The organism is Dictyobacter kobayashii (assembly GCF_003967555.1).
GTDB classification, from domain to species: domain Bacteria; phylum Chloroflexota; class Ktedonobacteria; order Ktedonobacterales; family Ktedonobacteraceae; genus Dictyobacter; species Dictyobacter kobayashii.
This window is the reverse complement of sequence record NZ_BIFS01000001.1, coordinates 1902382-1960052: the sequence shown is the minus strand read 5'-3', so window position 1 is coordinate 1960052 and position 57671 is coordinate 1902382. Positions and strand designations below refer to the sequence as shown.

General features: G+C 49.7%; 55 protein-coding genes and 2 pseudogenes (1 of these 57 running past the window's edge). 18 read left to right on the top strand and 39 right to left on the bottom strand.

Annotated elements, in window-relative coordinates:
* Positions 1-587, top strand: partial view of a proline dehydrogenase family protein gene (locus EL645_RS08600; RefSeq protein WP_126549640.1) — the 3' portion only. The gene continues 322 nt to the left of window position 1, outside the view; 587 of the gene's 909 nt are visible here — the last part of the coding sequence; the start codon falls outside the window, past its left edge; its stop codon occupies positions 585-587.
* Positions 588-622: 35 nt separating this feature from the next.
* Positions 623-1162, top strand: a complete 540-nt coding sequence (locus EL645_RS08595) for a gamma carbonic anhydrase family protein (protein ID WP_126549639.1) — start codon at positions 623-625, stop codon at positions 1160-1162.
* A 43-nt stretch (positions 1163-1205) separates the two neighbouring features.
* Here the strand turns inward: EL645_RS08595 and EL645_RS08590 are convergent, their stop codons facing one another.
* Both EL645_RS08590 and EL645_RS08585 read right to left on the bottom strand, forming a co-directional pair.
* Positions 1206-2447, bottom strand: coding sequence for a FixH family protein (locus EL645_RS08590; RefSeq protein ID WP_126549638.1), 1242 nt, complete (start codon positions 2445-2447; stop codon positions 1206-1208).
* 8 nt (positions 2448-2455) lie between these two features.
* Positions 2456-3187: a copper resistance CopC family protein gene (locus EL645_RS08585; protein ID WP_126549637.1), complete on the bottom strand. Its 732-nt coding sequence runs from the start codon at positions 3185-3187 to the stop codon at positions 2456-2458.
* Between the two features lie 510 nt (positions 3188-3697).
* On the opposite strand from EL645_RS08585, the gene EL645_RS08580 reads away from it, so the two are divergent.
* Positions 3698-4996 (top strand): glycosyltransferase, encoded by a 1299-nt coding sequence (locus EL645_RS08580; protein WP_126549636.1) that lies wholly within the window; start codon positions 3698-3700, stop codon positions 4994-4996.
* Positions 4997-5174: 178 nt separating this feature from the next.
* Here EL645_RS08580 and EL645_RS08575 read toward each other — a convergent pair whose 3' ends face one another.
* The 6 genes and pseudogenes from EL645_RS08575 to EL645_RS42485 form a co-directional block, all read right to left on the bottom strand.
* A complete protein-coding gene (locus EL645_RS08575) occupies positions 5175-5636 on the bottom strand; it encodes a nuclear transport factor 2 family protein (protein ID WP_126549635.1) in 462 nt (153 codons plus the stop codon).
* 115 nt (positions 5637-5751) lie between these two features.
* A pseudogene (locus EL645_RS08570) lies at positions 5752-6242 on the bottom strand (DUF427 domain-containing protein).
* A gap of 145 nt (positions 6243-6387) precedes the next feature.
* On the bottom strand, positions 6388-7497 hold the full coding sequence (locus EL645_RS08565) for a class I SAM-dependent methyltransferase (RefSeq protein ID WP_126549634.1): 1110 nt from the start codon (positions 7495-7497) through the stop codon (positions 6388-6390).
* Positions 7498-7592: 95 nt separating this feature from the next.
* Positions 7593-8615 (bottom strand): DNA polymerase III subunit delta, encoded by a 1023-nt coding sequence (holA, locus tag EL645_RS08560; protein WP_126549633.1) that lies wholly within the window; start codon positions 8613-8615, stop codon positions 7593-7595.
* 12 nt (positions 8616-8627) lie between these two features.
* Positions 8628-8978, bottom strand: a complete 351-nt coding sequence (locus EL645_RS08555) for a PTS sucrose transporter subunit IIBC (protein ID WP_126549632.1) — start codon at positions 8976-8978, stop codon at positions 8628-8630.
* Between the two features lie 327 nt (positions 8979-9305).
* A pseudogene (locus EL645_RS42485) lies at positions 9306-10423 on the bottom strand (bifunctional lysylphosphatidylglycerol flippase/synthetase MprF).
* A gap of 1246 nt (positions 10424-11669) precedes the next feature.
* Here EL645_RS42485 and EL645_RS08540 point away from each other — a divergent pair.
* On the top strand, positions 11670-12026 hold the full coding sequence (locus tag EL645_RS08540; protein ID WP_218031789.1) for a DUF4870 domain-containing protein: 357 nt from the start codon (positions 11670-11672) through the stop codon (positions 12024-12026).
* A gap of 52 nt (positions 12027-12078) precedes the next feature.
* Here the strand turns inward: EL645_RS08540 and EL645_RS08535 are convergent, their stop codons facing one another.
* The 3 genes from EL645_RS08535 to EL645_RS08525 all read right to left on the bottom strand — a co-directional run bounded on the left by EL645_RS08535 (position 12079) and on the right by EL645_RS08525 (position 14294).
* Positions 12079-12555, bottom strand: coding sequence for a DUF6789 family protein (locus EL645_RS08535; RefSeq protein ID WP_126549628.1), 477 nt, complete (start codon positions 12553-12555; stop codon positions 12079-12081).
* A gap of 273 nt (positions 12556-12828) precedes the next feature.
* A complete protein-coding gene (locus EL645_RS08530; RefSeq protein ID WP_126549627.1) occupies positions 12829-13731 on the bottom strand; it encodes a DUF92 domain-containing protein in 903 nt (300 codons plus the stop codon).
* 101 nt (positions 13732-13832) lie between these two features.
* Positions 13833-14294, bottom strand: a complete 462-nt coding sequence (locus tag EL645_RS08525) for a RusA family crossover junction endodeoxyribonuclease (RefSeq protein ID WP_126549626.1) — start codon at positions 14292-14294, stop codon at positions 13833-13835.
* A gap of 156 nt (positions 14295-14450) precedes the next feature.
* On the opposite strand from EL645_RS08525, the gene EL645_RS08520 reads away from it, so the two are divergent.
* On the top strand, positions 14451-14831 hold the full coding sequence (locus tag EL645_RS08520; RefSeq protein ID WP_126549625.1) for a hypothetical protein: 381 nt from the start codon (positions 14451-14453) through the stop codon (positions 14829-14831).
* A 97-nt stretch (positions 14832-14928) separates the two neighbouring features.
* Here EL645_RS08520 and EL645_RS39175 read toward each other — a convergent pair whose 3' ends face one another.
* A complete protein-coding gene (locus EL645_RS39175; protein WP_161977230.1) occupies positions 14929-15081 on the bottom strand; it encodes a hypothetical protein in 153 nt (50 codons plus the stop codon).
* A 162-nt stretch (positions 15082-15243) separates the two neighbouring features.
* Between EL645_RS39175 and EL645_RS08515 the strand changes: the two genes are divergently transcribed.
* Genes EL645_RS08515 through EL645_RS08505 form a run of 3 tightly spaced genes read left to right on the top strand, consistent with a single transcriptional unit; the run spans position 15244 to position 19205 of the window.
* Positions 15244-16374, top strand: coding sequence for a hypothetical protein (locus EL645_RS08515; protein ID WP_126549624.1), 1131 nt, complete (start codon positions 15244-15246; stop codon positions 16372-16374).
* Positions 16314-18179, top strand: coding sequence for a glutamate mutase L (locus EL645_RS08510; protein ID WP_126549623.1), 1866 nt, complete (start codon positions 16314-16316; stop codon positions 18177-18179). Before EL645_RS08515 ends, EL645_RS08510 begins: the two co-directional genes overlap by 61 nt.
* A gap of 33 nt (positions 18180-18212) precedes the next feature.
* Positions 18213-19205 (top strand): hypothetical protein, encoded by a 993-nt coding sequence (locus EL645_RS08505; protein WP_126549622.1) that lies wholly within the window; start codon positions 18213-18215, stop codon positions 19203-19205.
* A gap of 120 nt (positions 19206-19325) precedes the next feature.
* Here EL645_RS08505 and gpmI read toward each other — a convergent pair whose 3' ends face one another.
* Entirely contained in the window at positions 19326-20912 is a 1587-nt protein-coding gene (gpmI, locus tag EL645_RS08500) for a 2,3-bisphosphoglycerate-independent phosphoglycerate mutase (protein WP_126549621.1), read from the bottom strand.
* A gap of 200 nt (positions 20913-21112) precedes the next feature.
* On the opposite strand from gpmI, the gene EL645_RS08495 reads away from it, so the two are divergent.
* Together EL645_RS08495 and EL645_RS40335 are read left to right on the top strand one after the other, a co-directional pair.
* Positions 21113-21367 (top strand): hypothetical protein, encoded by a 255-nt coding sequence (locus EL645_RS08495; protein ID WP_126549620.1) that lies wholly within the window; start codon positions 21113-21115, stop codon positions 21365-21367.
* 156 nt (positions 21368-21523) lie between these two features.
* Positions 21524-22576, top strand: a complete 1053-nt coding sequence (locus EL645_RS40335; protein ID WP_176599839.1) for a hypothetical protein — start codon at positions 21524-21526, stop codon at positions 22574-22576.
* Positions 22577-22684: 108 nt separating this feature from the next.
* Here EL645_RS40335 and EL645_RS08485 read toward each other — a convergent pair whose 3' ends face one another.
* The 16 genes from EL645_RS08485 to EL645_RS08410 all read right to left on the bottom strand — a co-directional run bounded on the left by EL645_RS08485 (position 22685) and on the right by EL645_RS08410 (position 38183).
* Entirely contained in the window at positions 22685-23116 is a 432-nt protein-coding gene (locus EL645_RS08485) for a F0F1 ATP synthase subunit epsilon (RefSeq protein ID WP_126549619.1), read from the bottom strand.
* 3 nt (positions 23117-23119) lie between these two features.
* The gene (gene atpD / locus EL645_RS08480; RefSeq protein WP_126549618.1) at positions 23120-24541 is read right to left on the bottom strand and encodes a F0F1 ATP synthase subunit beta; all 1422 of its coding nucleotides are present in this window, start codon (positions 24539-24541) and stop codon (positions 23120-23122) included.
* 53 nt (positions 24542-24594) lie between these two features.
* Positions 24595-25503 carry an ATP synthase F1 subunit gamma gene (atpG, locus tag EL645_RS08475; RefSeq protein ID WP_126549617.1) on the bottom strand — a complete coding sequence of 303 codons (909 nt, stop codon included), beginning with the start codon at positions 25501-25503 and terminating at the stop codon, positions 24595-24597.
* A gap of 11 nt (positions 25504-25514) precedes the next feature.
* A complete protein-coding gene (gene atpA, locus EL645_RS08470) occupies positions 25515-27062 on the bottom strand; it encodes a F0F1 ATP synthase subunit alpha (RefSeq protein WP_126549616.1) in 1548 nt (515 codons plus the stop codon).
* A gap of 218 nt (positions 27063-27280) precedes the next feature.
* Entirely contained in the window at positions 27281-27880 is a 600-nt protein-coding gene (atpH, locus tag EL645_RS08465; protein ID WP_126549615.1) for an ATP synthase F1 subunit delta, read from the bottom strand.
* Positions 27880-28443, bottom strand: coding sequence for a F0F1 ATP synthase subunit B (gene atpF / locus EL645_RS08460; protein WP_161977229.1), 564 nt, complete (start codon positions 28441-28443; stop codon positions 27880-27882). Before atpF ends, atpH begins: the two co-directional genes overlap by 1 nt.
* 155 nt (positions 28444-28598) lie before the next feature.
* A complete protein-coding gene (gene atpE / locus EL645_RS08455; protein WP_126549613.1) occupies positions 28599-28820 on the bottom strand; it encodes an ATP synthase F0 subunit C in 222 nt (73 codons plus the stop codon).
* Between the two features lie 115 nt (positions 28821-28935).
* Positions 28936-29808: a F0F1 ATP synthase subunit A gene (gene atpB / locus EL645_RS08450; RefSeq protein WP_126549612.1), complete on the bottom strand. Its 873-nt coding sequence runs from the start codon at positions 29806-29808 to the stop codon at positions 28936-28938.
* 68 nt (positions 29809-29876) lie between these two features.
* On the bottom strand, positions 29877-30098 hold the full coding sequence (locus EL645_RS08445) for an AtpZ/AtpI family protein (protein WP_126549611.1): 222 nt from the start codon (positions 30096-30098) through the stop codon (positions 29877-29879).
* A 439-nt stretch (positions 30099-30537) separates the two neighbouring features.
* Entirely contained in the window at positions 30538-31719 is a 1182-nt protein-coding gene (locus EL645_RS08440; protein ID WP_126549610.1) for a lysylphosphatidylglycerol synthase transmembrane domain-containing protein, read from the bottom strand.
* A 44-nt stretch (positions 31720-31763) separates the two neighbouring features.
* Positions 31764-32135, bottom strand: a complete 372-nt coding sequence (locus EL645_RS08435; protein WP_126549609.1) for a Rossmann-fold NAD(P)-binding domain-containing protein — start codon at positions 32133-32135, stop codon at positions 31764-31766.
* A gap of 4 nt (positions 32136-32139) precedes the next feature.
* The gene (locus EL645_RS08430) at positions 32140-32757 is read right to left on the bottom strand and encodes an NAD-dependent epimerase/dehydratase family protein (RefSeq protein WP_161977228.1); all 618 of its coding nucleotides are present in this window, start codon (positions 32755-32757) and stop codon (positions 32140-32142) included.
* Positions 32754-33908, bottom strand: a complete 1155-nt coding sequence (locus EL645_RS08425) for a DUF362 domain-containing protein (RefSeq protein WP_126549607.1) — start codon at positions 33906-33908, stop codon at positions 32754-32756. The genes EL645_RS08430 and EL645_RS08425 overlap by 4 nt, the downstream gene beginning before the upstream one ends.
* On the bottom strand, positions 33898-35763 hold the full coding sequence (locus tag EL645_RS08420) for an ArnT family glycosyltransferase (protein ID WP_126549606.1): 1866 nt from the start codon (positions 35761-35763) through the stop codon (positions 33898-33900). Before EL645_RS08420 ends, EL645_RS08425 begins: the two co-directional genes overlap by 11 nt.
* Before the next feature lie 19 nt (positions 35764-35782).
* A complete protein-coding gene (locus EL645_RS08415) occupies positions 35783-37060 on the bottom strand; it encodes a glycosyltransferase (RefSeq protein ID WP_246035317.1) in 1278 nt (425 codons plus the stop codon).
* Between the two features lie 193 nt (positions 37061-37253).
* Entirely contained in the window at positions 37254-38183 is a 930-nt protein-coding gene (locus tag EL645_RS08410) for a hypothetical protein (protein WP_126549605.1), read from the bottom strand.
* 363 nt (positions 38184-38546) lie between these two features.
* Between EL645_RS08410 and EL645_RS08405 the strand changes: the two genes are divergently transcribed.
* The gene (locus tag EL645_RS08405) at positions 38547-39527 is read left to right on the top strand and encodes a D-2-hydroxyacid dehydrogenase (RefSeq protein ID WP_126549604.1); all 981 of its coding nucleotides are present in this window, start codon (positions 38547-38549) and stop codon (positions 39525-39527) included.
* Positions 39528-39538: 11 nt separating this feature from the next.
* A complete protein-coding gene (locus EL645_RS08400) occupies positions 39539-40123 on the top strand; it encodes a DUF3090 family protein (protein ID WP_126549603.1) in 585 nt (194 codons plus the stop codon).
* Between the two features lie 125 nt (positions 40124-40248).
* On the opposite strand, the gene EL645_RS08395 is transcribed toward EL645_RS08400, so the two are convergent.
* The 6 genes from EL645_RS08395 to EL645_RS08370 form a co-directional block, all read right to left on the bottom strand.
* A complete protein-coding gene (locus tag EL645_RS08395) occupies positions 40249-40659 on the bottom strand; it encodes a hypothetical protein (protein WP_126549602.1) in 411 nt (136 codons plus the stop codon).
* Positions 40656-40895 carry a hypothetical protein gene (locus tag EL645_RS08390; RefSeq protein ID WP_246035526.1) on the bottom strand — a complete coding sequence of 80 codons (240 nt, stop codon included), beginning with the start codon at positions 40893-40895 and terminating at the stop codon, positions 40656-40658. The genes EL645_RS08395 and EL645_RS08390 overlap by 4 nt, the downstream gene beginning before the upstream one ends.
* 667 nt (positions 40896-41562) lie before the next feature.
* Complete coding sequence (locus tag EL645_RS08385) at positions 41563-42336, bottom strand: zinc ribbon domain-containing protein (protein ID WP_126549600.1); 774 nt, start codon at positions 42334-42336, stop codon at positions 41563-41565.
* A gap of 452 nt (positions 42337-42788) precedes the next feature.
* A complete protein-coding gene (locus EL645_RS08380; protein WP_126549599.1) occupies positions 42789-43640 on the bottom strand; it encodes a DegV family protein in 852 nt (283 codons plus the stop codon).
* Positions 43641-43806: 166 nt separating this feature from the next.
* Entirely contained in the window at positions 43807-45516 is a 1710-nt protein-coding gene (locus EL645_RS08375; protein WP_126549598.1) for a DAK2 domain-containing protein, read from the bottom strand.
* 23 nt (positions 45517-45539) lie between these two features.
* Entirely contained in the window at positions 45540-45935 is a 396-nt protein-coding gene (locus EL645_RS08370; RefSeq protein ID WP_161977227.1) for an Asp23/Gls24 family envelope stress response protein, read from the bottom strand.
* Positions 45936-46152: 217 nt separating this feature from the next.
* On the opposite strand from EL645_RS08370, the gene rpmB reads away from it, so the two are divergent.
* The gene (gene rpmB, locus EL645_RS08365; RefSeq protein ID WP_126549596.1) at positions 46153-46350 is read left to right on the top strand and encodes a 50S ribosomal protein L28; all 198 of its coding nucleotides are present in this window, start codon (positions 46153-46155) and stop codon (positions 46348-46350) included.
* A 145-nt stretch (positions 46351-46495) separates the two neighbouring features.
* On the opposite strand, the gene rlmN is transcribed toward rpmB, so the two are convergent.
* Complete coding sequence (rlmN, locus tag EL645_RS08360) at positions 46496-47653, bottom strand: dual-specificity RNA methyltransferase RlmN (protein WP_218031787.1); 1158 nt, start codon at positions 47651-47653, stop codon at positions 46496-46498.
* A 375-nt stretch (positions 47654-48028) separates the two neighbouring features.
* Between rlmN and EL645_RS08355 the strand changes: the two genes are divergently transcribed.
* Entirely contained in the window at positions 48029-49528 is a 1500-nt protein-coding gene (locus tag EL645_RS08355; protein ID WP_126549594.1) for an MFS transporter, read from the top strand.
* A gap of 115 nt (positions 49529-49643) precedes the next feature.
* Here the strand turns inward: EL645_RS08355 and EL645_RS08350 are convergent, their stop codons facing one another.
* Positions 49644-51461 (bottom strand): glycoside hydrolase family 2 protein, encoded by a 1818-nt coding sequence (locus tag EL645_RS08350; protein ID WP_126549593.1) that lies wholly within the window; start codon positions 51459-51461, stop codon positions 49644-49646.
* A gap of 78 nt (positions 51462-51539) precedes the next feature.
* Here EL645_RS08350 and EL645_RS08345 point away from each other — a divergent pair, with 78 nt between their 5' ends.
* Positions 51540-51923, top strand: coding sequence for an AraC family ligand binding domain-containing protein (locus EL645_RS08345; protein WP_126549592.1), 384 nt, complete (start codon positions 51540-51542; stop codon positions 51921-51923).
* Positions 51868-52377 (top strand): helix-turn-helix domain-containing protein, encoded by a 510-nt coding sequence (locus tag EL645_RS08340; RefSeq protein WP_161977226.1) that lies wholly within the window; start codon positions 51868-51870, stop codon positions 52375-52377. Before EL645_RS08345 ends, EL645_RS08340 begins: the two co-directional genes overlap by 56 nt.
* 45 nt (positions 52378-52422) lie before the next feature.
* On the opposite strand, the gene EL645_RS08335 is transcribed toward EL645_RS08340, so the two are convergent.
* Positions 52423-53259, bottom strand: a complete 837-nt coding sequence (locus EL645_RS08335; RefSeq protein ID WP_126549590.1) for an Rmt family 16S rRNA (guanine(1405)-N(7))-methyltransferase — start codon at positions 53257-53259, stop codon at positions 52423-52425.
* Complete coding sequence (gene tgt, locus EL645_RS08330; RefSeq protein WP_126549589.1) at positions 53243-54382, bottom strand: tRNA guanosine(34) transglycosylase Tgt; 1140 nt, start codon at positions 54380-54382, stop codon at positions 53243-53245. Before tgt ends, EL645_RS08335 begins: the two co-directional genes overlap by 17 nt.
* A 425-nt stretch (positions 54383-54807) precedes the next feature.
* On the opposite strand from tgt, the gene EL645_RS08325 reads away from it, so the two are divergent.
* Together EL645_RS08325 and EL645_RS08320 are read left to right on the top strand one after the other, a co-directional pair.
* Positions 54808-56280 carry a TldD/PmbA family protein gene (locus EL645_RS08325; protein WP_218031786.1) on the top strand — a complete coding sequence of 491 codons (1473 nt, stop codon included), beginning with the start codon at positions 54808-54810 and terminating at the stop codon, positions 56278-56280.
* A 1-nt stretch (position 56281) separates the two neighbouring features.
* Positions 56282-57622 carry a TldD/PmbA family protein gene (locus EL645_RS08320; protein WP_161977225.1) on the top strand — a complete coding sequence of 447 codons (1341 nt, stop codon included), beginning with the start codon at positions 56282-56284 and terminating at the stop codon, positions 57620-57622.
* The last annotated feature ends 49 nt before the right edge of the window (positions 57623-57671 follow it).

The window sequence follows — 57671 nt, the reverse complement described above, 5'->3', positions numbered from 1 at the left end:
TATGTGAGGAACTGCTTTCAACCATTTTGGAGAGTGGACAAGAGCACAACGTGTTTGTCTGTATCGATATGGAAGGCTCCGCATATACGGATCAGACCGTCGCTATAGCTAAACGGGCTCACGAACGCTATGGACTGGTTGGAACGGTCATTCAATCCTATCTCTATCGTAGCCAGGCTGATATTACGCAACTGGTCGATCAGGGCATACGGGTGCGCCTGGTGAAAGGAGCGTATAAAGAGCCGCAAAGTATTGCGTACCAGGAGAAGTCCGATGTTGATAATAACTATGTGCAACTGATGAACATCCTCCTGGCGCGCGGAAATTTTCCGGCTATTGCCTCGCATGATGAAGCTATCATCGATGCGGCCTGCAAGTTTGTGCGTGATCATGGCATCAGTAAATCTTCCTTTGAATTTCAAATGCTCTATGGGATACGCCGTGATTTACAAGAAAAATTAGTCGGACAAGGTTACAATGTGCGCGTCTACGTTCCCTATGGTTCCCATTGGTATCCTTATCTGATGCGCCGTATGGCTGAGCGTCCCGCGAACTTAATGTTTGTGATGACCAATGTCTGGCGTTAAGCAGGGATTGTTGTAGAGATTGATAAGGAGGGACTATGCCTGTTTTGCCCTATCGCGGAGTCTGGCCAACGATCGGAAAAGATGTGTTTATCGCTCCCGGTGCCATGGTCATCGGTAACGTAGTGCTTGAGGAAGGCGTCAGCATCTGGTACAACGCCGTTTTACGCGGGGATAGTGCCAATATTGTGGTAAGACGCCATAGCAATATTCAAGACAATTGTACGTTGCATGTGGATGCTGGGGCTCCAATTGAGATTGGTGAAGAGTGCACGATTGGACATAATGCTGTGGTGCATGGCGCTACTCTAGGGGCACGCGTCCTGGTTGGTATGAATGCCGTTGTGTTATCGCATGCTCGCATTGATGCTGAAACTATCATCGGGGCCAGTGCACTGGTTGGTGAGGGAAAGCATATTCAAGGACATGTATTGGCGCTTGGCATGCCGGCACGCGTTGCACGTAGTTTGAATGAGAATGAGCTGCTTGTCCTGGAGCTGAGCGCTCGCCATTATGCAGAGCTGGCTCAGGAGTACCGAGCTGAAGAGGCTAGCGGGAATACCTCCTCATCTTCATAGCTATTCAGCTCGGTAATATGCCTGGACGGCATAGGATCAATGCCTATGCCGTCAGGGTGATTTTGAAGGTATCCGTCAACGGTTTCTGCCCTGGCCGTTTAATCTCCACCTGGATATTCCACAACCCTGCCATATTGAAGGCCGTACGTTTATCGAAGGTTGCGATATAAACAGGATTCCCCCCTTGCACACTGGCCTTTCCCTCTCCCATCTTCATTAACTGCATATCAGTTGTAAGATTGACCTGTGCATCAGTGACAGATCTATTCTTATTATCAGTGATTATCACAATCACTGTATGCTCATATCCTACGCGTCCTGGCAGTAGCTGCAGCGTAACTGTCAAATCTCCCATCTGGCGCGTTTGAGCATTGATGGGAATGTTCTTTGGGGTCAGAGTCTGGCGTTCATAGTTAATATTCGGAAAATCGATTGGTGGCGCGAAAAACAACTGCAGCGAAGAACATAACAAAACGATCATGCCACAGATAGCCAGGGATTTTGCTGTTAGTTTAAGGAGGCGCCGTGTACTGCTGATCTCTGATTGCCGTGTTCGCCTGTCTGGCAGATCGGCTTTGACTACTGGTAGCAGGAGAGCCTGATGTGTCAGTCTTGGACGGATGATGTACAGGGCGTAGACGCTCAAGCAGACAAGAACAAGGGTTACTAGAATCTGAATCAGGAGCGTGCGCCCAAAGGGATCATTGATCAGTTGTTGTGCGTTGCTGATACTGGCTTCACTTAAAAAGAGTCCGGTGACCAATTGAATGGCCATACCTGTCATTAGGATCGGCGTCAGACGGCGTAGCAGGAATGTAAGTGTTTCTGTGTTATATTCGAACTCAGCCCCACTGAGAAGTGGCAGAAGCACATAGGCAAGGTAGGTGAAGCCTCCCAACCAGATCCCTTGTGCTAGTAGATGTAGCCAATCGAAAACAATGGCGCTCATATAAGGATTGAGCACCTGGACAATTGAACTGGTAAAGACGAATGTAAGGGCGATCAGGCTGGCCAGAACTAACCAGATGACGGTGTGACGCTGTGGTTCAGCCACTTCAGTCACTGGTGTTTCGATCAGGTTGCGCGTCTTGCGTGGACTGGCCGCTTTCATCTCTTGCGTGGAGAGACGCTCAAAATTGGTCATTGGTTCAGGTTCAGGATCTACTACCTGGACAGGTTTACGCCGATTTGTCAGATAGAGAAAAACCATCGCTGTGATAATCAAAAGGAGGCGCACCAACCAGATTGAGCCATAAGCTGTATCTGGAATGATGTTGAAAAGCAAGGGAATGTTCAGCTCCGGAAGTGCCTGGCCAGGCGCACCATACGCAGGATCAACGAAATAATTTCACCACACAGTAGAACAAAAAGGCATATCCATTCTAGCGAATGGGTGCGTTTACGGGCCTGCACAAAGAGTCCTGAGCCACGTCCACCAGTCAAAACGAATTGTTCAATGACGAGTAAACCGATCCAAAATGTCAGAGCTGCTAGCGTCAGCCACTCCCAGGCTATAGACAGGATGGCAGTGGTATCTAACTTGTGAATACCTTCCAGATTATTACTACTGGTTGGTCCCAGTGTCGTTGTACCATCTACTCCAGTGCCTGAATAGCCAACGTCAAAGCCAATAATGCCATAAGTAGTATTACCATCGTTGCTGGCTACGGCGGTCCAAATTACTTCATAGCTACCCTCAGGTTGGGCATCAGGCGTCTTGACGGATGTAACCAACTCCTGCGGATTTGTGGGGGAAACGCGACTGGCACCATTATTAACCTCAATCAGATTTCCATTCTGAATTGAGTAAACATGGGCACTACTGATAGAACTGATTGGAGCATTAAAAAAGATGTGTACTTCATCAGGCACTTTGCCAACGGTTGAGCCATCGACTGGATCTGAACCGATAACATATGCATGTGCCTGAGCAACTGGCGGAGGTGTGAGTGAGGTAGTACAAAAAAAGGCCAGCAAGCTCAGAAGTAGTGCTATGGGTATAATAAGCAATCGTCTTTGTTGCATATAATCTCTTTATGGCTAAGTGGCGCGCGCCCGCAGGGTTGCAGTTGCGCTATAAATTATTCGAGTCGCAATCTTTTACTTGCGGCAAGTCGCGCATTATAACTGGCACTTCAACGCCGTGCCATGACGCATCATGGATATTTATGATGATTGTACACCAGCCAGATAGAGCTCGCAACCTGTTTCTTTCTGCAGGGCTTTTTCATGTTCCTCTTGGGCGCCTGCGGCGCCGGGTGTGGAGTGTGTGGTGGGCGGCCGCGGCCGCCCACCACACACTCCACACCGGAAAGAATGGATCTCTTCTTGCTTGCTCGTGATCTCCCTGCGATCTCTGGACGAACATGAAAAAGCCCTGTTATGTGTGTACAACTATTGAGACCTGTTTATTGTATGTCGCGTATCTGCATATAATGCCTGATTCTGGTCTGGCTATTATTTGGTCTGCGTCCATTTTTTGATTACAATAAGTGAAAACGATCCAATGTTTTCTTACACAAAAAGAGTAAATCAATGAAAAAAAATACATATTGGTGGCAATCCTGGGCTCGCTTTGCTCTATGGTCGCATGTGATTGGAGTAATCGGCTTTTATGCTATTATCTGGTGGCGTACCTCTCCGCGCAAAGAAGATCGGCTGCGTGTCCTCCCCCCTTTACAACAGAAGAAGATTGACCCGGCCATATCTCAAGAGCCAGCCGCTACCGAACCATTCGTCTCAATTATTGTGCCCGCACGCAATGAAGAGCGCAATATTCTGCGCTGCGTGCAATCCTTACTTGAACAGGACTATGCTAACTATGAGGTGATCGTCGTAGATGATGGTTCGACAGATCGCACCGGCGAGATTTTAGATGGATTGGCTCACAGTCATCCAAATGGCAAAAGTTTATGGGTATTACGCCTGCGTGATGAGTTGCCAGCTGGTTGGGCGGGTAAGCCGCATGCCATTCATAGTGGTGTACAGGAGGCGCGTGGGGACTGGTTTCTCTTTACAGATGCCGATACCTGGCATGCTCCCAACGCCTTGCGTTCAGCTATTCACCAGGCGCTAGCTGAACAGGCTGACTTATTTACCCTGGGTGCCGAACAAGAGCTACCCTCCTTCTGGGATCGCGTGCTGATGCCCATGGCCTATCTAGGCATTAGCATGCTCTATCCGCCACGCTTCGTCAATGATCCACAAAGTCCTCTGGCGGTGGCAAATGGACAATATATCCTGATTCGTCGCCAGGTTTATGAAGATCTGGGTGGTTATGGCCGTCTAGGGATGCGCGATACCTTGCTGGACGATCGAGACCTGGCGCACCTCGTTAAGTCTCATCATTATAAACTACTCTTTATTGATAGCGTTGGCCTGGTACATGTTCATATGTACCATAGCCTGGCTGATATCTGGCGTGGCTGGCGCAAAAATGCCTATCTTGGAAATCGCGGTGGGTTATTGTTTGCACTGACGCAACTATTCGGCCTACCGATGATCTCAATCATTCCGTTTTTACTGCCTCTCCTGGCGCGCCTGACCCGTATCCGACGCTCAACGGGCATTACCAAGCGTGAGGCTGCACTGGCGACTGGACTTGAACTAGTTCCTCTCATTTCCTATCGCGCCTGGCTCAATCGCCAGCTAAATGTGCCCTGGTATTACGCGTTTACTCATCCTCTGGCAGGCGCGATCTTTGAAGGTATCCTGGGGCAGTCGATGTGGCGTGTGCTTACGAAACGTGGGGTAGACTGGCGTGGTAGGAGCTATCATAACCAGAATGCGCCGCGCGTCCCAGGCCAGGCCGATGCCGCAAGACCCGTGCACTAGGGATCTAATAAAAAGAAAGTATACCCCTTGCAGCATATGGTCGTAGTAGCATGCGAGTCCTGTGGCGAAGACTCGGCAAGAGGTATACTTTCTTTTTTACCGTAATTTATGCCTATCCTCAACTTCTGTACAATATCAGTACTAATAGAACATCAGGATATGAACTTTTAGAGCCTGCTTATTGAACAATGGTCAGGTCGATTCCCAACTGCTTTAATAAGCCCGTAATGCCACCGCCCTGAACATGTTGTACTACCATTGAGGCGATGGTCGAACCATTAAGCTGATAGGTAACATCCTCAATGGGCAGTGAGACACTGGTGGCTGTCTGAGGAATAGGGGGCGTACCCAGTACCGGGATAATAAAGCTATCGCTTTGATAGCCTTTGATCTGCAGCGTTCCCGTAACCCTGTCGGAAGAGGGTTCCAGGACATTATGTAGATTGAATATGAGGCCGGGAATGCCCTCTTTAATATCTTTGATCATGCTCAAGAAGCCGTTTTTATCGAGAGGCTTTGGGGTCCAACCACTAAACAGAAAATCCTCGGCCAGATAATTCGTAGCGGTATCTAACTCATTATCATCCAGCGCATTCATAAAGCTTCTGACGATATCGCTGGGCGTCTCTGCGCTATTCATTTTCACTCCTTTTCATTAACAAGCCTGTTATTTTGCTCGTTGAGGCCTTTTTTACCTATCTCCTGAATACACGATAGAGTTAAGGAGGAAGTTTTTGCTGAGTTTGATATCCTCTTTACCACCCAAATGATCCTCTGCCTCCTTTGAAAGGGCCAACGATGTCGCTGGTGATCCAACCACCATAGAAATCTCCTTCTTGTGGCTGTATTTTTTCTCCGTTGACGTAGCAAGCATCCATTTGAGAAGGGTAGACGGCTATGTAGTTGGTGATGGCTTCATATCCTGGTGTCGGATGGGGATAATACCAGGCCCCATTGGATATTGTTTTGCCTTCAACGCTGATTGTGTAGTAAGATGCTTCCCCTTTCCATTCGCAGTAAGAATGTTTATGGGTTGGCATAAAATACTCCATCCTGACATCTTCAGGAGGAATATAATATACCGGCGGATGGCTGGTTTCTAGTATACGTTTGCTGCGCTGGCTATTGGCAATCACAACCCCATTAAAAACCACTTGAATCAGCTTTGAACTATCTTCTAGCCTGGTGGACGTGGATAGTCCCAGACTGATTCTTGTCCTGGCCCTGGCTCAATTCTTTTATGCATCGGTGATCCTCCTTTAGTGTTGTCCAGATATGTATCAATATCTAGAAACAGGACTAGGCGGAGGCGCAAAACGGGTAATTTGATATTATAGAAAAGTTATTGAACCATTTTTGGGGTAGTATCTCCACTCGCTGGTAAAGATGCGTTAGCGCTTCATAATAAGTACTTTGAAGTTCCCCATGCCCATTGGATTGGTCAGTGTGGTAACCCTCTGGCGGAGGTTATACCACTGTAGTAGAGCAATTTGTCCCTGATCGCTGGCGCGGTCGGTATCTATCTTACCAAATTGCTGTTGGTGGATCTGTTCAAGTTCATCATAGATGCCATTCTCTGTTAGCCATTGTCGTTGTGTAGTTAGAGAATGGAGGCGTAAACCTTGCGCGCGCGCCGCCTGGATCAAGGCGGTAAAATTGACATGGGCAGTAATATCCTGTTCGCCAGGTCGTACCAATGGGCGTTCGGTTAACTGATGTTTGTAGTAGCAGCCCAGGGTACCGTGATGGCGATCATTGATGTAGAGCTGCCTGGCCGTGTCTCCATAGTCTATGGCCAGGATAAAGCCATGGCGTTTTTTTCTGGCGTTTGTGCCCAGCAGGAGCTGGCAGGTGCGCTGCATCCAGGATAGTGCATCCAGATTGATCTCGGCTCGCCACCCATCGGTAAAGGTGCGCCAGGGAACTTTAAAGCTGTCCAGATAGTCAACGAGAGTGGTATTGTCAGGTTCAACGAGTATTTCCGCCAGGCGTCCGTTCTGGATCGTCACCGCGACCTCATAGAGGGTAGTGCCCTGTTTTTCTACGATGTGGACCGGAAAGGCGTCTACCAGCTCATTAGATACGATCACGGCCGGGGCAAAATCATGATCCATACTTACCAGCGCATCCTGTCCGGCTTTGATGTCACTGCTACGATAGTCCAGTGCGGTTGCGAATGCGGAATCGTCAGCAAGCGCCCATTGCTGTACCTGTCGCGCCAGGTCTCCCCGGCCGGCCCCTTGTTCAAGCACATTAAAATGGGCAGGTTGACCTGATTGTTGCCACATCTTTTTCAGCTGGCGGCCCATACAATGGGCAAAAAAATCGGCGACATCGGTACTTGTATAATAATCGCCCTCCCAGCCCATTTTTGCCTCACCGGTCACGTAATAGCCATAACCGGGCTCATATAGGGCCATGCGCATATAATCCGCAAAAGAGATTGGCCCCTCTTGTTGGATGCGCTCAAAAATAATATGTTGTATTGAAGGTGTTTGCATACAGAAAAAAACTTTCTCACAAAGGTCTAGTGGATGAATGATGTGGCTTCATCTGTCCACATATGTATGTCATGGAAATTAATGCTGTCAATGTTCTAGAGGCCAAAGTTCACGACGAGTAGGTCCAGGGCCAGCTCAGGGGTGAGGCGACTACGTTTGAGGGCAGCATCAGTGGAGAGTAGTTGACGATAGGCATTCTCTAACTGAGGTACGCTAAAGTTGCCCACCTGGCGCAAGGCTTTGTCAGCAATGAAAGGAGCAATGCCCAGGGTTGAGGAGATCTGTCCCCCTCGCATGCCCTTCTGGGCTAACTCCTTGACCAGTAGTAGAGAACGCACCTGGGAAGTAATAGTACTGATCAACTTGAGGGGAGGTTCGCCATCCGCCAGCAGGTCGTGCAGAATGTTTAAAGCTTGCTTGCGATTACGCTGGGCCAGGGCGTCGGTTAGATCAAAGATGCGCGCTTCTTGAACCTGCGCGGAGAGCTGGCGTACATCGTTCACTGTGATTGTTGACCCCACACCGACGTACATTGCCAGCTTATCCAGTTCATTTGCCAGTAGGCGCAGATTATTGCCGATAAAGTTTGCCAGCAAGCTGGTTGCTTCTGGCGCAATTTTAACACCAATATTTCTGGCACGGCCCGTGATCCATTTATCCAATGCCGCCCCTTTAGGGAGGGCGCTCTGGATCACTTTGCCATGCTTTTCGGCTGCTTTTAAGAGGGCATTGCTGCTTTCCAGCACCTCTTCTACCAGCACAATCAGAATTGTAGTATCTGGCATGGTGGTGACATGTTCGGCCAGCGCTTTCTCAAAGCCAGCGCGACCAGTAGCGCTCTTGCTACTTTTGCGGCCTTTTTTTGCTTTCCCACCTTTGCTCGTATCTTCTACTGATGCAGCACTTTCACCGCGTTTCTTTTTGGGTAAACCGTCGATAATGATCAAGCGTTGCTCGCTCAGGAAAGGGAGCGTATCGCTGGTCATGATTACGGTTTTGATATCTGTCTCAGCTCCCATATAGGTATCTTGATTAAAGCCAAAATCACCCTGAGAACGTAAGTGTTTTAATTGTTCACGACTAGTGAACTCATCTTCACCATGTAAAAGATAGAACATTGCCAGTAACCATTATTCGTGTGACACTTGTCGACGATAGTCCCGGCTATTGCGCCGCGCCACGATCAGATCAACGAGAATGCCACCAACTAAGCCTGCTGCAGAGCAGAGCAGGACACCACCAAAGAATGCCGATGCTCCATTTGCGCCAGGGATGGGCGTTGAAAATATAAGTGTGCCTGCCCAGGCCAGAATGACCAGAAATGCGATAAAAGCGCCCGCGAAGCCGCCCATAATCACGGCAGTACGATTTTTGACTGCACTTAACCAGTATACCAGGAAGAGGGCGATCGGTAACGAAAGCAAGAGCCCAAAAAAGGCTCCGATAGTTACTTGATCTAGAGAGAGTGCGCTAAGAACCATTAGAAAAATGCCTCCTGAGGATAAATTATTTGCATGAACGTGCATATACCTCTGTAATTATACGGCAGTTTCTGTCTCTGTGACAATATATTGTGCTTCTGGTACAGGGTTTTTTCATTTTTCTCTTTGGCGCCTGCGGCGCCGGGTTGGGTGTGTGGATTGTGTGGTGGGCAAGCCGCCCACCACACACTCTACACCTGAAATAATGGGCCTCTTATTGCTTGCTCGTGATCTCCCTGCAATCTCTAGAGGAACATGAAAAAGCCCTGCTTCTGGCAAAAAGAAAAGCGCCAACCGGTACTGGTTGGCGCTTTTCTTTTGCTGTGGTTATGCTTTGACAGGTTCAGTGGTTTTGATGCGCATTTTTTCACCCAGATTGTGCTTGCGCTGCCACTCATTGATAGTTTGGATAAGTGTACCCATCAAGGATGCATCGGTCTGGTGGGCATTGTACAGGGCCCAACCGATCTTTGGCAGATTTAAGGCATCCGAATAGACCAGGTAGCGACTTTCCCATGTCGGCTGGAATTTCTTTTTGAAATTGAAAAGTGACTGGTTCTTACTGGGATTTCCAAAGCGATCGGTCAGGAAGTCGATGCTCGTGCCCAGGAAGGTTTCGTCTTCTTCCGTTGCGTTGCTTAAAGGAGCCAATCCCAGGCTAATCATATGGGCACCCAGGTTCTTCATATGCTCGATAGTACGAGCCAGTAACAGTTCCATGGTACCAGGAGCACACTGCTCGGCCCGGCGCATCAGATCCAATCCCCAGCCTTGACGGCCGTAGATGGGGATGAAGGAGACAAAGGCATGTACTTTATTTTGAGTATCGACAGCCAGCGCATAGAGCTGTTGTGGATCACCCTGAGCATCGAAGCGACCCAGGCTAAATCCCATTTCAGAACCACCTTTTTCTGCCAGCCAGTGTTGAGAGATCTTCTCCATCTGGTGGAGCTGTTCATTGTCTGTGATATGGCCGCGATAGAAGATCACACGCAAGCCATCTTTTTCTGCTCGTTTGGCACTAGAGCGCACGTTAGCCATCGCACCCCTTTGAGGGTGAAGTTTTGCGCATCGACGACCGCGTCTTCTCCGATTTTAAGCAGTCGGAAACCAGCACTGCGGTAGAGTGCCGCGGCCTTATCACGGATCTGCCAGAAGACAATTGACCAATCCTGTTCGTGGCAGAAGGCAACAAACTGCTTAATCACTTCCGCCATTTCATCTTCTGGTCCGATAGGATCGCCAGCTACCACCGCGGTACTTCCCTGCAAAACATAACTGATGACCGAGCGGCCCGAGTCAGAGAAGAAGTAAGATTTCTCTTCGCTAAGGGCGAAGTAGCTGATAGAGTTTGTGCCATATATACGCACTATCTCGTTGACTTTATCGCGTGTAGTGGTATCGGGGATCAAGACGGCTGCGACCGGCCGGAAGATCTGGGCCATACCATAGAGAATAGCGCTGATACACAACACTGGAAGCGCGTGCTGGAAGAAAAAGGCTTCCGTGGCATGGGGAATACGCAGGCTTCCATGAGAGAACATACGGATGATGACGCCATGGATACCTATGCGGTCGATCCAGGGGGCAAAATCATCATAAAGGGCTATAAAGCCACCAATAGCATAAAAAACTACAATACCCAATCCCAGGCTGAGAGCTACATAACCACGTCGTGCCGATGGTGGATCACTTTTAGCACGGAAGTAGCCGCCCAGGGTATAGAGCACTATTGCCATAACCAGAGCAATCAACGTGGCCAGAACCGAGCCGCTACGTTGAATATGGAGTAAAGCTGATAATAATAGAAGAATTAGTGTGATATTCCATGCATGCTTTTTGCCGCGAGCCAGGCCATAAGAGAGAACGATCAGGAAGAAACCCACCACGACCGTAAATGTTTGTGCTGGTACACGGTGATTTACTATTGGCCACGCTCCCAGAAAGAAGCTCCAGGTAAACCTGGGAACAATAGCTGATAACATATCCGATAATCCTACCAGAGCAGTGACAAGCCCTGCAAGATAACGGATGCTGTGTCGCATGCGATCAGATTTTGTTGTTGTTTGTGTGATTTCCGTTTGCATAAAGCCCTTCATTTGTCACATCACCCTGTAGCTTTCGGGAGGGTGGCGTTGAATACTTTCAACGTGTGTGCAGTTATTACACTCAGTCACAGTACCCAATGATGACCATTATCTCTTGTTGCCTGAACAACTTATTTTTATACTACACTTTAATGTATAGCTGAATTAATAAATATTAGTGCCGTCTCTATTGTACTCGTTCTGATGATGCATTGAGCTTAGCAGGTTCTTCATCCTATACTTTTCTCCTACATTAAGGAAAACGTTGCTACAGACGTTATTTCCAAGCTTTCTCATCTACATCTTATCTGCTACTAATTTTTACCCATAAGATGAAACGCATAGCATACTTAAATGGTTGCAACAATATGACCATCCTCTAAATTTTTATACCAGAAAATATCCTTTTTGTCTGTTATCTCATATACAAAAAATATGTGATAAGTGCACATATTTATACGTCTACATTTTTTAGTTGGGAAGTTGCAACGCCTTCAGGCTTTGTGCGTATATAGAGCTGTAGAGATAATCACCAGAGAGAAATGGGCCAGGAATTGCTGGTCCATATTTTGCAGAACTGTGAGGCATTGTAATGATGCGTAGAATGACGACACTTGGAGTCGATGAGCGCATTGAGCGTGTACTGGCTTATTCGTTATTCTGGGTATCGGGTTTTGTGTTGTTAATGGTTGAAAAAAATGAAAACGTACGTTGGCATGCAAAACAATCATTAATTACTTTTGGCACACTCTCGTTACTCATGTTTGGCGTCAGTATGTTAAATACGACGCTTTCCTGGATTCCTCTCCTTGGAATCTTAACCTCGTTTGGACTGGGTTTATTATTGCGTATTCTGGTCTGGACATGGTTTATTCTCTGGATCTGGCTGATGGTAATGGCCTGGGTCAGTCCTGATTATCGCTTACCCTTTATCAGTAAATGGGTGCGCACAATATTATAAATAGCATGAAGCAGGCCGCGCCAGGATGCTCCTTAGCGCGGCCTGCTTCATGCTATTTGCCTTCTCTATAGAGAAGCCCCAGGGTAAGCCCAAAGACCAGGTGTCGCACAATATTTTGCCAGAACGAGGTCCAGTTAGCGAGCTGTGGGAGTTCATTATTCTTGATCAAGGGATGATGTTTGTCTGCCAATGGGGTCAGCCACCAGGCACTGACAATAAAAATTTCCCCGAAAATGGCCCCTTTTAACCAATCAGGACCGGGCAGAAAGCGTTTCAGGATGGCCGCGTAGATCTCAGCGAGGGCGGCTCCATTTAAGAAATGAATAATCCAGGACAGTGCGGTAATGCCTTTAGTCCTTTTTTCGCCTTCAATAAGTCCCTGAATAAAGCGGACATCGCTGAAGCGATTGCCAATCAGAATCTTGTCACCTTCCATCGCGATGCTGTAGGCTGCTGTGGCAACAATGCCAATCAGCGCCGCTTTACCTGGTTTCCAGGTGGGCGAAAGTACTTTTTGTACTATACTCATAATGTATTCCTTTTAATACTAGCGACCATAAGAATGTGTTTTACTCCCATCATCAGGAGAAGCGTGCCACTCTTACGTGGACGTGCGCTGGCGCACCCGAGTTTTTTTGCACCACACAAGAATACTTCTTGAGCGCCAAGGGCGCTCAAACTCAGGCGTGAAGAGCGCTGAGATCATGAGGATAAAACATATTCTAAATTGAATACTGATGATCATAAATTAATAGTATCTGAAAGATATAGTCTTGTGAGAGATACTTTGTGGCCTCTCATGCTATGGACGTGTGGATCTGGTGCGAAAGGGTAGCTGTAGCAAGATTGCTAGCAGGCTTCCACATAATGTTGCCAGCAGATTGACCAGGTCATTGTCCATCCATCTCCAGCCGCGCAGATGGGTGGTTGGTGTGCCACAATTATGGATACGTCGTTCGGTCTCTTTTTGGCAATGAGGACAGTAATAGATGGCCTGTACGGTGGCTCCGAGCAGACTATCAAACAGACTACCTGCAAAGCCACTGATCAGAGCAATGATTGGCAGTATCGGTGACTTCCGGCGCCGTAAGAGCTGAAAAAACAGTCCCTCGGCGAAGGCTCCACCTGCGGCGGCACTGGCTCCGAGTGGACTGACCCCTCCCGATGTTCCGGGTACCGTTGGCCGGCCGGTAGTAATCAGGCGTGGCGGCTGCTGACTGAGTACGCCCAGTTCAGTGGCCCAGGTATCAGCATTGGCTGTGGCCAGGGCACCAATAAAACCCGCCTCAAAGCTCTCACGCAAGGCTGGTTGATGGCTTAAGCCATAACCCAGGGCCATTACTGAAGCAATCCCGCCATTGGCTCCTACCTGGGCCAGGTCGCGCTGTGAACCCTTGCTAAACTTATCCGCGGCGGTACGCGCTTTATCGGCAGCCCGGAAATGGGAAAAAAAGCTGGAAGAGACAAAGAAAAAGATGAGGGAAGATCCCCAGGCCCAGCCCCCCAATCCAAAGATTGTTGTGCCAGTAATAGCTGCGCCTGCCACGCCACTACGGCTCAATGAGCGTCTTCGGTAGGCCAGAGCGCCAATGGCACTGCTTAAAAGCAGACCCAGTGCCAACCGTTGCCCGGGCACCTGTTTCTCAGCCGCTAGCGCCTGCTTTTTTGAAAATAAAGCGGGCAGGAAATGATTTATATTCCACATACATAGTACCTCGTTAAAAATTGCGACCAGTTTTGTTACAGAAATCAATTGTCATCAGTTTTATCTTAAAGAAGGCGTGTCACAAAGACAAGCGTAGTTTCTTAGCTGAGAAGAACGTACTCTTTGTCAAAATGCCAGTCGGGTACGGTTTCTAACTCGACATAGAGGTGAGGATGGAGTGGGTCGATATGTTTCATTAAATGAATGTCCACCACGCGATTGTCGTTCAATCCTAATCCTTCGCAGATCGCGTCTTGCGTAATTTTGAGTCCTCCATCGAGGTCTCTTCTTAAGGGCGTGGTGAAGTAACAATCCAGCAGGAGTGCCAGGTGGCTTTGTTGGAATTGATAGTGTAGCGCTTCCGAAAGTTTTCCTTGTCGTTCGAGTTGACGCAGAACAGCATGTACAGTGCGTTTAAAGCGTCGGGCGACCTGTGTACTAACACGATGGCCATTGACAGTCGCATATTGCTCATTGATACTTGGAGGCAGAGGGAGAGTAAGGCATATACGCGGAGGAGATGTATAGACGGTCCCTTCCCAATCCTGTGTCTGCTCATGCATGAATATTTCCTGCCTATATAGTACTTTTGTAATAAACGATACCGTGCGTATTGTATCATATCAGCATGTCTTATCTTGTAAATCATGATCGTTGTCAAGCTGGAAAAAGAGTGATACACTGCCAAGAACGAGGCCTGGCGAAAGTGAGGAGTAAAAGTGATCAAGTGTAACCGCTGTGGAAAGATGACCCCTGCTGGCGCAGTTTGCCAGGCATGTGGCGCACCACTCGCTGGCATGGTTGATAATGGGCCAGCCCCACGCATGGGCTTCCAGGACCAGCCAGAATTACCTGCTTGGCTGGAGTCGTTGCGCGCCGGTGAGCGCACGGCAACGCCCACTAATAATGCTACAAGTTTTTCTCCGGCTGACCTGATTGAAGATGGAGCTCTGCCAAGTTGGATGCGTGCGGAGCGCGGGGGGATGTCCGTGATAATCCGGCTTCTAATCCGCCTCTCTCTACCCCTCCATCTCAATTTCCAGATCAGACACCGACAGGAGGGAATTTTCCTCCTCAAGGGATTACTGCACAATCATTAATTGATGAAAAATCATTACCGTCCTGGATGCAGGAGGGGAAGCCAGCTGGCACTCCTCCGCCGTCAGCACCCGGGGGTCTTGCTGCGTCCAGTTTGATTCAGCAGGACAATGTACCCGAGTGGATGCAGGCATTGCAGCCGCCGCCCGCTGCTCCTAAGCCAAATCCTACACCTGCTGCACCCCAGCCGCCATCGATGCCAGCGCAACCGCCAGCATCCCCAGCGGCAGGTTTTTCGGCTCGCGATCTCATCGATCAGCAATCATTGCCGTCCTGGATGCAGCCGCAGAATGAACGTGGAGCAAATACAGGCAGCTCGTTTGCTGTCAATCCCAATCCTGCTCCCGGAGCACCCGGAGGTGGTCAGGCGGGTTTTTCAGCATCTTCTTTATTAGATGTAGATGCGTTGCCACCATGGTTACGCGAAGGGGACAAAACTCAGGCCAACAGCCCCGCATCAATGCGCCCGCGGCTCCTGGCCCGCAGGCGAACAACTGGTCGGCTCAGCCATCGGCGCAATCTCCATGGGGACAGGCGCCATCTAGCCCGGCCTGGCCTGCCAGTAATCAGGCTCCTTCGGGTATGCAGGCGCCAATGCAGACTCCTCCCGTCAATGCGATGTCACAGCAAGAGGGAGCACCTATATCTGCCTCTTCTTTCATCGATCAAAACTCATTGCCGGAATGGCTACGCTCTGCGCAGGGTCAGTCAGCGAATCCTTCGCAGCCGCAGGGCTCAGGCCCGCGACCAGGGGGATATGGGGCCACGCCACGTGTTGATAATATGCGCGTTCCCAGTCGTCCGCGTGGGGATGTCAATCCCAATGAAAGTAGCGAGCTGGCGGCAAACGTCTTCGCTTCGATGTTGGGCGTTGCCTCCGCGACCCCCAATTATCCAGCCCAGACCCCTCAACAAGCAGGCCACGCGGGACAAGGGAGCCCATATGGGCAAAACAATCAGCCTGGGCAGGCTTTTTCATACGGGCAAGACAATCCAGCGCAGCCAAATCCTTATGGATTGCAGGGGCAACCCGGACAGAACAGCCCCTTTAACCAGCCTGGGCAGGCCAATAATTATGCATCCCTGGGTCAGCCCGGACCCATGGGCCAGCCTGGAATGGCCCAGACCAGTATGAGTGGTATGCCAAATCCTGGCGCGATGCCCAATACACCGTTGGGTTCCAGTGGTGTATTCCCTCAGAATTATAGTGCCGGAAACAGCCTGGCGGGTGGTTATGGTAATAACTATCCTGGTAATGTCCCGGGACAGGGAAATCAACCTATGGGGGAAATCCTTCAATGGGTGGTCAATCGGCATTCAATGCAGGGGCTCCTTATGGAGGAAATGCTTATTCAACGTCTGGTTCAGCGGCGCCATCAAACTCAGCTGATAGTGCCGGCGAGCAGAAAAACAAAAAACGCGGATTGTTCGAGGCAATTCGTGAGTGGCTTTCTCGTTAGTCGGAGAGAAGAAGGATACCGGAAATGTATACACAACCCTATCCAGAGGGTGGACAGGGTCCAGCACAGATGCAGAATTCAGTGACCCCCAACTCCTTGTTGGTTGCCGATTGTGGGGCTGTTTTTACAAAAGTCTCACTCTTTGGTCTCGTTGAAGGCCAGTATCGTTTGATGGCGCGCGGGGAAGCGCCATCAACGATTAAGCCGCCCCTGGAAGACCTTTCTGAAGGTATTATCCAGGCGATTAATGTGATTGAATTTGTGACCGGACGCAAGTTTGTTGAGGAGAAACATATTGTTTCTCCTGAGCGATCAAATGGGGATGGCGTTGATATTTTTATCGCAACGTTAAGCGCCGGCGATCCGCTGCGTGTGGCTACCCTGGGGGCGGTTTCCCCCGAATTAGAGCGTTTATCTGAGCAGGCTGTTTCTGGTCTGTATGCACAGGTACAGGCGGTACCTTCTCCTTCATATGTAGCTGCGACTACGCCTGCGGCTGTTGGGCCAGCGGGAGCTGCCGGCTCCTGGACGCAAGAGCGCGTGGCCCAGGAATGGGAGCGCCAGTTAAATCATTTGCGCGAGCTGCAGCCACAGACCGCTTTGATCGTTGGAGCTGCAGATGGCCCGGCGGGGCCTGCTCCTTTGCAAGAGGCCTGTCAGCTCTTAATCAATATGGCACGCGAAACGGCCCAGCAGGGTGGTGCGCTTGCGCCAGATGGAACTCCGAAGCGCTATTCTGTCGTCTATGCCGGTGCTCCACAATATGTTGAGGCTGTTCGTCGTATGCTGCAGAATGTTGCCGATGTTACCCGGGTTGAGTCTTTAACCAACCCAACCCAGTTAGGCTCAGTCAGCGCGGCAATTGGCTCTCTGCATGAACATGAAGGGTTAGAACAGATCCCAGGTTACGAACGCGTGCGTAACTGGTCCAGGGCCAATCCTGTGGCCTCAGCAACCTCATTGAGTAGCCTGGTACGTTTCCTGGCTCAACATTATGCCATGAACGTCACGGCCGTCGATGTTGGTGGTAGCACTACTACCATTATGCTGGCGGGCGAGCAAGGGGAGTTTATCCCCATGGTTAATACCGGCGTTGGTGTTGGTCCTAATATCGGGGATGTCCTGCAGAAAGCCGGGCTGCAGCGAATTACACGCTGGCTGCCATTTCTTATTTCAGAGGATGAGGTACGCCAGTTTGTGCTCAACCATATGCTTCATCCACAGTCATTGCCCACGGATTCGCGCGAATTAGCTTTAATGCAGGCATTTGCGCGCGAGGCGATCGCGCTCACCGTGGAGGCCGCACGTACAAGCAGTCATATCGAATTACCCGATACCGATTTAATCCTGGCGACAGGTGGTGTATTATCCCATGCGCCAAAGTATGGGCAGGTAGCCATGATGTTGCTGGATGCGCTACAGCCACGTGGTGTAACCTCGCTGGTTGTCGACAGCACAATGCTCATCTCACAATTAGGCGCAGTGGCGACTGTGGCCCCGGTTATGGCGGTACAGGTCAATGAGAATGATGCCGTCTCGCATCGTCTTGGGACCTGCGTCATCCCCTTTGGGAACGTCCAGCAGGGTCAACTGGCTGTGCGCGTGGGGGTAGAATATAGTAATGGCAGACAATTAAATGTTGATGTAATGGGTGGCACGATTGAAGTCATTCCTTTACAGGTAAATGAGCAAGCTCTGCTGACATTGTTCCCGGCCCCGACGGTCGATGTTGGGCTTGGACCTGGTGAACGTGCACGGGCCGCCGAAGAGATTGATGGAGGCCTGATTGGCCTGATCATCGATGCTCGTGGCCGCCCGCTGGCTCTGCCTGGTGATGATACAGAGCGCCAGGCACGTTTATTGCAATGGTCTCAAGCACTGGGGGCGTAACTGGGAAGATAAATATAATGGGAGGTTCCCGCCATGACCTATCCGTCAGGGTGGTCTGTTCTTCCACGGCTAATCGTCAAGCGAGAGCGTTGGCCGGGTGGGTATCACGCCAAAGGCATCCCGTTAGTCTATCGTGGTCAGGAAGTTGTGCCTGATCAACCTGTGCTGCGTCTTACCACAGCCTCAGAGTATGATAAGCAGAAGGAGAGAGCGTCTACTAAGCTCTCTCCTTCTGGTATTTCATCCTCACCAGATCTCTTAAAATCCTCGATTGGCCAGGATATCCCCGCTGGTTTGCATGGTCGGGTGGTTGGTGTTACGGCACGTGGTGGTGTTGTCATTGAAAGTCATGCTGCACTTATTCAAGGCATTCTCGGTGCTGGAAAGCAAGCAGCTGGAGTCTTAACTATGTGGCAACCTCGTAGCCCATATAGTGCTCAGACTATACCTCCAGGTGCCATTCTGGTTGTACCAGGGCCACTAACCTTTGGTTTGCTGCATCAAGCTCTCAACTCAGGCGTAGTCGGGGTGGTGGCCAGTAGCATTGCTTTACGAGATCTGGAAGGCTTTTTAAGAACTGATTATCTACAGCTGCTGAAGATTTCTGATCTGGAGCAGGCACAAGAGCAGCTCCCTCCATTGACGCTCTTGTTAACTGAGGGTATTGGTTCTGCAAACATGCCCGTGCACACCATGAATCTACTCACCCATTATCAGGGAACGATTGGCTTACTTGCGGGCGCTACGTCCCTGACCCATAATTTATTCCCTGAACTGGTCATTTCCATTCCGGTGGCCGAAATTGACAAAAATTGGCAGGTGGTTCAACCAGATGCCACGTTGGCGTTAGGTGCGCAAGTACGTGTCTGTAGTGGGCAGCATCAAGGCGCGATTGGCATCATTGATTATTTTTACTCATATGAGCAAACCTTTACCTCTGGACTACGTACGCGCTCGGTGCGTTTGCGCCTGGATGATGGCTCATTTTATACGGTTCCCATCACCCTTATCGAACGCATCAGCTAATGCGCTGGTTTTGTATGGGAGCAAGGTTATCCACATTATTATAGAGTTATCCACATATTATACAAAAACATGTGGATAACTTTCTATGAGTTTTTAATGCATTGTAAATAATACATTAAGCTAAGGTAAAATGAGTGAGTGACCCTGCATATCTTTGGGCTGCGGAATATTCATAACTTGCAGGATGGTAGGGGAGACATCAGCCAGGATACCATCGCTGCGCAATTTGGCCTGGGCGAAGCGGGGCGCGACAAAATAGAGCGGCACCGGGAAGGTTGTGTGGGCGGTAAAGGGTTTACCGGTATCATATTCTATTAACTGTTCCGCATTGCCATGATCGGCGGTAATCAAGGCGTTGCCACCAGCTGCCAGGGTAGCCTCGATGACACGGCCAACTCCTTTATCAACGGCTTCAACAGCCTTGATGGTCGCATCAATGACACCGGTATGGCCGACCATATCTGCGTTAGCATAATTCATAATAATCAGATCATACTGACCACTGAGAATACGTTCAACCGCTGCATCGGTGATGCCTGCTGCACTCATTTCTGGTTGAAGATCATAAGTTGGAACTTTGGGGGAAGGAACCAGAATGCGGTCTTCACCTTTGAAAGGTACCTCACGACGTCCATTGATGAAGAAGGTGACATGGGCATATTTTTCGGTCTCGGCAGTATGGAACTGGGACATGCCTTGTTCAGCGATCACACGTGCCAGCGGCATCTCCACTTCATCGGCGCGATAGGCCACCTCTGCGTCTAAACCCTCTTCATATTGTGTCATCATGACATAGACCAGATCATTCAGGCGTGGGCCGCGATTAAACTTACCTTCAGCCTGTGGTGGTAGATCTTCCATCACAAAAGCTTTGGTCAACTGGCGTGCTCGATCAGGTCGGAAGTTGTAATGGATAACCGCATCACCTGCTTGAACAGTAGCTACGGGACGACCATCTTCCATAATGACTGTGGGTAAAATAAACTCATCAGTTACTTTGGCATCATAAGACTGCTGAATGGCTGCCAGGGCTGATGTTGCCTGTTGGGTAGCCTCACCCTTTGTCATCGCCCAATAAGTGGCTCCTGTGCGTTCCCAGCGATTATCACGATCCATCGCATAGTAGCGCCCGGTCACCGTTGCCACCCTGGCTGGATATGCTCCACCGATTTCTCGGGCCCGAGTTTCTAAGCGCTGCATAAATTCGAGGCCGCCTGTCGGAGAGGTGTCGCGGCCATCAGTAAAAGCATGGATATAGACGCGCTCGATATCATGTCTGGCCGCCAGGCGTAGCAGGGCCTCAAGGTGTGTCTCATGGGCATGGACACCACCATTGCCGAGTAACCCACAAATATGGAGCTGAGATTGATTTTTCTTGACGTGCTCAATAGCGCGCAGGAAAGCTGGATTTTGGAAAAAGCTTCCATCCTCAATGGACTCACTGACGCGCGTATAATCCTGAAGCACACGTTTGCCCGCGCCAATATTTTGGTGTCCAACCTCCGAATTACCCATCTGGCCATCAGGCAAACCGACTGCTGCCCCAGAGGTCTTAACGGCGGTATGTGGCCATTCACGTGCGATCTTGTCGATATTTGGCGTGTGGGCCAGGGCGATAGCGTTGCCCTCTTTGCGTGGATTGATACCCCATCCATCCATAATGATCAGAACAAAAGGGCGTTTCCGCCCCGAAGGTGTCGTGCTCATGTGATTTTATACTCCACGATGATATAGGATCAAACGATGGTTTACCTTTTCATTGTAGCATGCACCGGACGGGAAGCATAGCATGACGATGTCACAATTGTTGTGTATCTATTACATGGTTTTTCTCGTGTTCTTGAGTATGGCTGATGAAACAATGGCACACTTCTGTAAAGAGAGTTTTCCTCGGAGGTATTGATCTAATGATTGCGAATTTCCTGAATATATTTATTGTTGTGATCGTGGTGCTGTTTATTCTTGCCATCATCTTGATTGGTTTCTCCCTTTACCGTTCCCGGAACGCTGGAAAGAATATAACATCCAGGGTTGATCCGATGCCAGATACATCACGGCGCAATGAGCAAACCAGGGTTGACCAGGACTTCACAACTAAGTCAGATGTAGATCGTAAATATAATGAAGCAACAGCCAGTGATGAGCTGAATAGCAACCGTTGAGCCGGTAATCTGACTGGCTGTGATTTGATCGAAAGGCTGAATATACGTTCAAACAAACGTATATCTTTTGAAGCAATGGTTGTACTTGAAGTTGCAAAGGATTGTTTTTTCAGGTTTTCTCCATGTTTCAGAAAAGTTGCCAACGGAAGGAATATTATGGGCAAGACATCTTCAGGCTCCTTTATGAGGAAGTCGAGCAAAGGATTTATCGCGACTTTTGCTGCCTTGTGCCTGCTACTGATCACAGCCACAGCTGCATTGGCTAATTCTGTAAACATCTACGATAATGCTGGTGTATTGAACAGATCGCAGGTACAGAGTGCGGCCTCGTCGTTATCCAAACCAATTGACATCTACTCGGTCAGTTCATTATCCACGTCGAGTTCTTCATTCGACCAGGTTGCCAAGCGTAGCATTAAAAATCCTAACATGATCGTGATCGCCTTTAATTCAAATCATGTAGCGATTGTCGGCGGGTCCAATGTTGGCCTGTCTTCGAGCCAGTATAATGATGCTACCAACGCGTTTATCCGCGAAATGAATAATGGTAGTAAGAATTATTCGAACGCTACTGTGGCGGCCATCAATTCGCTGAATGGTTCTCTCAATAGTAGTAATTCGTTCATTCCAAGTGTTGGCGGTGGTGGTGGAAATGCGATCGGCAGCACCCTCTGTTGTGTTGGCCTTATAGCCTTAGCCCTTATTGCGGCCTTTGCTTTTGCGCGCCGACGCGGTGGCGTAACTGGTGGCCTATTCAATCGTCGACCCAACCAGCCCAACTTCAATCAACCTTATAACCAGCCTTACAATCAGGGAAATTATCCTCCCAATTATCAGGGTCCGTACCCACCACAGAATCAGGGCATGAATCCATGGGCCGCGGGTGGCCTGGGTGCCGCTGCGGGTGGCCTGGCCGGTTATGAGCTTGGCAAGGCAGCTGGCGACCGTGACCGCGACCGCGATGGCGGTGATTTTGGTGGAGGTGCCAGTGGAGACTTTGGCAATGGCGGAAATGGTGGATTTGGCGGCGGCGATGGTGGATTTGGAGGAGGATCGAGCGGGGACTTTGGAGGAGGTGGCTTTGGTGGTGGCGATGCCGGCGGCTTCGGTGGTGGTGGTGACGGTGGCTTCGGTGGTGGCTCGAGTGGAGACTTTGGTGGCGGCGGCGGTGATGGCGGCTTTGGAGGAGGATCGAGCGGCAACTTCTGAGTCAGGTCCCCAGCTCACGTAGCATAAAAAGACTGGTGCGGGATAGAAAGCTATCCGCACCAGTCTTTTCTTGTATCGTGTAGCTATTGTGCTATATCGAAGTACCGACTAGCGAATGCGACCACTGCGGCGTGCCAGTTCCACCACTTTCAAGCGGCTAATGGCGCGCAGCAATGCTGCTTGTAACTCAGCACGCTCAGTATTTGAGCGCGCCTCTTCCAGATGCTCCTGTGCGCGGCGGCGTGCTGCCTCTGCGCGAGCCTGGTCGATCTCTGCCGCATGCTCTGCCGTATCGGCCAGAATTGTGACACGATCATGAGAGACCTCTAGAAAACCGCTGGAGACGAAAAAGATATTATCCTCTCCATGCAATTTAATCTGTAAAGGTCCAGGTCCCAGCAGGGCCAGCAGGGGAGCATGCTCAGGCAAAATGCCCAGCTGCCCCTCTGATCCAGGAGCGTCCACGATATCGGCCTCGCCATTGTAGAGCTCACGCTCTGCGGTTACTACCTCGACATGCAGTGTATTGCGTGTCGCCATGGCTTAACCCTTCTTCTGATCTGCTTCGTAAGCTGCAATAACATCTTCAATCGCACCCTGTGACAGGAAGTAGGACTCGGGAATGTTGTCTACCTCACCTTCCAGAATAGCCTTAAAGCTGCGAATGGTATCCGTCAATTTCACATATTTGCCGGGCATGCCTGTGAAGACCTCAGCAACCGTGAAAGGCTGACCGCAGAAACGCTCCAGCTTACGAGCGCGAGCAACGATCAATTTATCGTCGTCCGACAACTCATCAACACCCAGAATAGCGATGATGTCCTGCAACTCTTTATAGCGCTGTAGAACGATCTGAACGCCACGAGCGGTGTTATAATGCTCATCTCCCACAACCTGAGGATCAAGGATACGGCTGGTGGAGGCCAGAGGATCTACCGCAGGATAGATACCTTTCTGTGCGATTGAACGTTCCAACACAATCGTTGAGTCCAGGTGAGCAAAGGTTGTAGCAGGCGCAGGATCGGTGTAGTCGTCAGCGGGCACGTAGACGGCCTGCATCGAAGTGATCGAACCCTCTTTAGTAGAGGTGATGCGCTCCTGCAACTCACCCATTTCCTCGGCCAGGTTTGGCTGGTAACCCACAGCGGATGGCATACGACCAAGCAATGCGGACACCTCAGCACCGGCCTGTGTGAAACGGAAGATGTTGTCGATGAAGAGCAACACGTCTTTATGCTCTTCGTCGCGGAAGTACTCGGCGATAGCCAGACCACTCAGTGCCACGCGTAGACGGGAGCCGGGAGGCTCGTTCATCTGACCAAAGACCATGGCCAGACGGTCAATAACGTTGGCTTCCTGCATTTCATGGTACAGGTCATTGCCTTCGCGGGTGCGCTCACCCACGCCAGCGAAAACGCTATAACCACCGTGACCTTTAGCGATGTTATTGATCAGTTCCTGAATAACGACGGTCTTACCGACGCCAGCACCACCGAAGGCACCAATTTTACCACCTTTCATAAAGGGGCAGATCAGGTCAATAACTTTAATGCCAGTCTCGAAGACTTCAACATTGGAAGACTGATCTTCCAGATCAGGAGCATGGCGGTGAATCGGATAGCGAGGAGTGTCCTCAACCTCTGGTTTGTTGTCGATCGCGCGACCCAGAACGTTGAAGATACGTCCCAATGTTTTAGGACCCACGGGAACGCTGATCGGAGCGCCTGTATCATAGGCGTCTGTCCCACGCTGTAAGCCATCGGTTGGGCCCATAGCTACGCAGCGGACCCAGTTATTGCCCAGGTGCTGCTCAACCTCAAGGGCGAGATCGTCGCTGGCACCGAGCGGGCGAGTTACTACCTGATTATAAATTTCTGGGAGTTGATCCTGAGGGAACTCAATGTCTACCACGGCCCCCAGTACCTGCACGACTTTTCCCTTCGCGCCTGTTTGTGTTACTGTCATGTATTTCTCCATCGCAGGGGTATCTCTTCGCCTTCCCCTGCCCAGACATCTCGTTAGAGCGCCTCAGCACCGGCTACCACCTCAAGAATCTGGGTTGTGATAGCGGCCTGGCGGACCTTGTTATACGTCAAGGTGAGATCCTGAATCAGTTCGTTTGCATTATCGGTCGCGTTTTTCATGGCAACCATCTGTGCGGATTGCTGGCTAGCGACGGCCTCAAGCAGAGCTTGATAGACCTGGATATCTACATAGCGTGGGAGCAAGGCTTTAAAAATCGTTTGCTCATCAGGCTCATAAATATATTCGGTCGCCTTGTCTTTTTGCTCGTCTTCTTCCTTCTTCTCAGGTGGCTGGACGGGCAGCAATTGCACGGTTACCGGTGTTTGTGTCACCGTATTGACGAATTTGGCATAGACCAGATATACAACGTCGACCTCCCCTTTCAGGAAGGCATCCACAGCCACTTGTGCGATGGCGGTTGCATCACTGAGGCCCGGGCGATCTCCATAGTTGGTGAATTCAGCAACCATGTCGAGCTCGTTACGCACAACGAAATCACGGCCTTTACGACCGACGGCGACATACTCGACGCCGGGGCTACGTCCCTGCTCAGAGAGACGCTGGCTCTCATTGCGGGCCGTAATGGCGGCGTGACGATTAATATTTGAAGGTAAAGCACCGCAGAGGCCGCGATCCGGAGAGATCAGCACAATGCCGATATTTCTCACCGGGCGCTGCTTCAGCAGTACCAGATCCTCCGCCAGATCCTCATTGCCATTTGAAGCCGCTGTTGCCAGACGTGAGACAAGCTCTCGGATTTGATCGGCGAAGGGGCGAGCTTGTTCAACTCGCTCCTGTGCCCGTCGCATCTTACTACTTGCCACCATTTGCATGGCTTTAGTAATTTTCGCTGTATTTTTTACTGATCGTATGCGCTGCCGAATTTCTCGGGTTGATGGCATCTATCTGCCTCCTAGCGCTTTTGCTCTTCTCGTGGTGCAGCCGTCTTCTGATAGTCTTCGATGGCGGCTCCCAATTTCTTTAACTGATCTGCGTTCATCTTGTTGCGGCCCTGGATTGAACTCTCAATAATCTCGTTCTGGAGATCCTGATAGTTGGCATCCATGAACCGATAGAAGCCCGCTTCCCACTCGCTGACCTTATCCAGAGGTACTTCATCCAGGTAGCCATTGGTGGCTGCGTAGATGATCATAACCTGGCGGATAACAGAAACAGGCTGATATTGGGGCTGCTTCAAGATTTCCAGGATACGGCGGCCGCGATCGATACGCGATTTGGTCGCTTTATCCAGATCAGAGGCAAACTGCGAGAAGGCTTCCAACTCACGGAACTGCGCCAGATCCAGACGCAAGGTACCAGCAACCTGGCTCATCGCTTTCGTCTGAGCGCTACTACCTACACGAGATACCGAGATACCTGTGTTCAGAGCAGGACGCTGACCAGCGTTGAAGAGGTCCGTTTCCAGGAAGATCTGACCATCGGTAATCGAGATCAGGTTCGTTGGAATGTAGGCCGAAACGTCGTTCGCTTTGGTCTCAATGATTGGCAGTGCGGTCAATGAACCACCGCCGTAATCTTTGTTCAAGCGAGCTGCACGTTCCAACAAGCGGGAGTGCAGATAGAACACGTCACCTGGATATGCTTCGCGTCCAGGAGGGCGGCGAATGATCAGGGAGATGTTACGATAGGCTTCAGCGTGCTTGGTCAGATCATCATAAACGATCAGAGCATCGCGACCAGACTCCATGAACTCTTCGCCAATTGCACAACCGGCATAAGGGGCGATGTATTTCAATGGAGCAGGATCGGAAGCGCCAGAAGCAACGATGATCGTGTACTCCATCGCGCCGTGCTCTTCCAGGATCGCGCGGGTACGAGCAATCGAAGAATTCTTCTGACCGATTGCCACGTAGATACAGATCAGATCTTTGCCCTTCTGGTTAATGATCGTGTCGATAGCGACAGCGGTCTTACCAGTCTGGCGGTCACCGATGATCAATTCACGCTGACCACGACCAATCGGAATCATGCTATCAATAGCTTTGATACCGGTCTGTACTGGCTGGTTTACCGACTGGCGGGTAATAACGCCAGGGGCAACACGTTCGATCGGGCGGAACTTATCGGTTGCGATCGGGCCACGATCGTCAAGGGGTTGACCAATTGGATCAACCACGCGGCCGAGCAGCGCGTCTCCAACTGGAACCTGGATAATGCGTCCGGTTGTACGAACTTCATCATCTTCACGGATTTGTGTATAGTCACCCAGGATTGGGCAGCTGACCGCTTCCTCTTCGAGGTTAAAGGCCATGCCATAAAGTCCTGTACGGGGAAATTCTACCAACTCAAGATATTTAACATCTTGCAGGCCATAAATACGGGCGACACCGTCTTGTACCGCGATAACGGTACCGACACTGGCGGTCGAGGTGGTATCGGCTCCAAAACCTGCGATGTTTTTCTCTATGATGGCACTGATTTCATCAGCCCAAGATGCCATCGCGTTCCTCCTAGTGTTTCCTAGTGGCTTTTACTGTTTGTCGTTGTATTGTTGTTATTGTATGATCGATCTACGTGTGTTTGTGCTCGTTCGAGCATTTTCAGGTGGACATTGATACGGGGATCTACATAGTTCGTCTGTTGTTCCCGACCTGTATACACCTGCACTTGAGATCGAGATATGTCTGCTTCGGGTGTTGCGGCGATGTGTCTGTCTGACTAGCGATTTGCCGGTTGGGCAAAATCCTCGGAAGCAAACTCATCGTCGGTGTCGGTGGCAGTAATGCCCGAGAGCAATTGCTGCTGCATGACATGCAGGCGATTGCGGACACTGCCATCGATGATCTCATCTCCCACGCGGGCGACAACACCACCTAAGATACTCGGATCAACCCGAGAATGCATGATAATGCTTTTGCCAGTCTTGTGCTCAAGCGCTTTCCTGACGATCTCCTGCTGGGCATCGTCTAATTGCGCTGCAGTCGTGACCTCTGCGATTGCCTGATTGCGATAGTCAAGCACGAGGTTTTCGAACTCGGTTGCAATGTTTGGCATAACATCGACCAGCTCGCGCTGGACGATGAGCAGGGCAAGGTTGAGCGACGTAGGCAGCACTTTTGCGGCTAAAGCCTGGCGTAACGCTGTCTCTTTGCGCTGGGCAGGAATTTTGGGCTCGCGTAGCAGGTAGGCCAGCTTGCGCTGCCCAAAGAGCTCTGCGATATGTTTAACGTCATCGAGGGTGCGGTCCATGGTGTTCTGTTTTCGCGCAATCTCGAAGATCGCTCCTGCGTAGCGGCGTGCAATCGCTCCTTTAAGCATTAGTTATTCCTCGCCTGATCACTAGCCGTGACAAACTCTTCGACCAAGCGGCGGTTGTCGTTGCTATCAACTGACCGGCTGATAACTTTGCTGGCGGCCTCAATGGAAAGATTGACAACATCGCGGCTCAGTTCCATGCGAGCACGGTTCGCTTCCTGGTGGATGCGAGCAATCTGCTGCTGGCTAATCTTCTCAGCGCGAACACGGGCCTCGGTTTCGATCTGCTGGGCGATCTGCTCAGCGTTCTTTGTTGCACGCTCGATGGTATCCTGTGCCTGACGTTTGGCGTCCAGGATGATCCGCTCAGCGTTGTTGGCCGCTTCTGCCAGATCGCGCTTGGCCTGCTCAGCGTTCTCGATACCCTCGCGGATTAATGCCTGCCGTTTTTCCAGTGTGCGCTGCACAACTGGCAGGACCCATTTCCAGAGGACAAAGAGGACGATAATAAAGCTAACGAGCTGCGAAATAAAGGCGGCGGCGTTAATGCCAAGTGCTCCAAGGCCACTGGGCGACTCGGCGCTTGCAACAGCTGTTGCTGCAAGTGTGAGTGGTGTTATATACACGATAGCGCTTCCTTTCATCAAGAGTAATACGCTTATATTCCGTACGTAAGACGGAGACGCGGCATCACCTGTTTCTCTCCTTCAAATAAAAAGAAGAGGGGGAAAACAGAATGGACGCGCTACGTCTCCACATTACGCTACGAAAAAAGTATTACTTAAGGGATGAACTTGATCAGCAGAGCGACTACCAGAGCATAAATAGCGATAGCTTCAGCGAACACGATAGCCAGAATCATGTTGGTCTGAACAACAGGAGCAGCCTCGGGATTGCGGCCAATGGCTTCCATGGCTTTAGCGGCCAGAATACCAATAGCAAGGCCAGGTCCGATAGCACCGATACCGATAGCGAGAGCTGCTGCGAGTGGAGCAAGATTCATGATTAAAAATCCTCCTTAAGGACGAATGTATTGTGTAATTAATGAATTAAGGTTTTTTTATGCAATCGCAGAGATTTCTGCGAGAAGCAAGCAAGTTAGTGGCGTCGCGACTACACTAGTGTGTAGTCACAGCGCTGCCTTCATACTCGTGATGCACCTCGTGTTCACCCTCATCGTGATGAGAGTGGCTGGTGGTGCCAACTTGCATGAAGAGTAAGGTCAAGAAGGCGAAAACAAACGCCTGGATGACGGCAACAAAAAGTTCAAATGGAATGAAGATGATGTCGGCAACAACCGGCAGCAGGTAGGCGAAGACTGCGAGCAGAACGCTACCAGCAAAGACATTACCAAAGAGACGGAAGGAGAAAGAAATCAAACGTCCGAGCTCACTGATAATTTCAAGCAGGCCTACTAATAAGTCAACAAAACCCATTCCACCTTTCTCTTTGATCGCTTTAAAGTTCAGATACTTGCTGATCTGATCTTTAAAACCGAGCATCGAGAAACCCAGAATCTGCGTCACAACCACAGACACCAGAGCCATCGCCAGAGTCAGGTTCAGGTCTGTTGTCGCGGGGCGCAACAATGGAACAATCTGATTAGATGCTTGACCGAACAGGAATGGACCGGTAACAACGGTGCCAGCCTTTTCAGGGTGAATGAGACCAATGGTATCAACACCTGGAATGATGTCAAGCAGATTACAGAATAAAATGAAGATAAAGAATGTAGCTACTAGAGGAAAGAATTTTTTCCCTTTCTCTTTGCCTGCTACACCTTCTACCAGATTCTGTAAAAACTCGACTAGCCATTCAAGGGCGTTTTGCAGTCCAGTTGGAATCAGATCCTGACGTCGTGTACCAAAATAAAGTACCACGAACAAGCAAATAATAGAAATCCAAGTACATAGCAGAGTGTTAGTGATCCACGTGCCAGGAATAATTACTTCCGGGGCGATCGTGATGTTTGGAAGTCTCCACAGATTCACTCGGCTGTCCTCCCTATATGCCGAGCCCTGCCAGGTCTGGTTCGATGTGCTTAAGGGATCCGTTTAGCCTATTGAAAGACGCTCTTATATAAACGGTATGCACCATAAATCCCCGAAATCAGGCCAAGCAGCAGCCCGAGAAGTATGAACAAATGTCCGGTATGAAGAAGGCCATCAAGGTAATTTCCCACAATGGCTCCAAGGGCGATGGGGACGGCTACAGTAAAGCCCATGCCGCTCAGCGCCCCCAACGTATTCAACACAGTCGGGGTAGGCGGTTTCTGTTTCATCCTTATGGTCCCATCTTTTCTTCTCAATAATACCAGTCGGATTATAGCACAGGGAACGAACCAGTTGCAACAGTAGATACACTTTTTAAGAAGCCTGGCAACGCTGCTGCATATTATGCATTTGGTGTTAATTGGCCTATTTAAGGAAGCTTAAAAAGTCGTTATTTTTGTATATTATGTGTATTTTTTGATATAGTTGATCCTTGTAATTCACTTGAAATGGTAAGTCCAAGAGTTGCCATGCATCCCATTCCGCTGCCACACATGAGCAGAGCAGTCCAGGGATGGGAGAAGAAAAACATGGCGGTTACATTGTGTGCGCTGATGTGCAGGAGGCCGTAAAAGACTAGAAGTCCTATTGCTTCATTGCTGCCTATTTGCCCGGGAGGGGTTGGCAGAATATAGAACATATTATAGATAGTGTAACCGAGGATCGCGGTCACAAAGGAAATCTGTGCCCCACGGTCCAGAAGGCGAGCATGGCAAAGAGTCCATCGCAGATAATGGCCAGTAGAGTGAGGAAGATAGCTGGTATAAAGATGCCGGGCTGGCTGGCCCCGGCCAGGAGAGCATCAACGAAGCCGGTTGCCATGTCCTCTAATTTATTGCCGACTGCTGCTGGTAATAGCCTGGTGATCCTCTGTATGAACTCAATGGTACTTGTACGTTTCCAGATAGCGAGTAGCACAAAAACGACCATCGCCAGTACTAAGATTCCTACGGTTGCCATTACTGACCAGAGTTTGATATCCATGTGAATGCCCAGGATAGGCACCAGCGCTATGATAAAGATGGCCGGCATCAGATCCAGGGCTTTATCCATGGCAACGGTGGGCAAAGATTGGCTGATAGGGATAGCGCTGATGCGCCGTAACATGATGCACTTTGAGACTTCGCCCCCGCGAATTGGCAGGGCAAAATTAAGGAATGTTCCTATGAGATAAAGTTGAATTGCTTTATGTATTTGAATGTCCCCAATTGGCCGTAGAAACAGTTGCCAGCGCACACCGCGAATACTAAAAGCCAGTAGGAAGACCAGCCCGGATAGGAGTGCCAGGCCTATACCACGGGGGGTGGTAAGGTTTTTTTTAAGCGTGTCCATAACGGTAGCGAGGTCTACAGATCTCGCTACCAGGGCCAGCAGTGCCAGGCCAATCAGTGTTCCTATCAATAATTTGAACACGGGGTGACGCAGCCAGCTAAGCAAAGGCATGTGGTGATGGATGGTTGTTGGGCCTTGGATGGGGGGATCGATGGTAACGCTAATTGGTTCGGTATAACCGAAGGGTCTGTCACCATAGATATTTAATATTGGAAGTGGACCGGTTTGTTGGATGCCAGCAGGCCACCATTCTTCTTCCATGAGTTTTTGCTGTTCATGATGTGGAGTAACTGATGATGCGATGTGAATAGCTTTGTGCATCCTGCTGATCTGCATTAGATGTCTGGCACTCTGTTTTTCAATATCTTCATTTTCTAGGTGCACATTCCAATGGTGCTCAGTATCATAAGTGGTGTCATTTTCTAGTTGTGGTGGTACCCGTACCAATCGGGTCGGGTGAATGCGAGGCGTGCTGGTAGGTATTGGAAACTTATAGCGTTGCTGATTTGATTTATACATAACATTCTTGCTCCTCTTGCTTTCTTTAATAGATAGGTGTGAGCTTATAGATAAGCATGGGCCTGATACCAGGCGGTCGTTTGATGTATTCCCACATCCAGAGCTGTGGTAGGTATAAAACCAAGTTCTCGCTGTGCACGCGAGATGTCATAAATGCGACTATGGGTTAGAAAATCAATACGGCTATGGGTCAGGGGCGCTTTTTCACTGCCTCCTATGCCTGGTAGCAGCGCAAAGGTAGCAGCCGCCAGCCTGGCTAACCACAGCGGGATACTCTTTCGGGGTAAAGTGAGGTGTTGGGCATGAGCTATTGTCTGGGCCAGCGTATGTACCGTTACCGGCAGGGAGCCAGCTATATTGTAGCTGCGCCCAATAGCCCCCGCTTGTCTGGTACAGAGTAGAAATGCCTCAATCATATCCTCAATATAGATGGGATGTAGAAAGGCTCTCCCGCCATCGATCACATGAAAGAGACCTTTTCTGGATGGCCTGGAAGAGGCCTAGTAGATGCAGGTCGCCTGGCCCATAGACCAGACCAGGCCTGAGAATGCTGACTGGAAGCCCTCGTTCGTGGTATGCCTGGGCCACCAATAGTTCGCAGGCCACCTTGGCTGCTTCATAAGGATTGGTGGGGGCGTATTCTGCCTCTTCTGTGGCCGGTTGACGCCCAGTGACGCCAAAGACCCCGGTGCTGCTGCAATATAGCAGTCGTTGAAGATCTGGCGCCTTTTGGCAGGCCGTGAGCAGTGTGTGTGTCCCTTCGACATGGGTGCGGATATAGTCGTGGGCAGGATAGATGGGATGATAGAGCTGTCCCGCCAGGTGATAGACAACCTGGACGTTATGCAATGTACGCCCTACCTGGGCCTGGTCAGTGATATCGCCAGCGATAATCTCGACATTTGTGCCAAAGAGGCGCCTGGCTTTTGAGGGATCGCGAGCTAGAATACGGATCTGTTGTCCATCTTCGACTTCTAATAGACGCTGGACCAGGGCTGTACCTAGAAAGCCGGTAGCGCCAGTAACCGCTATTGTCATGTCCTTGCTCCTGAATAGCCCTTGACGCTGATGGCATGCTCGGGACATTGCTCATAACAAAGCAGGCAGCGCTGACAGCTCTGGTAATTGATTTTCAGGATTTGCAAATCAATTACATTGGGGAGCGGACAGGTTTCGACGCAAGTTCCACAGCGCGTACAGCGTTCTTGATTAATCTGGGGCCGTGTTCCAACCAGGCCACTATTGTAGATGGTGGTACATAGATGCTTACCACGTTCGGCCAGCCAGCTATAGGGATAATCGAGCAAAAACATAGACCAGAAGATGCTGCGATAGAGGCTTTTTTTCTGTGGTAGGATAAATTGTTTTAAGATACTCATCTCCTCACCGACAACTTGCCAGTCTGGTTTACCCATTTGCGCAAGGGCCAGTTTGAGGTGAGGAACCGATCGCGGCTTAACCCCGACTAACTGACAGCAAACCAGATCAACCGCCAGGTTGTTGCGGCCAGCTACCAGCACCTGTAGATCGGCGCAATCTCCATAAAGTGGTCCATCTCCATCTTGTCCAACGCAGCCATCAACAATGGTGAGATCAGGTTGGATGCCAAAATTCATATCGACGATACATTGATCAATCCCAAACGTATGCATAGTACGGCGCTCAGGACGAGGTAAGATCCCCATCAGGTTCTTCATGCTCAAACTCATGATAGAGACCACATGTGTTTTGAGCACCGGGAGATTAATGAGCCGGGTTCCTTGATCGTGGAGCAGGCGAGGTACCCGAAACTGGCGTAACACCCTGGCACCAGTTGCCTGAATCTCTATCCAATCTTCCGCACCCCCTTCCGGATCAAGGCGGAGTAGCGAGATGTGATTATCCTGGCAGAATTGTTCCAGTCCTAGCAGTGTATAAGTGGCCTCACAGTCAAATTCGGTGCCTGGTATTTCGCATAGAAAGGGTTTGGCACCACAGGCCCGTACCTCTTCCGCTACCGCCTTGATAATGGCAAAATGGGTGGTTGAGCCTGTGGTGGCGTTGCGACCAGCCACAAAATTAGGTTTCAGCAGTGCATTCCGGCCCCCCTGCATCACTGACTGCATACCTCCTATACTGGCAATCGCACGATGGGTGGCGGCTTCAATATCATCAAAAGTGCGTGTGATGGCAATTGTTCTATTTTCCAAGGGCACCTTTTCCTTTCGGCTTACTGGACTGAACCGGTGTATGTTGGACCTGGTAAATCGTGATCACCAATTGCTGATCAGTGTCCTGCGCCCGAAATTGCTGGCGAATACGCGCATGGTTTAAGGCATCTTGAATAATTTTCATCTGCTGGCTATTGTGGTGGATATCGGTCAGCATTTCGGAGTCGGCGACAATATAATCGATATTGCGCCAATCGTTGTGGAGTAGTTTGTCGCGTAGCTCAGGATCTGTGGCTACATTGAAGTAGACATGGGCGTAGCGAAAGGTTGGAACGTTATTTGCCTCGCGTAAATCCAGATAGAGATAACTGTTGATCACGATAAAAGCGTTTCTATTACTAATATGCGTACGTATCCAATTGATGGTGTTGGTCTGGGCGCTGGTAGGATGTTGGGTGAATAGTGGCGTTGCCTGGACATAGTCGTAGGGTATAAGCACCGCTATGATAGTGATGATAAGGGCAACCCGTACGGCCTGCATGTGTAGCCACTTACTGAGCCAGCGGGTAATCAAATGGACGGACAGCGCCACATTGATAGCTGTTAGAGGGATCAGCGGAATAAAATAGAATGAGAGTACTACGCCCCCTCTTATCAGCAGTAACCAGAAGCTAGCAGCCATGAGCCCCATTAACAGGTATTGGCGTTTCCACCAGCCGACTATAATATTGAAGGCCGGTGTGGCCAGGCTGCAGAGAAGTAACAGGCGATCTCCATGTAGCCAGTTACCCCAGCTACCACTGAAACTTCCCTCCTCTTGTCCCCGTTGTGTCTGGTCCAGATAGGTTTGAAGCAAGCTCAGGTGTTGATGGATGTCCCATGGTAGATGCCAGTCATAGGGGAACAGTTCACCCTTGAGGATTGCCAGTAGCACAAAGCTAGACCCTAAAGCAATCGTTGTATAGATAAAAACCACCAGCGCGAACTTGCGTTGGAACCTCGTGGTATATAGACGGGTGGCATAGATCATGACAGGCAGAAAAAGGATCATAACCTCCTTTGAGAGCAAGGCGATCCCAAAGCTCAGGGCGGCCAGGACAATGTAGCGTAAGCGACTGTTACTGGTGACCAGAAGATAAAGTGAGAGCAGCAGCCAGAACGCGCTGATATTATCAAGCAGAATCTGTCGCTGATAAGTAATACTCAGGGGTGAGAGCGAAAATAGGATAAGCCCCAGCATGCTGGCGCTGCGGCTCCCCACGATACGGCGTACGATTAGATAGACCAGAAGAGAGGAGCCAAGTGTATAAGGTAGCATCAACACTCTTCCGGTATTGATGGCATTGCCAAAAGTAAAGAAGCCACCGCTGAATGGAACCAGCAAGGCCAGTTGTAGCCAGGCCAGAGGTGGATGGCCATAACCGTATGGATAGGGTGTGATCTGTCCATGTAAAATAGCCCAGGCACTGGAGATATACGTGCCTTCATCTAACTCATAGCGGGGGAATTGAAAAATATTGAAGGCATGGCCCAGTAACGAGGCCAGTAGCCCTGTTAGCAAGATCCCCATTTCGAGCCAGCGTGATAAGGCAGATTTACGGCTGGGTATTGGATTGAGCAGGGCGATGCGAGGAACCTCACGGGTCTCACTGTCAGAGATGCGCTCTGATTGGGCCGAGATATAACGAGGACGCGGGGGTGTCTGCAAACGTCTTAGCATACCAGTGCCAGGCCCGGGCCGATAAGTAGTATGGACCGTAAAGTTCCAGCTTTTATGCAACAGCAAATGTTCTGGATTATCGTTCAAAAGAGTAACAGGAGGCATTTGCGGAAGCGCAGATTTCATGTGCTGATCTGGTGCTCTGAACTGTGTATTTTTGATACGTGATGACATCTTTTTCTGCCCTCTCTTTTTATATAGCCTTTGTTCTATGCTGTCCTACATGGGCTGTCTTTTCCCAGTTAGCTCTGCCAATGAGATGGCGAAATACCGCGCGTATAGCACTCAGGCTCAAAATAGCCTGGTAGGGAAAGAAGGCCACGATCAAGACAATGGCTTCATGCCAGCGCCAGGCGCGTTTGTGCACTTTGACAAACTCATAGAGGGCGGCCAGATCGATAAAAATAGAGAACACAAAGCAGTACAAGGGAAGAAAGGTCAGCATGGCAAACCAGAGCGGTAATTTGACCAGAAAGAACATGAGCAAGGATACAGGCACCAGTAGTGCGAAAAAAGCCTGCAGCTCGGGCAGAATAAGAATATAGAACGCCAGAAAACGTTGCGACATCTTATCCAACTGCCTCCAATCGCCCTTGAGAAGCACCTGGATAAAGCCCTGATTCCAGCGTGTGCGTTGTTTGATAAATTGGCTCAGCGTGTGAGGAGTTTCTTCACGCGTTACAAACTCATCATCATAGATGATGCGCAGACGTGTATGAGACAGGCAGAGCCGAATGCCCAGGTCTGCATCCTCAGTCAGGCAATGTTCATCCCACCCGCCTAAGTGTTCTACAACTTCCCGACGCACAAAAACGGTATTGCCTCCCAAAGGGGTCATGCCAATTTTAGCGAAGAAGTGCATCGAAGATTTGAACCAGAAAAAATATTCCAGCACATTAAAAAAGCAAAACCATTTCGTGTTGTGATTCATCAGCTGTACCCCACTCTGAATTACCTCTACATGTTCATTAAGTACAGTCGTATTAATGACATTGAGGATATCGGGATGCGGCTCATCCTCTGCATCAAAAATAGTAATCATATCGCCAGTCGCTACCTGTAATGCCAGGTTCAAGCCATGGGGTTTATTGATGGGTCCGTCATTAAAGATAAGTAGCTGAATATTGGGATGTCCAATTTCATCGATCTTATTCTGAGCCTCAGCAATTGTGCCAGGATCATCTTCTCGGCAGATGGCGATAATTTGCAGTAATTCTTTGGGATAATTGAGGTTGTAGACTTTTTGAATGGTCTCACAAAAGATATTTTCTTCATGGCGTGCCGGGAGGAAAATAGAAAAAGAGAGATTGGGATGTCGATAAATCGTGGGTGCATGATTAAGCCATGCATGCTCGGGCGTCTCCCAGATAAATAGGTGTAGCCGTATATTGAAGATCGCCTGTGCCGTCATCAAGAGTATAATTGGTAGATAAGCGAACTCCAGGCCCTGAAGGATCATATACCAGACCACGATACCCCTCCCAACCCCAAATATGGTTCGAGTGCACCCCGATAATGTTTCGTCGCGAAACACTTCGAGGTGCCTTCATTACTGTGTGCAAATACAAGGATACTTCAGAATTGTCCGTGTCTCAATCTCCGAAAGTATCACGTTCCTGATACTTTCGGATCATACTGTTGCAGTATGTGTTCAGACCAGGCGGCTAAAGAGTTTCCAGGATACTGGCATGGTCGACGGGATATCCATTGGGCTCATACAGTTCAATTTGCCCCTGGGTGATCAATGTGCGTAGAGCCAGCATGAAATCCCTCTGATTTAACTGAGTCAATGTAGCCAGCGCAGCCAGGCTCCTACGCCCATCTATGGAGAGATATAGGCGGCGTATCTGACGATTGGGGATTAGCTGAGTATGCTGGCCCTGATTGGCCGCATTTTTAAAGATGCGCAGTGGAATGAGTTCCAGCAGTGTACTGGCACGCCCTGAGGGACGTGGGGCGGGCAGCAAGTGCTGATTTTCTGGTAGTAGCAGGCCATGGTTGCATGCCAGGCTAATAGCCTGTTGAGTAATCTGTCCAACTGTAGGAATGAGGCGTGGATTAGGTGGCTGACGTGTAAAAAATGAGATCAGCATACGCAGGGGAGTGTTGACTTTATCCAGAGCATGTTCATTGTTGGCTGGCGGGATGAGCACATTGCTAGAGAGATAATAGCAGGCCCAATAATTCAGATTATGTTTGGTAAGCAGCCGCGCAGCCTGGACTGAAAAGATAGCTTCCGTCACCTGGGGTACAAGTGTATGATGCTCATGGAGTGTGCGTTCAGCTACTTTGGCTATATGGGTGTTAATCAATATTTGCTGAGGCACCTTTTGTTGACGGCTGGCCATTGCCCGTAGCTCAATGGTGGTTCGGCCGGAGTTATAGCCCTGGAGTGTCCAGATATGGACGACCTCTAATTCCATGCGATGGACGAATATCTGAGCTAACCAGTGCAATAGCCCATCGGCATGGTGTAACGTAGGTATTGTTTGCAGCAGTTGCGTAAAAATTACCAATTGGTGATTTCCCATTGTCGGCTGATTTTGATGAGCTACTGAGGATGCGGAATGAATGAAATCGTTGTTATTTCCCACGTACTACCCCCTAAACTACTTTGCAGACAAGCGCCCCATGGATTCCTTATGAGTCTCTGGTGTGTTATATGTATAAAGAGACCCGTCCACTTAGAGTACACTAGACCGGATACAAGAAGTTCTCATCAGTGAGAGCTTACATGATTGTAGCTGGACAGTCTCTATTGTTGTACTTTAACATAAAGCTTTACGTTTATACGTTAAGCAGGCATTAAAAATGGTAATTTGCATCATATAATGTATTGAAAGAAAAGGATGGCAACATTCGAGCAAGCTTTGTGGTTCGTGTCAGTTATCAGCATAAGTGCTATACAATCTTAGGGTTAAGATAACTGAACGCACCTGCACTAAGGAGGAGGTTGTATGCCTGATCACAGGAAAATTATCAGTACATTTCAGTTTACACCAGCATCGCAGGCTATCTTACGTGAAGCGGGGCAAACGGATGTGCTTTGTATCACAAATAATGAAGAGTTTCTTGCCCGTTTGCAGGAAGCTGAGATTCTTTGTTCTTATTGGGTACCCAACAACTGGCGTGTCCTCGCCCCTCATTTGCGCTGGCTCCAGGCCTCAGGCGCTGGCGTAGATGGCCTGCGGCCAACAGGAATTCTGGACGAGCCCGACCGCGTAATGGTCACAACGGCAGTTGGTATTCATGCTTCGACCATCGGGGAATATGTCTTCGGAAGTATGTTAATGTTTAATCGCACCTGGCCTGAGATGGTGCGCTTGCAAGATCGCCATGTGTGGCCTCATAGCGCAAACTGGTATAAGCTGGGTGGGCGCGAGCTGGTAAACCAGACAATAGGAATTATTGGGCTTGGCAGTATAGGTCGCCGTATCGCACAATTAGGACATGCCTTTGGAATGCGTGTCCTGGCCACGCGCCGTACAGTTGAAGCGGGCACTATTGATCCTGATGTGGATCAGCTCTACCCGATGGAACGCTTACAGGATATGTTGCGGCAGAGCGATTATGTTGTGCTTTCTGTACCTCTGACACCGCAGACGGAAAAATTGATTGGGGAACCAGAGTTACGTGCCATGCAACCTCACGCATACCTGGTTAATGTAGCTCGTGGCCAGATTATCGATGAAAAGATGTTGATTCGTGCACTCAAAGAAGGCTGGATTGCAGGAGCGGGCCTGGACGTGACACAGGAGGAGCCACTACCATCGGATAGCCCACTGTTCTCACTACCCAATGTCATCCTGACTCCGCATATTTCTGGTGATAGTGTGCACTATGATCGGCGTCTGACTGAACTGTTCGCAGATAATTTGCGGCGCTATCGAGCCGGGGAGCCGCTAAGAAATCTTTATGATCCGGCGCGTGGATATTGATGAGGTGAAAAATGGGTGTAGATTTAGGACTGGTATCTGTACTCGGTGCTGATGCGGTCGGCCAACCTGGACAACGGCGTTTCCGTCTCTTCACACAGAGCATACAGGCCTCTGCAATCATGTGGTTGGAAAAAGAGCAGCTGGCAGGACTGGCTGAGGCGTTAGATCGCACACTGGCTCTAATTACTGAGGGACAGGTACTGCGGACTGAAGCACGGGCCGGTGAGCAAACGGTCGCGCAAGCTATGCCCGCTGATTTTCCGCGCTATCCAACCTATGAGGTCCAAATAGGTCAGATGCGCCTGAGTTTTGATGAGCAGGATTCATTTTTTGCTCTGCTGATCACTCCATTGGACGTTTCTCTGGAACGTACCCAGGAACCCGAGATTACAATGAGGGAAGATGAGCAGCTTGCCTTTAGCTTTACTCAGCAGCAAGCCCAGGATCTCTCCAGCACCATTCAAGTGGTAGTGGCTTCGGGCCGTCCAGTCTGCCCTTTATGTCATACACCTCTTGATGGGGGGCCACATGCCTGTGTTAAGCAGAATGGACACCGCGAAATTATCCAGATTGAAGAAGCGGAAGATGAAGAGTAGGGCTTCATGGTCGCTAAATAAATCAACAAGAAATAGGGGCGTAAAAAGCACGCCCCTATGGGTGTTGTGTCTGGCGCAGACCTTGATGGTACAACGCACCCTGGACAATAAGCTTTCCTGTGTTCTCAATCATGGCAGGTGTACTTATTGGCTTTTTGTAAGTACGTTTCCTCGTTCGCCTCAATCATTAACTTGTGCAGTACTACAACATCGGCATCGGGTAGATACTCTGCGGGTTGTAGACATAAGCGCATGATCATACGGCCATTTTCTAAGACTTGAACATAGCCTTTACTTCTAGGAACCCGATATGTACGTTGAGGCTCAGTTGGACTTGGTATCTCCAAATAGCCACGCCAGAGAAGTTGCCGAAATTGCTCTGGCGTAAGCATATCGCGTAGCAGATTGGCTGCCCGGCGTTCGGAACGAGACCACCCTTTCAGATATGGAAGTAAAAACAGCCATATAATAGGTGTGATCGCTAGCGCAATGATCATCCAACACAGGACAGAGATGACCAGGGACGCGAAGTTCATCCTCCAACGACTCGTGGTACCAGAACTATTTGTTCAGCTGTGGCGTCGAATTTATCTATGCGTTGTACCGGATTACCATCGGTGACGCGAAAGGCTGTTGCTCCCTTCGCTTTTTCTTGTTCAAAGATTCGTTCCGCCTCTTTGACGGCCGCTACTGCTTCAGGATCACCTGTCTGAATTTTTTGTTCATCCCATGTAAGGCGGTCGTCGCCGCGCCGTGACATCACCCGTAACATACCCACAGTCGTTCCTCCTTCGCAGTTTACGCCATGTTCGCTGCATGGCTGATGCCAACGAAAATCAGTTGTTTGTGCCACATGTTACTGTAGCAGTTTTGTCGTTCTGTTAACGAACTACATAGAACTTGATCGTTTCTTTTGTATGTGTTTGCCATGTTTATGCGCTTGCTATGGTTCAACTTGACTGGCAAATGCTTGCGCATATAACACATACAACACGCCGGGCGTTTCAACAGTGTATACAAGAAGACACACGTTGGTACTACTATTGTACGTGACGACCCGTGTATAGTCAATGGTTAGGAGCTTACTCAAGCGATCATTAGCTCTACTTGAGTAGATATCCAGTTACATCATATGTATTATGCATGAGCTGTGAAGATGGGCTTTCACATTTTCATGCTAAAGAGCACCTCACTCCTGTGAGAATGTGTCTTACGCCTATCATCATGGGAAGCGTGCCGCTCTTGTGCGGACGTGCGCTGGCGCGCCCGCACTTGTTTTCTTGTATGGTGCAAAAAATGCGACCAGGCGCACTTTTTGCACCATACAAGAAAACTTCTTGAGCGCCTTTGGCGCTCAAACTCAGGCATGAAAATTGCGGAGATCTTGAGGATAAGACTAAGGCGCATTATAAATAGATATATTTATGCATATGCTGACTTCAACTATCTTTGTATAATTTTGTGCCACATTCTGGGCAGAAACGGGTATTGGCTTCAACCTGTTCAGAACAATTGGGACAAAAAAGATCTGGTACCGGGAGTTTTGTGCCGCAGTCCTGGCAAAATTTCCCCGGAGGGCCAGCTTTACGGCAGGTTGGACAGGATACCAGCCTGGGATAGCCTGGCGTGGCAAAGCCGGCAATCGATGCCTGGTTGGGAACCTGCTGTGATCTGTCGGAAGGGAGTGCAGGAGGGGTTAAGGGTGGCTGTAGCATATCGGGGGAAGTTGCGGAAGGAATGGCCTGTACATTAAAGTGCGGAGCATGATACTGCTGTTCAATCTGTTCCCGCTGCGCATCGATATTCATTTGATGCTGGAACTGGGTCCCATCGGTTTTTAAGTCCGGCGCACACTCGGTACAGAGATTGAGCTGAATATTGAAGCAGCGCATACAGACCGTATAATGGCATTTCGGGCAGAGATGAAAGTTATGCTGAATCTCTCCCCAGGCCTTTTGTAATGCCTGAGCTTGCTCCGTGTGCCATTGGGTTCCATAGATCTTTTCGCCCGCTTCTGCCGCCCTACCCCAGAAGCCACCTAAGAAGCCAACACCAATGTCCATAATATTGGTGGCGGTAGAGACACTGGAGCGGATCGGCGTGGTGTCAATTTGCCAGTGACAACGTTGACAGGCAAAGCGAAAAGCAAAATATCCCTGGGATTGATCGCTATAGTCCTGATAAATGTTTGGGACGACATAGTTTTGTGCCATGTTTTACCTCTTGATCGGCTAGATGCCGTGCAGTATATTTATCTTGTTCCGCTCAAATAAATGATCCAATTTATTGCATAAACGCTGTCAGCTATCTAATTTTGAGCTTGAAAATAGTATAAAAAAAACTCAGCATCTTTAGTGCTGAGTTTTTTGCTAATGAAGCGCTTCCTTACTCTTAATCATCATGGGAAGCGTATTGCTGCTGTGCGGACGTGCGCTGGCGCGCCCGAATCTGTTTTAGTATGTAGTGTAGAAAATGTGCATCACACATTTTCTACACTACATACTAAAATAAATATGAGCTTTCGCGCATAGGGAGCACATAATTGTGTATGAGCTCCCTATGCTTACATACTAAAACAATTATATGCTTCGCAGGTGCGAGAGCTTGTACGTGAAGGACGAGGTGATATGGAAGCAAGACATATTCTAAGCTAGAATAAGCGTACTTATTTTTTGCCGGTCACAAATGTGATTGCTACTGTGCCAGGACCTGTATGGGTACCGAGGGCTGCGCCCAATTTATAGTGGGGGATCTCGCCGGCATAGGTGTTTTTGAGAGCTTCAGCCAGCTGTTGACCTACTTCTGTGTTAGACTCGGCGATAGCAATATCTTCAATCGGCTCATTCTCTGTTAACAACTGAGCTGTACGTGCAAAGGCCTTACTGCGTGTGCGAGGCTGTTCGACAGGTACTACTGCACCCTCTTTATTGAGAGCGATAATTGGTTTGACACTGAGCATGTTGCCCAGTAAGGCTTTGGCCCCGCCAATACGGCCGCCGCGCTTAACGAATTCCAGTGTATCGAGAACGGCCAGGATGCGTGTGCGGGCGAATCTATCTTCGGCATAGGTTTTTAGCTCTTCCAGGCTCGTTTCGGGCTTATTCATTTCGGCCAGCTTTTTCAGGGTCATAAACATACCCGCGCTGATACTTCTGGAATCGATGGCTTCAAAAGGTACTGTGTGCACCTCTTCGGGCAGGCTTTCCCAGGCGGTACAGGCGGATTGATAGGTGCCACTGAGCTGAGATGAAAGGTGGATGGATAAAATTCCGGTGGCTCCTTCTTTGATCAAACGAGTGTAAGCTTCCTGGAAGAGGGCCGGGGCGGGCTGTGAGGTGCGAGGAAGTACTTTACTGGCCTGTAATTTTTGATAGAAAGTCGCGTTATCCAGATCAATGTTATCCTGATAGGTCTCTTCATCAAAAAAAACGGTAAGTGGGACAATCGTAATGCCTAAGGCATCTGCCATCTCTGGCGTCATATCTGCAGTGCTGTCTGTAACGATGCGAATGCTCATTGCAGGCCTCCTGGGAAAAATAAAGTCGGTGGTAAATGACCCGCAGCCGGGTCAATTCAATGAATGCTGCGGGCCACTCTCTGCTGGTTTTTGGCCAAACCATTAAATAAATTCTATTGTTTGGGTAGAACAGGAGAGGATATATTCCTCGCCCTTATTAAGTATATTATTCAACAGAGATAATATACGCATAGTAAGGTTGGCCACCATTCACAACTTCTATCTCAAGTTGCGAATGCTCTGTCTTAATGCGCCTGGCAGTCTCTTGCGCTTGTTCCTCTGTGACATCCTCACCATAATAGACCGTGACAATTTCGTACGTGTCAATGTTCATACGCTGTAGCGTGTCACTCAAGGTCTCTTCCATGCGTGAATTAGCCACGGAAAGGTTGCCATTGATGACTCCAATGAAATCACCCTCACGGACGTGCAGGGTTCCCAATTGAACCGAGCGTACGGCTGTGGTGATTTCAGCAGTTTGAATGGTGCGGGCGGCCTCTGTCATCGTCTGGCAGTTAGTGGCAAAATCTGCTTCATAGTTGGTACTGATCAAGGCTGCGATACCCTGTGGTAGGGTTTTACAGGGAACGACATAGACTTCCTTATTGCTCAGTCCAACCACCTGCTGGGCACTCAAGATAACATTGCTGTTATTTGGCAGGATAATGATTTTCTGGGCTGGATTTTTCTCAACCGCATCCAGTAGCTCTTCGATGCTGGGATTCATGGTTTGTCCACCCGAGACGATGGAACTGACTCCCAGGCCACGGAAGACTTTTTCGAAACCTTCACCAGAGACTACCGCTACAGTGGCAATCTGATCACCGGCAACCGGTTCCTGTGTATTTTGCTCATCATCGGCGTGTTCAGCCTCGCTCTCAGCCGCGTAAGTAAGGCTCTGCTCCTGCAGGTTTTCGATGTTGATATCGAGCAGGCTGCCCAGGCCAACGCCATAGTCTAAAATCTTGCCCGGCGTTAAGGTGTGGGTATGTACTTTGAGCATCGTCTCATCGCCAGCTACCACTGTTGAGACTCCGCCCATATCGATGATTGTCTGGCGAATAGATTCCACATCCAGGCTGGTGCCACGGAGAAGAAAGACGACTTCATAGCCAAATTCTTCCTCGATAGTGACGCGCCCCTTTTTGACATGAGTTTCTTCGTGGGAGATCGGGGATGGAATTGAGATGTTCTCGCCAGTTGTGCCACTGGTCGCTTCTCCGCGCATATAGCGCAAAACACCTTCCAGAATAGTGCAGAAACCCTGACCACCAGCATCTACAACGCCAGCCTGTTTCAGGGTTGGTAGGAGATCAGGGGTATGAGCAACAGCCCGGCGAGCAGCCGCAACAATATCCTGCATTTCAATGACCAGGTCATTCTGATGTTCCGCGCTATGCTTTGCCGCCTCGGCGACTTCACGCACCACGGTCAGAATGGTACCCTCAACGGGTTTAATAACCGCGCGATAGGCTAGCTCTGAAGCCTTCTGAAAGGCTTCAGCCAGGTCTTGAGCATTAAATGTCGCTTTATTTTCCAGGCCAGCGGCTATACCGCGTAATGTTTGCGATAGAATAACGCCTGAGTTTCCACGTGCCCCCAACAATGCATCATGGGCAACCTGCTTGGCGATGGCTCCCGCCGACTTCTCTTCGCTATTAGCGATATTGCGAATGGCGGATTTCATCGTCGCTGCCATGTTTGATCCCGTATCGCCATCGGGTACCGGAAAAACATTAAGTGCGTTGATGGTTTCACGATTTTCTTCTAGCCATGCCGCGCCGGCTAAGATCGCTTTTCTTAAATCTTGTCCATCAAAGACACTAATGCGTCTCGACCGTTGACGTAGTATTGGGCGTGGTGTTGTTTCCTCCATAGCCGCTGTGCTACCTCTGTCCTTTATTTCTTTTCTGTTGATCCTGGACCATGGATAAGTCCCTGGACATTAACATTAACTTGTGTCACTGGAGTGCCGAGCATTTTCTCGACCGAGAATTTGACGGCGCTCATAATATTATGTGCAATTTCAGAAATACGCAACCCATATTCAAGTGCCACATATACATCGATAATAAGTTGATCATTGAGTATCTGGAGTCGTACCCCTTGATTGCTTTGCTCGGGTGAAAGGAGCACAGCTTGCCCATTGCGCAAGTGTGGCGAGGCAATGCCCAGGACGCCATAGCAGGTCAGGGTTGCTTCAACTGCGATGGAATGGATGGCGTTGGGTAATACTTCTATTTTCCCGAGAGGGTGTGAGCCGTGTTGCGGCTGTATAGCAGATGCTTTTGGCATACGCATGTGTCTTCTCTCTTGCCAAAATAGCCAATATCGGTTATACTCGCATAACATGTTTGGATTATCCAAGCGGTGCACGCACGAGTTTTCTTGATGCAGTATACCAGAGGCTTCAAGGATAATCAAGTAAACGAATACAGGGCAAAAATAAGCGCCTTCCGCCAAGGAAGGAATTATTTTGTGTCCGTTGCATCTTTCGGGAGGAAGAAGAATAATGTCAGCAGGACGTTGTGATATCTGTGAGCGTAAGCCAATGTATGGCAACAATGTTCCCTTTTCGCAGCATCGCACACGCCGTCGTTTCGTACTAAACGTGCAGCGCCGTCGTATCGCGATCAATGGTACCCCTCGCATGGTCAATATCTGCACCCGCTGCCTGCGTACCATGAGCAAGCTGCCAAAAGAGCGCTAAGTTCACATATGCATCAGTTAAGCATCAAAGGAACCCCTATAATAGATGATAGCTGCCAGCTTTGCTGGCACTATACTAAATACCTATTGTAGGGGGCCTCTTTGTGTGTGCAGAGATATATTTGATAGCTATATCTCTGCTTTTTTTATTGTGAGACAACTGGAATAGCGGCAGTTTTGCGGCTATTCTCAAAGCGTGTACGTAGCTGCCCACAGGCGGCGGCGGCAATATCATCTCCTCGTTCTGCCCGCACACTATTGCTAATGCCACGCTCAAAGAGAATATTGCGGAAGGCACGTATGGCATCTGGTCCAGGGGTCTGGTAACTGGCAGAGGTGGCGTTGACAGGAATACAATTCACATGTGCGAATTGCTTCAATGGTGCCAGGAGCGCGGCCAGTTTTTCCGCATATTCCGCTGTATCATTGACCCCTGAAAGCAAGACATACTCAAAAGTCACCTGCCGTTTGGTAGTAGCAATATAGTCTTTACAGGCTGCCAGTAGCTCGGTTAATGGATATTTGCGATTGACCGGCATGGTCTGGCTGCGCAGTTCATCTGTTGGTGCATGCAACGAGATCGCCAGATTAATCTGAAGGTTTTCCTGGCTCAATTTGCGGATAGCCGGCGCCAGGCCAACGGTCGAGACCGTCATATGGCGAGCCCCCAGATTGAAGCCATCGCTGCTATTCAGGATGCGTAAAGCCTGCAGGACATTTGTATAGTTATGTAGCGGCTCTCCCATACCCATCAGCACGATATTGGTGATATGATCGATTGGCGCGCTGCCAGGCAGTCCCGCGGCGGTCCAGGGGGCGGCCTGTAGCTCACGGGCAAAGAAAAGGACCTGGGCCACAATTTCACCCGCGCTCAAATGGCGGTCAAAGCCCATCTGGCCGGTGGCACAGAATGTGCAGCCGAAGGCACAGCCGGCCTGGCTGGAGACACAAACGGTGGCGCGAGAACTGCTCTCACCAATAGGCGGATAAAGCATCAACACCGATTCGACCAGCTTACCATCAGATAGCTCTAGTAGAATTTTGCGTGTGCGATCATCTTTAGAATGCAGTTCACTACGAATAACTGTTGGTCCAATACATGCTTCTTCAGACAAGCGCTGGCGCAGTGACTGCGGCAGATTAGACATAGCCGAGAAGTCGTTTACAAGCTGGCGAAAGAGCCAGTTATAGATTTGTTTGGCGCGGAAAGGTGCCTCGCCACGTTCTTTGAGCCACTCTTGTAGCTGTGGCAGCGTGAGCGCGAGGAGATCCGTCTTTTTTTGTGTTTGAGAAATCGGTGTCATGGTCATGCTCCTGATTATAGCACGAATTGGCTATGGCTGTAATAGCTTTGTATTTTACATGCTGCTAATCTTTTATGCCAGCGGATTAAGCAGGTGACGCCGGGCATCTTTCTCTGTACGCGCTGAATCCTTTCTTTACCTTCTCTTCCAAACCCCTACCACACATTTTTAGATCCATATGTTCTTACCCTTAAAGATACCATGCCACGTCGTAAAAGCGGAAAAGGTCTAGAAAGCTATGGATGAGAGAAAAGATAGGCCATTTGACAGGTCTCCCTGTCTCACTTTTGCTTATAATCATACGTATACCGAATATAGGGGATCATTCCGGAAAAGTGCGAGCAAAATTTATCATGGAAGAGAGCCAAATGCTATATGTCGATTCCTACCGAGCAGACCGAAAAAACTGCGAACTCTGAGCCACAGGCGAATATGGCGAGCTTTCGCCATGTATTAAAAAATCGCAACTTTCTATTATTGTGGATTGCACAACTTATCTCATTAACTATTCTGAATGCAGCGAACTTTGGTTTGATCGTGCTGGTCAACCGACCACCTAATGGCGCATTTATGGCCGGTCTGGCGATTATCGCTTTTACCTTACCGGCGATACCTTTTAGTGCCATTGCAGGCGCGATTGTGGATCGCATTGATAAGCGCCTGGTGCTATGGGTAAGTAATCTGTTGCGCATGGTGACCATGTTATTGATGTTTGTGTCCGTATTAATTGATCGCTCAAACGTCTGGTCATTATTCGGGCTGATGTTTTTAACCTCATTGATTGGTCAGTTTTTTATTCCAGCCGAAGGAGCATCCATTCCTTTATTAGTGGGTGAGCGGGAATTGATGCCAGCTTTGTCATTATTCAATATTTCAATGACGCTGTCACAGGCAATTGGTTTTCTGGTACTAGGTAGTGTGGTTGCCAAACTTTTTCCTCCCTTTTCCTTTGCCCTGGCGCATCGCACCTTTCATGTTGAATCCACGGATATGCTCTTTGTGATTGTGGGGGTGCTCTACATTGTCTGTGTGGGACTTATCCTGGCTATTCCCAAGCAAGCTTTTAGTGAAGATCACATTCATAAGCACCATCATAAGCACGAGACCGATAATGCCTATTCGGCCGGCACGCAAGCTCTACATACCCTCTGGCGCGATATGGTAACGGGTTGGAAGATTGTGCGGGCGGACCGCTTGCTCTTCTTCTCAGTTATTCAGCTCTCGCTGGTAGGCGTGTTGATGCAGCTAATTGGCGAGCTGGCCGGAACCTTTGTGCAACAGGTCTTAAATCGTCCGCCAGAGGATATGTCGATCATCCTGACACCGGCGGCTGTTGGCCTGGTGGGTGCATCCGTTTTGATGACACGCTTTGTAGAAAAAGTCGGGCGCATGCGCCTGACAGTAATTGGTTTTATCTCGCTTGCGATTGGTTTTATCCTGCTACCAGGTTTAGAGTGGCTGGGTCATTTTATTAATCCTGCGCATGGAACCCAATCTCTGGGTATCCTGTTTGGGGTCATTCTGGTGCTGTTTGCTCTGGGTGTCGCGATGGCCTGTGTGAACATTCCGACGCAGACCTTGATGCAAGAGCGAGCGCCTGAGAGTGGGCGGGCACGTGTCTTATCCTTACAATTTATGATATATAGCGCAGGAACGATTCCTGTATTGTTGTTTGCCGGTGCTTTTACAACCCTGATTGGTTTTACTCCACTTATCTTTATTGTCTCTGCAAGCTTATTGATCTTCTGCTGGTGGGGCGTCCACTATATTAAGGGAGCTGATGCGCAAAAGGTAAATGTGGTAGCTGAAGAAGAGCAGAAACGTGAGAACCGTGAAAGCCAGGCGGATATTGATACCCATGAGGATGCGGGCTAGCGCGTTAGGTTTTGCTGATGATAGAGTATCCGGCTCTAATTGAATGCTTAATTAGTGAATAAAAAAGAGAGTAGCTGACAACGCGGCTGCTCTCTTTTTGTGTAATCCATGAAAATTACTTGGTGCTTTTTTGCGCTACCTGTTCAATAGCGGCTGGCCGTGATTGGATTGCATGAAGGCGGTTATTGTCAAATTTTGCCTGGCGATCAAAGGTAAAGATGCCGTTCTGCTCAACCGAGACATCGGTTAGCTGGGTGTAACAGTAGCCAAACATATGGGGATTATCCAGCAGGACATCGCAGAGTGCCTGAAAGCGCTTATAGAATTCTTCGTGGGTATCAGGGGCCGTGCCATAGCCCCAGCTGGATTTATTGTCGCCTTTTTTAACCTGCTCGCTCCACCAGATGCCACCAAACTCGCTAACAAAGTAAGGCTGGTTATTGTAAGGTAGTGACATATCGTGGCCGTCACGCAAATTAGTAAACACCTTGCCTTCTCCCACATGGGCGTGGCGCTCTTTATACTGCTCCAGATCGGCCCAGAAATCTTTGCCAGTCAGATAGTCGTGGGAATCATATACGTCGGCCTCAGGGACACGGTGGGCGTAGCCAGAGGCATCCAGCACGGGACGAGTGGTATCCATGGCTTTGGCGGCCAGGAACATGGCACGTGTAACATCATCCAGATTGGTAATTTTTTCCTGGCGATCATAGAGCGTCTCGTTAAGTCCACACCAACCAACCAGGGCAGGATGTGAATAGTCGCGCTCCAGTTCTTCCAGCCATTGAGCCACAAACGCAGATGTAAAGGTATTATCATCCTGCCAGGGGACACGCCCTTCGGAGCCCCAATCAGGGAATTCGCCCCAGACCAGGTAGCCCATTTTATCTGCATGATACAGGAAGCGTTCCTCGAAGACTTTTTGGTGGAGGCGCGCGCCGTTAAAGCCGGCCGCCAGGCTCAACTCGATATCCTGCTTAAGGGCTTCATCAGTTGGGGCGGTCAGCACTCCATCTAGATAGTAGCCCTGATCCAGGACCAGGCGTTGGAAGATGGCTTCATTATTGATTTTGATGGCGCGTCCATCGATTGTGACGCTGCGCAAACCAGCATAGCTGCGTGCGCTATCGATGATGCCGCCACTGGCGTCGAGCAACTCGATTTTAAGATCATAGAGATGGGGATCTTGAATAGACCACAGGTGACGCCGCTCGGCCGGAATCGCCAGGTCCAGCCGTGGCGAGAAATCCCAGTCGGCAGCACATTCAGCCTGAGCGACCACTCCATCTTGATCAGAAAGTTCGGCACGCAGGCGTAATCCAGGAGCGTTATTGGTGATTGGCTGTTCTAAGCGAATCAGGCTATTGGCGACGTCAGGTGTGATGCGTGGACGGCGCAGTGCATACTGTGGCACCGGCTCCATCCATACCGTCTGCCAGATACCAGTGGTACGAATATAGAAGCAGCCCCAATCGTAGTAGCGTTGAGATTGTTTCCCGCGCGGCTGGGCCGGGCGATGATCGTCACGAGCCCGCACTACGATGGTTTTGGTGCCACTGGCGGTGCCCAGATCACAGGTGAAAGGTGTAAAGCCACCACGGTGCCGACCTACTTCGATACCATCTACCCAGACGGTGGTGTCATAATCTGAGGCCTGGAAATGTAGTAAAATACGCTGACCTTCCCACTCACTGGGAATAGTCATACTGCGGCGATACCAGACAGCATTCATAAAGTCTTTATTGTTGATGCCAGAAAGCTCTGATTCTGGACAGAAAGGGACGGTGATGCGATCTTTCAGCTCACTGGTGAGGAGTCCGCGTTCCAGACCGCTATCGCTGTTATCAATTTCGAATTGCCATTCGCCATTAAGACATAGCCAGGCTGCGCGCTCGAATTGTGGGCGTGGATATTCTGATCGAGGGATGCTCATAAACGTACTTGCTCCTTCAAGAGACTGGTTGGACGTTCAACGTTGTATTTATAATACTCAAAAAAAGTGAGAAAATCCATGAGTTATTCCAACGTTGACCTTCGTGAAACCCACATTATCGGAGAACATACCAGCGAGAAAATTGTTAGTGCGCATACATGTCACGTGCTCTCTTTGCATCATATACTCCTGGCCGGCATATCATATGCAATTCCACCTTTTGCCTTTATACGCAATCGACCACCGGTGGGTCAAATCATGCTTTGTCTGGCCGGTCGAGGGCACGTCTGGCTTGATGGGCAATGGGTACTGAGTACGCCTGGAACTGCTTATGTGACGCCGCCTGGCGTTTTTCATGGCTACTATGCGTTCGAAGATACGCCCTGGCAACTGGCCTGGATCAACTATGAAGATGATGCGCATTCCATTATTACCGTGGTGCCCTGTCTTGCTGCAGGTTGAGCCGCAGGAGCTGTTTCTAGCGTTAGAGGGTCTTTACCATGAATATATGGGGATGGCTGAAGAGGCGGTCATGCAGCAGTGGGCACAATTGATACAGATGTATGCGCAGCGCATCATGGGGCTACAGATCTCCGATGTGCGTCTACAGCGCCTCTGGAAGCAGGTGGATGTTAACCTGGCTCATGAATGGAACTTAGAAGAACTGGCGGCTCTGGTAGGTATTAGCAGCGAGCATCTGCGTCGCCTCTGTCAGCAACAAATTGGTCAGAGTCCCATGAAGCAGGTTACGGCTATGCGCATGCGTCGAGCTATGGCCTTACTGAGCAGCGATTCTTATAGTATTGAAGCGGTCGCTTCACGCGTTGGCTATGAAAATCCTTTTGCTTTCAGTACCGCCTTTAAGCGCTATACAGGGGTTGCTCCTTCGCTCTATCGGCAGCATGGCAGTAAATAAGCGATGATTTTTATTTGTTCGGCGATTATATCTTGATTGCAGCTTTTAAGTTGTCTCTTGTTCGGTGTCAATCAGAAACACCAGCTCGGTTGAAAATTCTAGTTTGTGGATCTTCCAGTTGTCATCACTCACAAGTCGCTTAAAGTGCTCTTCATAGTAGCTGGCCATTCCTTTGCTTTTTCCACCCAGACTTTGAATAGGATAAGAGACAATGATGTGCCTGGCGTTGAGATTGTGGAGAAGTTGATGGGCGGCATTTTTATTTACCTGTTCCAGGCAAGGGAGCACTTTGAGCAACAAGGCCAGGTCTACAGGTTGGGTCGGACAGGTTTGAATCACATCGCGAGCTTGAGCCTGTCCCGCTATCTGCATGAGTTCAAAATAGGCTGCCAGAAAGTCCATCATATGTTGATAAATATCGTAGGCATAATATGTGGCGGGCGTCTCTGTTAGAGGCATCCAGGGGAGGGCGAGAGGATTGAGTCCGCAGGCGATATCCAGTATGCTTTGGATGGGCGGTAGCTGCTCGAAGAGAACGGTATAGAACTCATCCAGGATTGGTAGCCGTTCGCGGGTGGAGGCATGATTTTCCATGATTTGTCTGCAGCTCTGTTTGAGCTGAGCGGGTTGACCAGTTTTTATAGCCTCAGAAAGCTCTGCGAGCCACGAGGCCTGATTATCGCGACCATCCAGATAAGCCCCGCCGATCTGGTGAAGCTTATTTTTAGTGGCCTTTACCGCCTCTTTTAAGCTACGCCGTTTCCCCAGTTCCTGTGTACCAATAGCATTGATGAGCTCAGGACAAATATCTTTGTATTTGCTGCTATTGCTTACATCTGCTATAAGTTGTTCCAGGGCCAGCGCTTTATCTATTTTGAGCATGATAGAGCTCTCTTATGCGTTGTGTCAGCATGGTCATAAAACGTAGATTATGAATGGTTGCCAGGCGGAAAAAGAGTGTATCGTTAATTTTGAAGAGATGATGTAGATAGCCTGCCGAGTAATTGGTGCAGCAGAGACAATCACAAAACTCTGAGACTGGACGATCATTTTTGATGTACTTATCGTCATTTAGATAAAGATACGTGAACCATTTCTCGTCACTGGCAAAAGAGCTGGAGGCGCTGGTAAAGCTATAGAGGCGTGCATGGCGAGCATCGCGGGTTGGCATGGCACAATCAAAGATGCCATAGCCCAGGCGCGTTAGCTCCGCGATACTGCCTGGATGTCCCACACCCAGTGCATGCATCTGGTAGTGAGCGGGTATCAATTCACGGGTATAAGTGATAATATCGGTCAGCAGCTTGCCCTGTTTATCCAGTGGCCAGCCACCATAACCAAAACCATCGAAGCCAATCGCTAATAGCTCCTCTGCACAGCGCCGCCGTAACTCTTCCGAGCCACCACCTTGAATAACGCCAAAGAGGAGTGGACGCTTATCTGGCGTCAGCTTTTTCTGCTTGAGCAGGCGTTTGTACTCTTTTTTACTGCGTTTAGCCCAATCTATCGTGTGCGTCACGGCAGTGGCCTGGAAGTCGTAGGGAGCATCTACATGGGTACAGTAGTCCAGGCACATGATAACATCCGCATCATAGCTCATTTGAAGCTGGATCGCCTTCTCTGGTGTCAACTGAAATTTACGATCAGCCCCCTCGGGTTTAAACGTAATACCATCCGAGGTCAATGAGCCAAATTTTGCGTTTTGTTGGATGAGAGAATATGCCTGGAAGCCACCAGAATCGGTCACAATGGGACCTGTCCAGCCGCTCATAGTATGGAGTCCACCCAGAGATTGGATAGTGGATGTGCCGGGTTTTTGCATCAAATGAAATGTATTCATAACCAGTGCCTGGATCTGGCACTGGCGTAGATCGGTGGCATCGGTGGAGCGTACAACCCCCAATGTGGCATCTGGCATAAAAACTGGCAGATCAATGCTGCCATGGGGCAATTGCAAACTTCCATATTGTGGCTGTGTGGGCTGATTGGCTAATCCGGATTCCATGGTATTCCTTACTGCTTGTCTGATCTCTCTGCTTGTGCATCCAGCGAGCTAACTGTGTGATTTGAAAATAGTGAGGCTATTATAACATACATTGTGGCGCGCCTTCTGCTTGAGCATCTTAAAGCTCCGGTGATGGTTAACGCCAGTGGACAGTGCCACTAAAAATACGTACAATAAAACATAACGTCACAATAATAGTGCGGCAGAAGTACGGGTGCCACTTTACCGATGCGTCAATCTTGCGGATCGGTTGCTTCTGCCCATGTTTTTGGCTAATGCGCATTGTAAGCACAATAGATTCTAAAGCGGGAACAATAAAGAGCAGTAGGAGCAATTAGCGTTTATTGCGGATCTATTACTTTATGGACTCAATTTGAAACTAAGTGCAACTTGTGCTGGCTTGCATGAAATAGAAAGAGTACTACATGCGTGATCTTGCAATCAGAGCCATCAATGCAGCTCGGCAATTTGGGGCGAGCTACGTGGATGTACGCGTCATGGAGCGTACAACCGAAGGCATTGATGTCAAGAATGGTCGTGTCGAGGGCGTCTCCAGTGCGACAAGTAGCGGCTTTAATGTTCGTGTGATTGTAAATGGTGCCTGGGGTTTTGCCAGCAGTGCTCGGATGGATAATGCCGAGGCTGAACGGATTGCCCAGCAGGCAGTACAAATTGCGCGCGCGAGCGCCCTGGTCGCTGGTGAGGCTGTACGCCTATCTGATTTACCTCCACAAAAAGGTTCATACCGTACGCCAGTGCGCATTGACCCCTTTGCCGTGCCTCTAAATCAAAAAGTGCAATTGCTATTAGATGCTGATGCAGCCATGCGCAGCGTCAAAGGGGTTGCTATTACCAACGCGAATATGGAATATTCGCGTGAGCGCAAGTTCTTTGCCAGTTCCGAAGGTAGCGAAATCGAGCAAGAGCTCTTCGATACTGGAGCGGCCATCTCTGCTACAGCTGTAGACCCTGAAAGCAGTGAGATCCAGACCCGCTCCTATCCCAACTCCTTTGGTCGCCAGGCTGGTACCGTGGGCTATGAATTCGTTGAAGCAATGGACCTGGTGGACCACGGAGCCCGCATTGGTGAAGAGGCTGTACGTTTGCTGACGGCTCCTCAATGTCCCAGTGGTATTTCGACTATTATCCTGGATGGTCCACAGACTGCCCTCCAGGTGCATGAGTCCTGTGGCCATCCCATTGAACTGGATCGTGTGCTGGGTTACGAAGCGGGATTTGTCGGTAAAAGCTTCTTGACTACAGACAAGCTCAACAGCAACTACCGCTATGGATCGGAAGTGGTCAACCTGACGGCTGATGCTACGATTCCAGGAGCGTTAGGAACTTTTGGTTGGGATGACGAAGGGGTACCTGCCCAGCGTACGCCTATCGTCTCTAATGGCATCTTTAGCGGCTACTTAATGTCGCGTGATACAGCCCCTCTGATCGGATTGAGCAGTAATGGTTGTGTACGAGCTGATAGCTGGAACCGGCTACCAATGATTCGCATGACCAATGTGAGCCTGGAGCCCGGAACCTGGAAACTGGATGATCTGATTGCTGATACCGCTGATGGACTTTATATGAGTATCAACAAGAGCTGGAGCATTGACGATCGCCGTTTGAACTTCCAGTTTGGTGTCGAACTGGCCTATGAAATCAAAAATGGAAAGCTAGGACGCCTCTATAAAAATGCTACTTATACAGGAATAACACCCCGCTTCTGGGGTCTTGTGATGCCATTTGTGGCCCTGACGAATGGACCGTGTGGGGTACGCCAAATTGCGGCAAAGGTGAGCCAATGCAGATTATGCGCACCGGACATGGTGCGGCCCCGGCACGTTTCCGCAACGTGCAGGTCGGCGTTGGACGTTGGTCATAGAAATGGGAGTAAATAGCATGTATTCTGATGAGGCAAGCGTCCGCACACTGCTCGAAAAAGTTTTACACTATTCCCAGGCGGAGCAGACCGAGGTGGTTTTTAATGCCACAGAGAGTGCGCTTACCCGTTTTGCCACTAACCATATCCACCAGAATGTAGCGGAAAGCAATCATGAAGTGCGTGTGCGTGCCGTTATCGGCAAGCGTGTGGGTGTGGCTACCACCAATCGACTGGATGATGAGTCTTTACGCAAAGTCACGGCCCAGGCGCTTGAGATTGCACGTATCCAGCCTGAAAATCCTGAATTTTACTCACTACCCACGCCCGGCACTATTGTACCGGCTGCTGGTTATAGTGAGCGCACCGCACTGTTTACCCCCGAGGAGCGCGCGCGCCGTGTTGGTATTATCATCCGCCTTGCCAAAGAGCGCAAGCTGGAAGCTGCGGGAGCATTTTCAACCAACATCAATCATGTTGCCGTTGCCAACTCGTTAGGGATCTTTGCCTATGAGCCCCGTACGGACGCGGAATGCCACGCTGTAGTCATGGCTGACGCCCATGGTTCTGGCTATACCCAGCGCATGGACACCAACGCCGACAAACTGGACTTTGAGTTCATGGCACACGAAGCGGTCTCCAAAGCGGAGCGCAGCCGTAACCCCATCGACATCGAGCTAGGTGAATATCCCATTGTGCTCGATTCCTATGCTGTCTCCGATATGTTGCAAAACCTGATCTTCATGGGCATCTCCGCCACAGCGGTCCAGGAAGAGCGTAGTTTTATGAATGGTCAGTTTGGCAAGCAGCTGGCTAATCCCATGATTACCCTCTACGACGATGGCCATGATATAGCTGGACTGCCTCAAGCCTTCGACTATGAAGGCGTACCGAAGCAGCGGGTTAACATTATCGAGCGTGGCATTGCCAAAGCGGTTGTTTACGACTCCTTCACCGCCGCGCGTGAAGGCAAACCCAACACCGGCCACGCCCTACCAGCACCCAACAGCGAAGGCCCAATGCCATTGAACCTGATGTTAGAAGCAGGGGACGCCACGCTCGAAGAACTGATCAAAGGTGTCGATCATGGTATCTATGTGACACGTTTTCACTACACCAACACATTGCATCCAGTGAAAACGCTCCTCACAGGTATGACGCGAGATGGCACATTTCTAATTGAACACGGAGAGCTCACCCGACCCGTAAAAAATCTCCGTTTCACCCAGAGTATTCTAGATGTCCTACGTGGCACAACCGCGCTTGGCCGTGAACGCATTCAATACACAGACTATCTCACAGTTGTCGCTCCCGCCCTAAGGGCCACCAGCTTCAACTTCACCGGCATCACCGGCGCCTAAAGCGGAGAGGTGCAGGAGGGAGGGCCAGCCAGGCCCTTCTGCCGGGAAC

Bases quoted from the DNA above. Each gene is read 5' to 3' on its own strand.
- EL645_RS08355 (WP_126549594.1), top strand. From the start codon at position 48,029: ATGTCGATTCCTACCGAGCAGACCGAAAAAACTGCGAACTCTGAGCCA.
- EL645_RS08530 (WP_126549627.1), bottom strand. From the start codon at position 13,731: ATGTGGAATATAAATCATTTCCTGCCCGCTTTATTTTCAAAAAAGCAG.
- EL645_RS08515 (WP_126549624.1), top strand. From the start codon at position 15,244: ATGGTTACGCGAAGGGGACAAAACTCAGGCCAACAGCCCCGCATCAAT.
- EL645_RS08575 (WP_126549635.1), bottom strand. From the start codon at position 5,636: ATGAATAGCGCAGAGACGCCCAGCGATATCGTCAGAAGCTTTATGAAT.
- EL645_RS08395 (WP_126549602.1), bottom strand. From the start codon at position 40,659: ATGAACTTCGCGTCCCTGGTCATCTCTGTCCTGTGTTGGATGATCATT.
- EL645_RS08375 (WP_126549598.1), bottom strand. From the start codon at position 45,516: ATGGAGGAAACAACACCACGCCCAATACTACGTCAACGGTCGAGACGC.
- EL645_RS08440 (WP_126549610.1), bottom strand. From the start codon at position 31,719: ATGTATAAATCAAATCAGCAACGCTATAAGTTTCCAATACCTACCAGC.
- EL645_RS08505 (WP_126549622.1), top strand. From the start codon at position 18,213: ATGACCTATCCGTCAGGGTGGTCTGTTCTTCCACGGCTAATCGTCAAG.
- EL645_RS08390 (WP_246035526.1), bottom strand. From the start codon at position 40,895: ATGTTACGGGTGATGTCACGGCGCGGCGACGACCGCCTTACATGGGAT.
- EL645_RS08335 (WP_126549590.1), bottom strand. From the start codon at position 53,259: ATGCTCAAAATAGATAAAGCGCTGGCCCTGGAACAACTTATAGCAGAT.
- EL645_RS08555 (WP_126549632.1), bottom strand. From the start codon at position 8,978: ATGGTTCTTAGCGCACTCTCTCTAGATCAAGTAACTATCGGAGCCTTT.
- EL645_RS08585 (WP_126549637.1), bottom strand. From the start codon at position 3,187: ATGCAACAAAGACGATTGCTTATTATACCCATAGCACTACTTCTGAGC.
- gpmI (WP_126549621.1), bottom strand. From the start codon at position 20,912: ATGAGCACGACACCTTCGGGGCGGAAACGCCCTTTTGTTCTGATCATT.
- EL645_RS08340 (WP_161977226.1), top strand. From the start codon at position 51,868: ATGAAGATGATGCGCATTCCATTATTACCGTGGTGCCCTGTCTTGCTG.
- tgt (WP_126549589.1), bottom strand. From the start codon at position 54,382: ATGGAATCCGGATTAGCCAATCAGCCCACACAGCCACAATATGGAAGT.
- EL645_RS08565 (WP_126549634.1), bottom strand. From the start codon at position 7,497: ATGCAAACACCTTCAATACAACATATTATTTTTGAGCGCATCCAACAA.
- EL645_RS08525 (WP_126549626.1), bottom strand. From the start codon at position 14,294: ATGCATGAGCAGACACAGGATTGGGAAGGGACCGTCTATACATCTCCT.
- EL645_RS08400 (WP_126549603.1), top strand. From the start codon at position 39,539: ATGGGTGTAGATTTAGGACTGGTATCTGTACTCGGTGCTGATGCGGTC.
- EL645_RS08350 (WP_126549593.1), bottom strand. From the start codon at position 51,461: ATGAGCATCCCTCGATCAGAATATCCACGCCCACAATTCGAGCGCGCA.
- EL645_RS08580 (WP_126549636.1), top strand. From the start codon at position 3,698: ATGAAAAAAAATACATATTGGTGGCAATCCTGGGCTCGCTTTGCTCTA.
- EL645_RS08495 (WP_126549620.1), top strand. From the start codon at position 21,113: ATGATTGCGAATTTCCTGAATATATTTATTGTTGTGATCGTGGTGCTG.
- EL645_RS08420 (WP_126549606.1), bottom strand. From the start codon at position 35,763: ATGTCATCACGTATCAAAAATACACAGTTCAGAGCACCAGATCAGCAC.
- EL645_RS08345 (WP_126549592.1), top strand. From the start codon at position 51,540: ATGAGTTATTCCAACGTTGACCTTCGTGAAACCCACATTATCGGAGAA.
- atpA (WP_126549616.1), bottom strand. From the start codon at position 27,062: ATGGCATCTTGGGCTGATGAAATCAGTGCCATCATAGAGAAAAACATC.
- atpD (WP_126549618.1), bottom strand. From the start codon at position 24,541: ATGACAGTAACACAAACAGGCGCGAAGGGAAAAGTCGTGCAGGTACTG.
- EL645_RS08430 (WP_161977228.1), bottom strand. From the start codon at position 32,757: ATGACAATAGCGGTTACTGGCGCTACCGGCTTTCTAGGTACAGCCCTG.
- EL645_RS39175 (WP_161977230.1), bottom strand. From the start codon at position 15,081: ATGAGATCGCGAGCCGAAAAACCTGCCGCTGGGGATGCTGGCGGTTGC.
- EL645_RS08370 (WP_161977227.1), bottom strand. From the start codon at position 45,935: ATGCCAAAAGCATCTGCTATACAGCCGCAACACGGCTCACACCCTCTC.
- EL645_RS08485 (WP_126549619.1), bottom strand. From the start codon at position 23,116: ATGGCGACACGCAATACACTGCATGTCGAGGTAGTAACCGCAGAGCGT.
- EL645_RS08540 (WP_218031789.1), top strand. From the start codon at position 11,670: ATGACGACACTTGGAGTCGATGAGCGCATTGAGCGTGTACTGGCTTAT.
- atpE (WP_126549613.1), bottom strand. From the start codon at position 28,820: ATGAATCTTGCTCCACTCGCAGCAGCTCTCGCTATCGGTATCGGTGCT.
- EL645_RS08385 (WP_126549600.1), bottom strand. From the start codon at position 42,336: ATGGCACAAAACTATGTCGTCCCAAACATTTATCAGGACTATAGCGAT.
- EL645_RS08445 (WP_126549611.1), bottom strand. From the start codon at position 30,098: ATGAAACAGAAACCGCCTACCCCGACTGTGTTGAATACGTTGGGGGCG.
- EL645_RS08535 (WP_126549628.1), bottom strand. From the start codon at position 12,555: ATGAGTATAGTACAAAAAGTACTTTCGCCCACCTGGAAACCAGGTAAA.
- atpG (WP_126549617.1), bottom strand. From the start codon at position 25,503: ATGCCATCAACCCGAGAAATTCGGCAGCGCATACGATCAGTAAAAAAT.
- EL645_RS08510 (WP_126549623.1), top strand. From the start codon at position 16,314: ATGTATACACAACCCTATCCAGAGGGTGGACAGGGTCCAGCACAGATG.
- rpmB (WP_126549596.1), top strand. From the start codon at position 46,153: ATGTCAGCAGGACGTTGTGATATCTGTGAGCGTAAGCCAATGTATGGC.
- EL645_RS08380 (WP_126549599.1), bottom strand. From the start codon at position 43,640: ATGAGCATTCGCATCGTTACAGACAGCACTGCAGATATGACGCCAGAG.
- atpH (WP_126549615.1), bottom strand. From the start codon at position 27,880: ATGCTTAAAGGAGCGATTGCACGCCGCTACGCAGGAGCGATCTTCGAG.
- holA (WP_126549633.1), bottom strand. From the start codon at position 8,615: ATGTTCTATCTTTTACATGGTGAAGATGAGTTCACTAGTCGTGAACAA.
- EL645_RS08595 (WP_126549639.1), top strand. From the start codon at position 623: ATGCCTGTTTTGCCCTATCGCGGAGTCTGGCCAACGATCGGAAAAGAT.
- EL645_RS08405 (WP_126549604.1), top strand. From the start codon at position 38,547: ATGCCTGATCACAGGAAAATTATCAGTACATTTCAGTTTACACCAGCA.
- rlmN (WP_218031787.1), bottom strand. From the start codon at position 47,653: ATGACACCGATTTCTCAAACACAAAAAAAGACGGATCTCCTCGCGCTC.
- EL645_RS40335 (WP_176599839.1), top strand. From the start codon at position 21,524: ATGGGCAAGACATCTTCAGGCTCCTTTATGAGGAAGTCGAGCAAAGGA.
- EL645_RS08435 (WP_126549609.1), bottom strand. From the start codon at position 32,135: ATGATTGAGGCATTTCTACTCTGTACCAGACAAGCGGGGGCTATTGGG.
- EL645_RS08320 (WP_161977225.1), top strand. From the start codon at position 56,282: ATGTATTCTGATGAGGCAAGCGTCCGCACACTGCTCGAAAAAGTTTTA.
- EL645_RS08325 (WP_218031786.1), top strand. From the start codon at position 54,808: ATGCGTGATCTTGCAATCAGAGCCATCAATGCAGCTCGGCAATTTGGG.